45 protein-coding genes are annotated in these 57,671 nt (G+C 51.0%); 17 read left to right on the top strand and 28 right to left on the bottom strand.

Annotation, left to right across the window (positions count from 1 at the left end; translation table 11 throughout):
- Nucleotides 1-417 precede the first annotated feature (417 nt).
- The 8 genes from HHO50_RS14625 to HHO50_RS14590 all read right to left on the bottom strand — a co-directional run bounded on the left by HHO50_RS14625 (nt 418) and on the right by HHO50_RS14590 (nt 8,414).
- Nucleotides 418-1,263 (bottom strand): 4-hydroxy-3-methylbut-2-enyl diphosphate reductase, encoded by an 846-nt coding sequence (locus HHO50_RS14625; protein ID WP_181306811.1) that lies wholly within the window; start codon nt 1,261-1,263, stop codon nt 418-420.
- Between the two features lie 94 nt (nt 1,264-1,357).
- On the bottom strand, nt 1,358-1,888 hold the full coding sequence (locus HHO50_RS14620; protein WP_181306810.1) for a hypothetical protein: 531 nt from the start codon (nt 1,886-1,888) through the stop codon (nt 1,358-1,360).
- Nucleotides 1,888-2,742 carry a phytoene/squalene synthase family protein gene (locus HHO50_RS14615; RefSeq protein ID WP_255478754.1) on the bottom strand — a complete coding sequence of 285 codons (855 nt, stop codon included), beginning with the start codon at nt 2,740-2,742 and terminating at the stop codon, nt 1,888-1,890. Before HHO50_RS14615 ends, HHO50_RS14620 begins: the two co-directional genes overlap by 1 nt.
- Nucleotides 2,739-4,247 carry an NAD(P)/FAD-dependent oxidoreductase gene (locus HHO50_RS14610; protein ID WP_181306921.1) on the bottom strand — a complete coding sequence of 503 codons (1,509 nt, stop codon included), beginning with the start codon at nt 4,245-4,247 and terminating at the stop codon, nt 2,739-2,741. Before HHO50_RS14610 ends, HHO50_RS14615 begins: the two co-directional genes overlap by 4 nt.
- 142 nt (nt 4,248-4,389) lie before the next feature.
- A complete protein-coding gene (locus tag HHO50_RS14605) occupies nt 4,390-4,905 on the bottom strand; it encodes an RNA polymerase sigma factor (protein WP_181306809.1) in 516 nt (171 codons plus the stop codon).
- A 658-nt stretch (nt 4,906-5,563) separates the two neighbouring features.
- Entirely contained in the window at nt 5,564-6,460 is an 897-nt protein-coding gene (locus HHO50_RS14600) for a MerR family transcriptional regulator (protein ID WP_181306808.1), read from the bottom strand.
- Nucleotides 6,461-6,489: 29 nt separating this feature from the next.
- The gene (locus HHO50_RS14595) at nt 6,490-6,939 is read right to left on the bottom strand and encodes a sterol desaturase family protein (protein WP_181306807.1); all 450 of its coding nucleotides are present in this window, start codon (nt 6,937-6,939) and stop codon (nt 6,490-6,492) included.
- A gap of 266 nt (nt 6,940-7,205) precedes the next feature.
- Entirely contained in the window at nt 7,206-8,414 is a 1,209-nt protein-coding gene (locus HHO50_RS14590) for a lipase family protein (protein WP_255478753.1), read from the bottom strand.
- A gap of 187 nt (nt 8,415-8,601) precedes the next feature.
- Between HHO50_RS14590 and trxA the strand changes: the two genes are divergently transcribed.
- Entirely contained in the window at nt 8,602-8,910 is a 309-nt protein-coding gene (gene trxA / locus HHO50_RS14585; RefSeq protein ID WP_181306805.1) for a thioredoxin, read from the top strand.
- Between the two features lie 158 nt (nt 8,911-9,068).
- Here trxA and HHO50_RS14580 read toward each other — a convergent pair whose 3' ends face one another.
- Together HHO50_RS14580 and HHO50_RS14575 are read right to left on the bottom strand one after the other, a co-directional pair.
- Nucleotides 9,069-10,463, bottom strand: a complete 1,395-nt coding sequence (locus tag HHO50_RS14580) for a PAS domain-containing sensor histidine kinase (RefSeq protein WP_181306804.1) — start codon at nt 10,461-10,463, stop codon at nt 9,069-9,071.
- Nucleotides 10,453-11,829, bottom strand: a complete 1,377-nt coding sequence (locus HHO50_RS14575; RefSeq protein WP_181306803.1) for a sigma-54 dependent transcriptional regulator — start codon at nt 11,827-11,829, stop codon at nt 10,453-10,455. Before HHO50_RS14575 ends, HHO50_RS14580 begins: the two co-directional genes overlap by 11 nt.
- 597 nt (nt 11,830-12,426) lie before the next feature.
- Between HHO50_RS14575 and HHO50_RS14570 the strand changes: the two genes are divergently transcribed.
- The 4 genes from HHO50_RS14570 to HHO50_RS14555 all read left to right on the top strand — a co-directional run bounded on the left by HHO50_RS14570 (nt 12,427) and on the right by HHO50_RS14555 (nt 20,521).
- Nucleotides 12,427-14,847, top strand: coding sequence for an ABC transporter permease (locus HHO50_RS14570; protein ID WP_181306802.1), 2,421 nt, complete (start codon nt 12,427-12,429; stop codon nt 14,845-14,847).
- A 185-nt stretch (nt 14,848-15,032) separates the two neighbouring features.
- Nucleotides 15,033-16,898: a peptidase M61 gene (locus tag HHO50_RS14565; RefSeq protein ID WP_181306801.1), complete on the top strand. Its 1,866-nt coding sequence runs from the start codon at nt 15,033-15,035 to the stop codon at nt 16,896-16,898.
- Between the two features lie 549 nt (nt 16,899-17,447).
- Nucleotides 17,448-19,685, top strand: coding sequence for a TonB-dependent receptor domain-containing protein (locus HHO50_RS14560; protein WP_370457605.1), 2,238 nt, complete (start codon nt 17,448-17,450; stop codon nt 19,683-19,685).
- On the top strand, nt 19,685-20,521 hold the full coding sequence (locus tag HHO50_RS14555) for a DUF4249 domain-containing protein (protein WP_181306800.1): 837 nt from the start codon (nt 19,685-19,687) through the stop codon (nt 20,519-20,521). The genes HHO50_RS14560 and HHO50_RS14555 overlap by 1 nt, the downstream gene beginning before the upstream one ends.
- 713 nt (nt 20,522-21,234) lie before the next feature.
- Here HHO50_RS14555 and HHO50_RS14550 read toward each other — a convergent pair.
- The 3 genes from HHO50_RS14550 to sppA all read right to left on the bottom strand — a co-directional run bounded on the left by HHO50_RS14550 (nt 21,235) and on the right by sppA (nt 24,293).
- Nucleotides 21,235-22,050, bottom strand: a complete 816-nt coding sequence (locus HHO50_RS14550) for a purine-nucleoside phosphorylase (protein ID WP_181306799.1) — start codon at nt 22,048-22,050, stop codon at nt 21,235-21,237.
- The gene (locus HHO50_RS14545) at nt 22,013-22,255 is read right to left on the bottom strand and encodes a hypothetical protein (protein ID WP_181306798.1); all 243 of its coding nucleotides are present in this window, start codon (nt 22,253-22,255) and stop codon (nt 22,013-22,015) included. Before HHO50_RS14545 ends, HHO50_RS14550 begins: the two co-directional genes overlap by 38 nt.
- Nucleotides 22,256-22,523: 268 nt before the next feature.
- Complete coding sequence (gene sppA, locus HHO50_RS14540; RefSeq protein WP_181306797.1) at nt 22,524-24,293, bottom strand: signal peptide peptidase SppA; 1,770 nt, start codon at nt 24,291-24,293, stop codon at nt 22,524-22,526.
- A 393-nt stretch (nt 24,294-24,686) separates the two neighbouring features.
- On the opposite strand from sppA, the gene HHO50_RS14535 reads away from it, so the two are divergent.
- Entirely contained in the window at nt 24,687-25,271 is a 585-nt protein-coding gene (locus HHO50_RS14535; RefSeq protein ID WP_181306796.1) for a hypothetical protein, read from the top strand.
- Between the two features lie 281 nt (nt 25,272-25,552).
- Here HHO50_RS14535 and HHO50_RS14530 read toward each other — a convergent pair whose 3' ends face one another.
- A complete protein-coding gene (locus HHO50_RS14530; protein ID WP_181306795.1) occupies nt 25,553-26,827 on the bottom strand; it encodes a replication-associated recombination protein A in 1,275 nt (424 codons plus the stop codon).
- Between the two features lie 255 nt (nt 26,828-27,082).
- Here HHO50_RS14530 and HHO50_RS14525 point away from each other — a divergent pair, with 255 nt between their 5' ends.
- Together HHO50_RS14525 and HHO50_RS14520 are read left to right on the top strand one after the other, a co-directional pair.
- Nucleotides 27,083-27,508, top strand: a complete 426-nt coding sequence (locus tag HHO50_RS14525; protein ID WP_181306794.1) for a DUF6640 family protein — start codon at nt 27,083-27,085, stop codon at nt 27,506-27,508.
- A gap of 337 nt (nt 27,509-27,845) precedes the next feature.
- The gene (locus HHO50_RS14520; protein WP_181306793.1) at nt 27,846-28,442 is read left to right on the top strand and encodes a DUF1801 domain-containing protein; all 597 of its coding nucleotides are present in this window, start codon (nt 27,846-27,848) and stop codon (nt 28,440-28,442) included.
- Here the strand turns inward: HHO50_RS14520 and HHO50_RS14515 are convergent.
- The 5 genes from HHO50_RS14515 to murI all read right to left on the bottom strand — a co-directional run bounded on the left by HHO50_RS14515 (nt 28,435) and on the right by murI (nt 32,122).
- A complete protein-coding gene (locus tag HHO50_RS14515) occupies nt 28,435-28,797 on the bottom strand; it encodes a flavodoxin family protein (protein ID WP_181306792.1) in 363 nt (120 codons plus the stop codon). The genes HHO50_RS14520 and HHO50_RS14515 overlap by 8 nt on opposite strands.
- Complete coding sequence (locus tag HHO50_RS14510; protein ID WP_181306791.1) at nt 28,785-28,964, bottom strand: hypothetical protein; 180 nt, start codon at nt 28,962-28,964, stop codon at nt 28,785-28,787. Before HHO50_RS14510 ends, HHO50_RS14515 begins: the two co-directional genes overlap by 13 nt.
- 309 nt (nt 28,965-29,273) lie before the next feature.
- On the bottom strand, nt 29,274-30,455 hold the full coding sequence (locus HHO50_RS14505; RefSeq protein ID WP_181306790.1) for a glutathionylspermidine synthase family protein: 1,182 nt from the start codon (nt 30,453-30,455) through the stop codon (nt 29,274-29,276).
- A gap of 125 nt (nt 30,456-30,580) precedes the next feature.
- Complete coding sequence (locus HHO50_RS14500; protein ID WP_181306789.1) at nt 30,581-31,213, bottom strand: hypothetical protein; 633 nt, start codon at nt 31,211-31,213, stop codon at nt 30,581-30,583.
- 90 nt (nt 31,214-31,303) lie between these two features.
- Nucleotides 31,304-32,122: a glutamate racemase gene (gene murI / locus HHO50_RS14495; RefSeq protein ID WP_181306918.1), complete on the bottom strand. Its 819-nt coding sequence runs from the start codon at nt 32,120-32,122 to the stop codon at nt 31,304-31,306.
- A 155-nt stretch (nt 32,123-32,277) separates the two neighbouring features.
- On the opposite strand from murI, the gene HHO50_RS14490 reads away from it, so the two are divergent.
- Nucleotides 32,278-32,670: an SPW repeat protein gene (locus tag HHO50_RS14490; RefSeq protein WP_181306788.1), complete on the top strand. Its 393-nt coding sequence runs from the start codon at nt 32,278-32,280 to the stop codon at nt 32,668-32,670.
- Nucleotides 32,671-32,795: 125 nt separating this feature from the next.
- Nucleotides 32,796-34,697, top strand: coding sequence for an ABC-F family ATP-binding cassette domain-containing protein (locus HHO50_RS14485; protein ID WP_181306787.1), 1,902 nt, complete (start codon nt 32,796-32,798; stop codon nt 34,695-34,697).
- Between the two features lie 821 nt (nt 34,698-35,518).
- Here the strand turns inward: HHO50_RS14485 and HHO50_RS14480 are convergent.
- The 3 genes from HHO50_RS14480 to HHO50_RS14470 form a co-directional block, all read right to left on the bottom strand.
- Nucleotides 35,519-36,199, bottom strand: coding sequence for a hypothetical protein (locus HHO50_RS14480; protein ID WP_181306786.1), 681 nt, complete (start codon nt 36,197-36,199; stop codon nt 35,519-35,521).
- An 87-nt stretch (nt 36,200-36,286) separates the two neighbouring features.
- A complete protein-coding gene (locus HHO50_RS14475) occupies nt 36,287-37,495 on the bottom strand; it encodes a CaiB/BaiF CoA-transferase family protein (protein ID WP_181306785.1) in 1,209 nt (402 codons plus the stop codon).
- Between the two features lie 140 nt (nt 37,496-37,635).
- On the bottom strand, nt 37,636-40,092 hold the full coding sequence (locus tag HHO50_RS14470) for a T9SS type A sorting domain-containing protein (protein WP_181306784.1): 2,457 nt from the start codon (nt 40,090-40,092) through the stop codon (nt 37,636-37,638).
- Nucleotides 40,093-40,944: 852 nt separating this feature from the next.
- Here HHO50_RS14470 and HHO50_RS14465 point away from each other — a divergent pair.
- Nucleotides 40,945-42,447 (top strand): DEAD/DEAH box helicase, encoded by a 1,503-nt coding sequence (locus HHO50_RS14465; protein ID WP_255478752.1) that lies wholly within the window; start codon nt 40,945-40,947, stop codon nt 42,445-42,447.
- A 359-nt stretch (nt 42,448-42,806) separates the two neighbouring features.
- On the opposite strand, the gene HHO50_RS14460 is transcribed toward HHO50_RS14465, so the two are convergent.
- The 4 genes from HHO50_RS14460 to HHO50_RS14445 form a co-directional block, all read right to left on the bottom strand.
- A complete protein-coding gene (locus tag HHO50_RS14460; RefSeq protein ID WP_181306783.1) occupies nt 42,807-43,745 on the bottom strand; it encodes a 1,4-dihydroxy-2-naphthoate polyprenyltransferase in 939 nt (312 codons plus the stop codon).
- A 10-nt stretch (nt 43,746-43,755) separates the two neighbouring features.
- Complete coding sequence (locus tag HHO50_RS14455) at nt 43,756-44,343, bottom strand: glutathione peroxidase (RefSeq protein ID WP_181306782.1); 588 nt, start codon at nt 44,341-44,343, stop codon at nt 43,756-43,758.
- Nucleotides 44,344-44,829: 486 nt separating this feature from the next.
- Nucleotides 44,830-46,626, bottom strand: coding sequence for an arginine--tRNA ligase (gene argS, locus HHO50_RS14450; protein ID WP_181306781.1), 1,797 nt, complete (start codon nt 46,624-46,626; stop codon nt 44,830-44,832).
- Nucleotides 46,627-46,632: 6 nt separating this feature from the next.
- Nucleotides 46,633-47,616: an arginase gene (locus tag HHO50_RS14445; protein WP_181306780.1), complete on the bottom strand. Its 984-nt coding sequence runs from the start codon at nt 47,614-47,616 to the stop codon at nt 46,633-46,635.
- 85 nt (nt 47,617-47,701) lie between these two features.
- On the opposite strand from HHO50_RS14445, the gene HHO50_RS14440 reads away from it, so the two are divergent.
- Nucleotides 47,702-49,102 (top strand): arginine decarboxylase, encoded by a 1,401-nt coding sequence (locus HHO50_RS14440; RefSeq protein WP_181306779.1) that lies wholly within the window; start codon nt 47,702-47,704, stop codon nt 49,100-49,102.
- Nucleotides 49,103-49,187: 85 nt separating this feature from the next.
- A complete protein-coding gene (locus HHO50_RS14435; RefSeq protein WP_181306778.1) occupies nt 49,188-49,352 on the top strand; it encodes a hypothetical protein in 165 nt (54 codons plus the stop codon).
- A 301-nt stretch (nt 49,353-49,653) separates the two neighbouring features.
- Here the strand turns inward: HHO50_RS14435 and HHO50_RS14430 are convergent, their stop codons facing one another.
- The gene (locus HHO50_RS14430; RefSeq protein WP_181306777.1) at nt 49,654-50,196 is read right to left on the bottom strand and encodes an HAD-IIIA family hydrolase; all 543 of its coding nucleotides are present in this window, start codon (nt 50,194-50,196) and stop codon (nt 49,654-49,656) included.
- A 132-nt stretch (nt 50,197-50,328) separates the two neighbouring features.
- On the opposite strand from HHO50_RS14430, the gene hemG reads away from it, so the two are divergent.
- From hemG to HHO50_RS14415, 3 genes are all read left to right on the top strand, one after another.
- Nucleotides 50,329-51,669 carry a protoporphyrinogen oxidase gene (gene hemG / locus HHO50_RS14425; protein WP_181306776.1) on the top strand — a complete coding sequence of 447 codons (1,341 nt, stop codon included), beginning with the start codon at nt 50,329-50,331 and terminating at the stop codon, nt 51,667-51,669.
- 24 nt (nt 51,670-51,693) lie between these two features.
- On the top strand, nt 51,694-52,425 hold the full coding sequence (locus HHO50_RS14420) for a polyprenol monophosphomannose synthase (RefSeq protein WP_181306775.1): 732 nt from the start codon (nt 51,694-51,696) through the stop codon (nt 52,423-52,425).
- 191 nt (nt 52,426-52,616) lie between these two features.
- Nucleotides 52,617-53,579 (top strand): TerC family protein, encoded by a 963-nt coding sequence (locus HHO50_RS14415; RefSeq protein ID WP_181306774.1) that lies wholly within the window; start codon nt 52,617-52,619, stop codon nt 53,577-53,579.
- 222 nt (nt 53,580-53,801) lie between these two features.
- On the opposite strand, the gene HHO50_RS14410 is transcribed toward HHO50_RS14415, so the two are convergent.
- Nucleotides 53,802-55,808, bottom strand: coding sequence for a biosynthetic peptidoglycan transglycosylase (locus HHO50_RS14410; protein ID WP_181306773.1), 2,007 nt, complete (start codon nt 55,806-55,808; stop codon nt 53,802-53,804).
- Between the two features lie 223 nt (nt 55,809-56,031).
- Here HHO50_RS14410 and purB point away from each other — a divergent pair, with 223 nt between their 5' ends.
- Complete coding sequence (gene purB, locus HHO50_RS14405; protein ID WP_181306772.1) at nt 56,032-57,384, top strand: adenylosuccinate lyase; 1,353 nt, start codon at nt 56,032-56,034, stop codon at nt 57,382-57,384.
- Nucleotides 57,385-57,671 lie beyond the last annotated feature (287 nt).

Here is a 57,671-nt window from a genome sequence, read left to right as displayed (position 1 = left end):
CCTATACTTACGAAGGTACCACTCTTTGTGATCACTCTGTTTGATAAGCGCAGGGACTGTTCTTACAAGTACTTGGTGGTGATAACACCATAACGCAGGAATGTGTACGACGTTACCGTGTAACGTCGCTACGGAATAACCGGCCATGTAGCCTCGTCACCCTGTAACGAGGTACTTGTGCAAGGGGAAATGCCCCCGCTTCTCCTTAGCCAGACGGCTAGGGTGAGAACACCAACAAGGGAGAAAGACAACGTAATGTTATCTTTCTATGGCGCAGATTTACTTCCGTGACTAACGAACTGCAACACGTCACGGAAGTAAATCTGCGCTATAGTAGGTTTACCCCAAAGGCCAAAAACCAGGCATCTTCTCCAATCTCTATCTTGATACCTGATACCTGAAACTTGATACTTACCCCTAAAACGTCAACAAGGCATCCCGCACTTCTTCCATGAGCCACATGGGCGTGGAGGTGGCGCCGCAGATGCCAATGGTGTTTCCGGCCTCAAACCACTCGGGGTTGAGTTCTTCTACCATAGACACGAAGTAGGTATTGGGGTTGGTGTCTTTGCAGACCTGGTACAAGACCCGCCCGTTAGACGACTTGGTACCGGAGACGAACACAATCTTGTCGAACCGTTGGGCGAAGCGCCGCAGCTCCTTGTCGCGGTTAGACACCTGGCGGCAGATGGTGTCGTTGGCTGCTACGGAATAGCCGCGGGTTTCCAGTTCGTTTTTAATGCGGTAAAAGCTGTCGGTGCTTTTGGTGGTTTGGCTGTAGAGCGTAATGTTCTGGGGCAGTTCGTGGCGGAGCAACTCATCCAGGTTCTCGAACACGACCGCTTCGTTGTTGGTCTGGCCCAACAGACCCAATACTTCGGCGTGGCCGTGCTTGCCGTAGATAAAGATCTGGTCTTTTTTGTCAAAGGAGGTCTTGATGCGGTTCTGCAGTTTCAGCACCACGGGGCAAGAGGCATCTACCAGGGTCAGGTTATTTTCCATGGCGATCTGGTAGGTAGACGGCGGCTCGCCGTGCGCCCTGATGAGCACACATTCATCGCGCAGGGTACTGAGCGCTTCATAGTTGATAATGCGCAACCCTTTTTTCTGCAGGCGTTCCACCTCTACATCGTTGTGCACAATATCGCCCAGACAATACAGGTAACCCTGTTCCTCCAAAAGGTCTTCGGCCATCTGAATCGCATAGATTACCCCGAAGCAAAAGCCTGAACTTGAATCAATATGTACCTGTAGCTGACGCATAACCTCTAAACAAGTTCTTCTACCAGATTGTTTGTGCGTACTCCTGCTTTTTACTCTAAAACCTATGTAAACAGCAGCTACAGAGAGCAAATGTTTACAGGCTGAGATTTGCCACCTGTTGTTGCTCCTGCGCAGAGAGCAAGTCTTTGCGCAGCAGGAAATCCCGCATGATCTTCACGGTTTCGGCCGAGATGCCGGAGCGCGGATGTTTTAAGATGGCGGCCATGAAAACCCTTTTATCATCCTCTAAATGGCTGCTCATGTTCAGGTACCGGGGTATGTAGTGCTCAATGGAAAAACGAAGGAAACGTACCTCGGGGTCTAGTTTATCTAAAGCCACCGCCTCCTCAAAAATCTCAGAAGACTGGCGCAGGTATTTCAGCTTGGCATAGGGGCTCCAGACGTGTTTGGCCATAAGGGCGTGCGAAACAGCCTTGTACCCCAGCTTAAGCGGGTCTTTTCCCTGGTACTTGTCCATGAGCGCCATAAACCGCGCTGCCGTCTCTTCGCTCTTGGTGGCCGTCTGGTAATAGTTCAACAGAGAAGTATGGGAATACGGATCTGACTTCTGCTGAAACGCCAGCAGAAAGAAACAGAAGGAAAGAAGCGTAGCGATTATCTGCATTACATGGTATTAAACTGGTACCTAATATACGAACTTAATAGCAAAGCCAACTTCGTATTATCAGGCACTCTTACGCGTTCTGCCAAAATTTGGGCGGCGGGCAGCTGTTTAATTTTCTTGAATAGCTTCAAATAATAGATGTAGGCCAGGTAAACCCCCAGTTGGGCCCCCTTGGGCAAGGCGATGATTCCTTTATAGGCATCATCAAAATCCTGCTGGATGTCACGCTCAATCTCTTCCTTATCTTTGTTGCAGAACGACCGGAAATCTACCTGCGGGAAATACACGCGGCCCCTATCCTGAAAATCGCTGCGGATGTCTCTCAAAAAATTCACTTTCTGGAACGCCGCCCCCAAAGAACAGGCCGAGGATTTCAGGCGATTGAACATGGCCTCGTCTTCCTCGCAGAAAACGCGCAGGCACATGAGCCCCACCACTTCGGCCGAGCCGTAGATGTATTCCTCGTACAGATCACAGTTGTACTTCTGGTCAAACAGATCCATCTCCATGCTGTGCAGGAAGGCGTCAATGAACTCCCGATCAATGCGGTACTGGTTCACCACCATCTGGAAGGCGTGCAGCACCGGGTTCAGGCTGATTTTCTCCTCCAGGGCCTGGTACGTCTCCTGCCGGAAACGCTCCAGCAAACCAGCCCTATCATACGTGTGGAACGTATCCACAATCTCATCGGCGAAGCGCACAAACCCGTAGATGGCGTAAATGGGATCATGGAACCGGGGGTGCAGCGTTTTAATGCCCAACGTAAAAGACGTGCTGTAGCGCTGCGTAATGAGTTTACTGCATTCCAGCGTGGTGTTGTCAAACAGGGTCATGGGCGCTGAAATCTTGGTCATAGCGTTAGGGTGGTTTCCTGCGGGGCGAATTCTTTCAAGACCTCGGCGGCCACTACCTGCCCCGAGATGAGGGAAGGCGGCACACCGGGGCCGGGAACGGTCAGTTGACCGGTATAATACAAGTTGCGGACTTTCTTGCTTTTCAGGCTGGGTTTCAGTACCGCCGTCTGTAACAGCGTATTGGCCAGTCCGTAGGCATTGCCTTTAAAGGCGTGGTAATCTTTTATGAAATCTTTATGCGCGTAGCTGCGCTTATATATGACATGGCTCCGGATTTCCTGCCCAATGATCTGCTCCAGCCTGTCCATGACCATGTGGTAATAGCGCTCCCTGGTTTCCTGGGTGTCCGGCAAGTCCGGGGCCACCGGAATGAGGATAAACAGGTTCTCCTTCCCTTCCGGCGCTACCGTTGGATCTGTTTTGGACGGCACCGACACGTAGAACAGCGGTTTCTTGGGCCAGGCCGGTTGCGTGTAAATCTCATGGGCGTGCGGCCCGAAATCTTCGTCAAAGAACAGGTTATGGTGGCGTAGCCCGTCTAGCTTTTTATCTACCCCCAGGTAAAAAATAAGTGACGATGGTGCCATAACGCGGGAGTCCCAGTACTTGTCTGTATAACTGCGGGATTCCTGGGGCAGCAGTTTGGTCTCCAGGTGGTGGTAATCAGAACCGCCAATGACCACGTCGGCTACGTACGCGCCTTTTGCCGTGATGACTTGGGTGATGGCGCCGTTCTGCAACTCCAGCCTTTCCACTTCCTCGCCTAACCGTATGTCCACGCCCTGTTCCTGCGCCAGGGCCACCATGCCCTCCACTATCTGGTGCATGCCGCCCATGGGGTACCAAGTGCCCAGCGATATATCGGCGTAATTCATGAGGCTATACAGCGCGGGCGTGTTCTGGGGCAAGGCTCCTAAAAACAGGATGGGAAACTCCATCAACTGAATCAATCTTGGGTGCTTGAAGTACTTGCGCACGTGCTTGTGCATGGATTGGAAGACATCCAGCCGCAGCACATCTACCAGCAGCTTCACGTCCAGAAACTCTGAGAACGAGCGGCTGGGTTTGTACACCAGGTTATTGATGCCTACCTCGTATTTATAAGCAGCCTGCTTGAGAAACGTGCGCAGTCTCGCCGCCGACCCTGGTTCCAGTGATTCAAACAGCGCCTCCAACTCAGGCATGCCCGCGGGCAACTCCATGACATCCTGCCGTCCATACAAGACCTGGTAAGAAGGGTCAAGGCGTTCCAGGCGGTAGTAATCTGCGGTGGTTTTGCCGAATTTCTGGAAAAACTGCTCAAAAACGTCGGGCATCCAGTACCAGCTGGGGCCCATGTCAAAGGTGAAGCCCTCGGCTTTGAATAAGCGCGCCCGCCCACCGGCCACTTCGTTCTTCTCCAACAGGGTAACTGCATACCCGGCCTGCGCCATACTGGCGGCGGCCGCTAGCCCGGCAAACCCGGCCCCAATGACAATTACTTTTTTTCTGGGAAGACCCTGCATGTGGATAGCATCAAAATGAATGGACAATCTTGTTGTAGGTACTTATACTGGCAAAACTGGTTAATGACCGAAACAAGATACATTCTTTTTTAAGCATAATCCAGCTTTGAACCTTTTATAATCCTATTGAAGAAATTAAACGTTAATCGGCGTAGTCGTATCCTTTCAGTTCCTGCTTCAATTCTTTGCGGGCCAGGTGAATCCGGTTCTTGACGGTGCCAATGGGCAGTTTCAGTTTCTCGGCAATCTCCAGGTACTTGTAGCCCACATAGTACATCATGAAAGGAGTGCGCAGCTCCTCGGGCAGATGGTCAATGGCGGCATAGATGTCCTTGAGGGCGAATTCCCCAGACGCGCCGTTCACGGCAATCATCCGGTCATCTGCGGGGTGCGTCTGGATGTAGTCGTTGGTGTCTACGGAGCTGGAACGCTTGGTTACCTTGTTGTAATGATTGATGAACGTGTTGCGCATGATGGTGTACAGCCACGCTTTCAGGTTGGTGCCCGCCTTAAACCGGTCGCGGTTCACGAAGGCTTTCAGCAGAGTCTCCTGCACCAGATCCTTCGCATCATCACTATCACGGGTCAGGTTGTACGCAGCTGGACGAAGGGTAGGCGCCATGCGCTCCACAATGGAAGTAAACTCTGGTGCAGTCATTTTGTTTAACGTTTAAAAACAAACATTAAACAATAATACGAATTACTGAAATCTATAGCTAACTTTTGCTGAACAAATCTTGAAAAAATATTTACAAAAGCATTTCAGCAATTGGGGAAGGAAACACCCCTCTACCCCCTGTTTTCAGGCTGGTTTTGCTAAAACAAGCTAAAAACGGTGATATAAAACTGTAAACTAACGGCACTTCAAGAATTGTCTGGCTCACTACCCACCCGTATGGCCGTGCTAAGCGCAGATTCTTCCCTTAAGAGGAGAATCTGCGTTGAATAGGTGCTTTGGCGTAACTGAGTAATATTTGCTGGCATTAAAGCCTCTCTCAATTCCTGGGTTCACGGTAAACTAGGAAAACAGAAAGTTAGTAAAACAAACTTTGTTTAACAGCCATAACATAACCTTAAACAAACCAGCACTAAAGTGCTAAGTACAAGGATTATTCGTTTTGGGGCAGTTTTATAGAAATAGGCCTAAAACAAAGAAAACAGGCTGGACTGTCCTTTGAAATGACTCCACTCGCTGGCGTCCCGCGAGCGAGTGTTAGATTGCGTAGAGGAAGGCGCAAATACGCTCCGGTTCTGGAAAACTGGCGCAGAAAGGGGTATGGACGGGCATGTAGAAAAATAATGCTCCCGAAAGCAGATCAGGCAGGCACTAGCCTACACTCCGAGAGCCATTGCGCGAACTCTTCCAGGGTCTCAAAATACCTGACTCTTGGGGGCAAGTTGTGGGGCTGGGGGTGCAAGACGTAGCCGCTGAGTAGCAACTGAACGTCTGGTAACTGTTGGAGCACTTGCCGCAGGTATTCTTCCACGTCTTCGCGGGTGGGTGCGGTAGTGAAGACCGAACAAAGATAATGGGGCTGGTACTGCTGCGAGGCTTTAACCAGGTCTTCCAATGGCAAATGCTGCCCCAGGTACAGGGTGCGGAACCCCATCGCCCTGAACTGGAAGTGGCTGTATAATAAAGACAATTCGTGCAATTCACCCTCGGGGAGATACAGCAGGATTTTGGGGGCATCTGGCAGTGGGTTCAGCCGCTGCCCGTCAATGGCCACCAGCATTTTCTGCCGGATGAGCTGGCTGATAAAATGCTCATGGGCGGGGGTGATATTGCCCGTCTGCCATAGCAGCCCTATTTTGTTCAGGAACGGGTAAATAACCTGCTGCACAGAATGGGGGAAACCCAGTTGCAACACCGCCCGGCTCAGCGCCCGCTCAAACAGGCCCTCGTCCAGCTCAACCATGGCAATAATCAGTTGGTTGATGAACTGATCCTGGCCCAGATCGGCTTGCGTTACTTTGATGACCTCAAGGGCAATCTGCTCTGGCGTAAAGTTGGCGATTTTGGAGATCTTATACCCTTCCTGGTACAGCAAAGCCACGTTGAGCAGGTTCTTAAGGTCGGCGTCGTCATAGAACCGTATGTTGGTAGCGGTTCGTTTGGGGGCCAGCAGTTGGTACCGCTGTTCCCAGATACGAAGCGTATGGGCCTTTATGCCAGACAAATGCTCTAACTCTTTAATAGAGTAATGCGCCACAGGAGAGAGTTTAGAAACGAAACGTAAAGTTAACGCTTCCGGGCGATACGAAAGAATTTAGGATGAACCCAGAGCATTCCGAAGGACTCTGAGTTGTCTTTCCCTTTGGCTTTGTGGTGTACTTTGTGCGCTATGTCCAGGGCCCGGAGGTAGGTGCTTCTCGTTTTCCCGAACAGCTTTAATCGCCGATGGATAAACAGATCATGCACCAGAAAGTAAGCCGCGCCGTACAGCGAAATGCCCACCCCAATCCAGAAACGGTAGTCCAGCGTTTCTGTGCCGTAGATAAAGCACAGGGCCGCAATGACCCCGTAGAACACAAAGGAGACATCATTGAGCTCAAAGAGATGGTTGTGCTTGGTGTGGTGCGACTTATGGATGCTCCACAGAAAGCCGTGCAACACGTATTTGTGCACCGCCCACGCCACCAGTTCCATCGTGACAAAGATTCCTATTACTATCGCCGCATTCGTCAGCATACTCTTTCAACCAGTAGGTTTGCCAATTGTTTAAAATGATCTGTAATGACGTACGGAAAAGCAGCGCATTTGGAGACGAAAACTGCCGGATGAGACCTGAAATGGTTTTCCCAAAGCTACACACAAAGCACTGGTTCTGTTTTGGGTTTGTTTTCGCGAAAACTCCCTGGAATCACTCCCCGTTTCTAAAGATGCTTGGGAGGGCCACAAAAAAACTCCCCAGCCTTAGCTAAAAGACTGGGGAGTTTTTACAAAAGGGCTGAGGATTACAGGTTCCGCAGGCTTTCCATCCAGGGAATCAAATCTCTGATCATGGGTTCCAGGCTGCTGCCGTGTCCGCCCCCCGGAACCGGGATAAACTTCAGGTTAGGCGCATTGGCGGCTTTCATGGCGTTAAAAGTCACCTCAGAATTAACATACGGCACCATAATATCGGCCGTGCCGTGGTAAAGGCGGGTGGGGCTTTTAGGAACCCAACTGCTGAGGCTATTTCTTTTTAAGGCCGCTTTCAAAGCCTGCTCCCCATCACCGCGTAAGGCTGTCAGGAACGTAGGGTTGAACAGCTTGGCCGGCTCTTTGGCCAGGGCACTATTGATGGAACTGCTGGTACGGGTGCCGTCTATCAACTCCTGAATACGGGTGGCATAAGGCTCCTGGAAAAAATCAGTTAAAGGACGGTTCCAGTTGTAGGTTTTGTTGTAGGCCTGCAAGATGAAGGCCAGGTTGGCCGGATACTCATAGGGCTTTCCGCTTAACACCATCCCCAACATGTTCTCCAGGTCGTAGCCCCCTGCCCCTGCGCCCGAGGCAGTCACGGTGAGGCCGTGCTCTGGGTGTTCCTCAATCTCTTTCTGCGTAGCCAAGGTTACGTAGCCGCCTTCAGAGTAACCCGCCAGAAACAATTGGTCAGAGGCGTTGATGCTGTTCTTCTGGAAGAAAGATTTGCTTGCTTTAATCATGTCCACCACGGCGGTGCCGGAGTGTTTAGCGTCATAGTACGGGTGCAAAATCTGCTTGGAAACGCCGTAGCCAATAAAATCGGGCACCAAGGTGAGGTAGCCGGCAGCCCCAAACGGCTCAAAGCCCGTCAACGACGTTACCTGGAAGTTGCTGGGCGCATATTTCTGGTCAAAGGTGGTGCCGTGGTGCGCGCTCAGGATGGGGGCCGGTGCCGTCATGTTCAAAGGCACCACCATCAACCCCGAAGCCTGAATTTCCTGCCCGTTGTACTGCGTCAGGTAAATCAGGCGGTACACATCCACATCGTACTTAATCAGGGCCGCTAGTTCAGACCTGCCGTTAGAGGCGGCAATCTCCTTTAAACCGGCCGCCGGAATAGTGGTTAGTTTCTCGGCAGAAACCAAGAGGTCTTTCTCGGTTTGCTGCACCGGGGTCTGCTCCATTACCTCAGATTCCTTGCAAGAGGAAAACCAGGAAGAAATGGCCAGCAGTATAGATAAAAAGATGGTTTTCAAAGTTGTAGAGCTGTTGGTTAATTTCATTTTAGTAAGGATTTGCCAGACGGTAAAGTTCCTGTCTCTGGGCTGTTTTGGGCATTATTTCGCGAAAGAACGCCTAAAACGCACCGGTTAGTTTACGCAGGCTTCCTTACCGATAATTGACTTTTTCCGTATACTTGCAGGAACCATCCAAGTAATAGCCATGGCTAAGAAATCTTTCCAGGAAATCATCAACAGTCCGGGCATGCCGGTGCTGGTAGACTTTTACGCCGATTGGTGCGGCCCCTGCAAAACCATGTCGCCCATTCTGCAACAGGTGGCGCGGCAATACGAGGGGAAACTGAAAGTGATTAAGATTGACGTGGACAAAAACCCGGCGGTGGCGCAGCAATACCGGGTACAGGGAATTCCCACGCTGTTGCTGTTCCACCAGGGCAAGCAACTCTGGCGGCAATCTGGCGTGGTGCCCGCGCACCAACTGAGCCAAGTAGTGCAGCAGCATCTGCCGTAAACAAGCGTTTTAGGTCTGTTTTAGGGAAAACGGGCCGGAAACCGCATTGGGCGCAGACACTCGTAGGAGCTGCGCGCACTACGAGGCCGTTTGAGCGGGCAGAGTCTCGTGACACGCACCGGCAAGATGGCGTCACGTCGGTTATTAACCATCAGCAATTAACCCCCTACCAACTCCTTGGTAGAGATAAGCGGCAAGGTCAGGTGGAAGGTAGTCTGGACGTAGGGAATGGAAGAAGCATGGAGGACACCACCGTGTTGCCGCACAATCTGGCGCGATAAGCTGAGGCCAATGCCGGAGCCTTCGGGTTTGGTGGTGTAGAAAGGAATAAAGATCTGCTCCTGCGACTCGGCTTCCAGACCGGGGCCGTTGTCTATCACCTCAATTCTCACCTTATGCGGCAGCTTGTGATCCAGAGCGGCCCGAAGGGTGACAACAGGCTGCTCTACTACCTCACAGGCTTCCATCGCGTTTTTCAGTAAGTTCAATAGCACCTGTTCCAGTTGCTCGGCATCGGCCGAAAGCCACAGTTGTTCCTCTGGCAATTGAACGGTGAACTGAATCTGCCTGCTTCTCATCTGAGGCTCCACCAAACGACTCACGTGGCCGCAAAGGGCCTGTAACGATAACTCCTCCAGATGCGGGGGCGGTACCCGGGTCAGGCGGCGGTAATTCTCCACGAAGTGCTGCATGCCGCGCGTCCGTTTTTCAATGGTGCGCAAGCCCAGTTGCAGGTCTTCCATGGTGTCTTCCTCCAAATGCCCCGCCTGGGTGACAGGAGTCAACTCAGACTGCACCAGGTCACTGATAGAAGAAGTAAGCGAGATGATGGGCGTCACCGAATTCATGATTTCGTGGGTGAGCACGCTTATCAGTTTTTTCCAGGACTCCAGTTCCTGCGCCTCCATCTCTGAGCGGATGTTCTGAAACGACATAATCCTGACTTCCTGCCCTTTGAGCCGCAACACCGTCACATGGACGGTCAACAGCACCTCCTCGGTAAGCTGGCGCAACCGAATCAGGCGGGCCTCGTGGTGGGGTTCAGCAAAAGCCGCTTCGGCCAGGGCCGGGTAAAGGCGCTCAATGGAATGCAGGTTCTGCAGGAAAGGCACATCCAGCAGGCGGTGGGCGGCCTTGTTCATGAGCTGCACGTGGCCCTCGGCGTCAAACGTGATGAGCCCAATGCGCAGGTGTTCCACTACGCCCTGCAAATACTGGTGGTGAACCTCTTTTTCGGCTTTTATGCGGGCGAAGGCTCCCGTGATGTCATTGAACATGCGGTGCAGCTCGCGATACTGCGCCGGCGCGCCTTCCACGGTAAAGCGCTGGGTGAAATCTGAATGCCGGATGGCCGACAGGAAACGGATGAGGTCGCGGTTGGTGCGCTGCACGTATTCAATCAACGCCAGCATTTGTCCTAGAGCCAACACCAACAGGCAGAACAACGAGATGTACCAGGCATGCCGAAGCCCCACGTACAACGCCGCTAAGAGCGTGAGCGACAACAGTACCACCCGCAACGCCACCCGCACATTGAAGTACTTATAGACCATGCTTTTCTATCCGGCGGTACAAGGCGGTGCGCGTGATTCCCAGTTCTTTAGAAGCGTGTGTAATGTTGCCGTTGTGCTTCATTAAGGCTTGCTGCACCAGGGTTTTCTCCACATTCCCGAGGGTAGCCTCTGTTTCGAGCGTGACAGAAGCATGGGCCGAAGGTTCCGCGAGGTACACATCTGAGGGGTGCAGTTGGCCCGGTTCGCACATGATCACGGCACGTTCTATGGTATGCTCCAGTTCCCGGATGTTGCCCGGCCAGGAGTAGTTAAGCATCTTCAGCAGCACCGGCTTCTCCAGGCGCAGATTGGGTTTTTGGTACTTTTTGGAAAAAGAAGCCAGAAAATGCTCGGCCAGCGGCTGAATGTCTTCTTTCCGTTCACGCAGCGGAGGCAGATGGATTTCAACGGTGTTGATGCGGTACAGCAAATCTTGCCTGAAACGGCCTTGTTTCACCATTTCGTACAGCGGCATGTTGGTAGCACTTACCAACCGGATGTTCACCGGACGGGGACGGTTAGAACCCACCGGGGTGATCACGCGGCTCTGCAACGCCGTCAATAATTTGGCCTGCAAGGGCAGACTTAAATTGCCAATCTCGTCCAGAAACAGCGTTCCGCCGGAGGCGACTTCAAAGCGCCCGGCGCGGTCTTCTTTGGCATCAGTGAAGGAGCCTTTCACGTGCCCGAACAGTTCGCTCTCAAACAAGCTTTCGGTGACGGCGCCTAAATCAACGGGAATAAACACTTCTTTGGCGCGGAGCGAGAGGCGGTGCAACAAACGGGCGGCTACCTCTTTTCCGGTGCCGTTCTCGCCTAAAATGAGCACGTTGGCATCTGTGGCGGCCACTTTCTCCAGGGTTTGGTACACGCGCTGCATGGCGGGCGAAGAACCTATCAACTCCACACCGGGCTCGTTCAAGGTTTGGTTCAGGTGTTGCTGTTTCGTGCGCAGGTGCTGTACTTCTGAGGTGGACTGCCGCAGCTTACCCGCTGAAATCATGGTAGCCAGCAATTTCTCGTTGTGCCAGGGCTTCACCACAAAATCGGTAGCCCCCAGTTTCAGAGCCTGCACGGCCAAGTCAATAGCGCCGTAGGCCGTCATCATGACCACCACCGCCTGCGGGTCTACTTCCAGGATTTTCTGCAACAGTTCCAGCCCCTCGCGGCTAGAGGTGGCCCCGGCGGTGTAGTTCATGTCCAGCAGAATGACATCAAAAGGCTCTTTCTGGAGCAAGTCTGGCAGGCGCTGCGGATTGATCTCGGTACGCACCAGTGAGAAGTGCTGTTTCAGAAAAATGCGTCCGGCGGTAAGGATGTCTTCCTGGTCGTCCACAATCAAGATGCGGCAGGTCATTTTGCTCATGGGCAAAGGTGTTCTAAGGTGAATACCGGGCAGTCACAAGTAGGGTGCCATACTAGCCAAACCACTACCCAAGTCGTGTTTACAGCCTGTTTTTCAGAAACTTAGCTTAAACTAAAAAGTAGTTCAGGTAGAAGCGGTGTACGCTTACAGACGAATAAATGTACGGAACCGTGCACTTTCAGGCAAACCAAAGCTTAGCCTCACTTAAAACAAACTATCAGTCAACAACTTACCTCTTTTGGCACTTCATTTGACTTGTTCAGACAATGGTGATACAGGTTCTTAGCCAAGCTGACAAAGCACCCTTTTAAGGCTATTTTCCTCAAATCAGCACCAAAACAGACCTATGCTAAACTAAAAAAGTTCTGAGTCTTAAGTCCTGAGTTGAGGTTCCTTTCAGTTCTGCTACTGACGCGGGCGGGCAGTTGGGGCCAACCTTCCAGGATTATTCAGATAGACAAGAACCCGAACCACCGCCCGAATTGTCAGCGATGAAAACCTTCCATTTTAGACCTACTTTTGACAAAACAGGCTTAAAACGAACCCGCGCTTTCCCTAACTTAAGACTCAGAACTATAGACTCAGAACTTTTAGGCAATGCTCAAGAACTACCTCAAAATAGCCTGGCGGAACCTGTTGCGCCACAAAGCGTACTCGGCCATTAACATCATCGGGTTAGCCACCGGCATTTCGGCGTGCTTGCTTATTTTTCTGTACGTGGGCCATGAGCTGACCTATGAGCGCAACTTCCCCAATGCCGGGCACATTTACCGGGTGGTGAGCCGCGTGAACTTCCATGGTACGGATGATCGTTTTTCGCTGTCCCCTAAACCTTTGGCGGATCACCTGCGGCGGGAGGTTCCCGAGGTGAAGAAAGTAGCCCGCCTTGCCCAAGCTGGCAAGCAGACGGTTTGGAAAAACCAGCAACCATTCCTGGAAGACCACCTGTTTTATGCCGATAGCACCTTTTTCCAGGTGGTGCCTTTTACCTTTTTAGCGGGTGACCCGGCCACGGCGCTCAAGGCTCCCAAGACCATTGTGATTTCAGAGGAACTGGCTCAGAAGTACTTCGGGGGAGTGGAGCAAGCTTTGGGCAAACCGCTGCAATTCAGCAAAAACCAGTATACCGTCACCGGCGTCTTCAAACCCGAAAAGCACTCCCACCTTGTAGCCAATGCCTTCTTTTCCATGGTTACCCATGATGAAGCAGAGCGGGCCGGGAAAGATGCCACCACCATTGCCGCTATGGAAAACGAGTGGATTCACTTTAGCTATTACACCTATTTCACCCTCCACAACCCCGCTTCTTTGCCCGCTTTTGAGCAAAAGCTAACTGATTTGGTGCAGCGGCGGGCGGTGCCCTGGATGAAGGAAAACCAGATTTCCGCGTTCATGGAACTGTCCGTGCAGCCTATTACCCAGATTCACCTCAGCAATGATTTCCAGACCGATATTAGCCCCTCGGGGAGCCGTTCGTACGTGTACATTTTCTCGGTGGTGGCGGTGTTTATCCTGCTCATTGCCTGCATCAATTACATGAACCTGGCTACCGCCCGCTCTGCCAAGCGCGCCCGGGAAGTGGGCCTCAGGAAAGTGGTGGGTGCGCATAGAAGTCAGATTATTGGGCAGTTTTTGGGAGAATCCATCTTAATCACGCTGTTGGGGTTGGTTTTGGCGTTGGCTATGGTAGAGCTATCGTTGCCCGTCTTCAACCAACTCACCATCAAAGAATTTACCCTCTCTTCTTTCCTCAATATCAACTTTGCCTTGCTGGTATTGGTCATTCTGTTGTTTGTGGGTTTGGTGGCGGGCAGCTACCCGGCTTTCGTTCTGTCTGGGTTTAAACCGGCGGAAGTCCTGAAATCTGACAAGAACCCCAGGAGCAGCAATGCCTGGCTTCGGCGGTCTTTGGTGGTGGTGCAGTTCACCATTTCCCTGGTTTTAATCATCGGCACCGCCGTTGTCTACAGCCAGCTGCAGTTCCTGAAAGACAAAAACCTGGGGTTCAACAAAGAGCAGGTGGTCGCCATTGAGGTACCCAAAGTGGACTCTGCTACCTTGCATCGTCTGCCGGTGGTCATGCAGGAACTGACCCAGAACCCAAATCTTTTGCAGGTTGCCACCTCGGGCAACATTCCGGGGGAAAAATTGTCACGATTGCTGATGCTGGTGGAAGACGAATTTGGCACAGAAACCGATAAGACCATGAACGTGATGTTTGTGAGCTACAATGCTTTGGAACTGATGGGCATTGAACTCAAAGAAGGCCGTACGTTCCAGAAAGAGATTCCTTCTGATGCGAAGGGAGCCGTGCTAGTGAACGAGGCGGGGGCCAAATGGCTGGGCTGGCAAAATCCCCTGGGCAAACGGGTGCAGGTCACCGACTATGACGCCAAGGTGATTGGGGTAGCCAAGAACTTCAATTACGCCTCGCTGCACAACCCCATTGAACCGTTGATGATTGTTCCCATCAAGGAAGGAAACGGGTACCTGCTGGCTAAAATCCGGCCGGAGCACCTGGGAAATACCCTGGCTTTCCTGGAACAGAAGTGGAATGCCTTTGCCCCCAAGCACCCCATGGACTACTTTTTCCTGGATGATTACTTCAACCGGCAGTACCAGGCCGAGGAAAAGATGCTGACCATTTTCGGCTACTTCGCAGCACTTACCATCCTGATTGCCTGTCTGGGTTTGTTTGGGCTAGCCTCTTTCACCGCCGAACAACGCACAAAGGAAATCGCGATCCGGAAGGTGCTGGGTTCCACCGTGGGGGAGATTGTGCTGCTGCTGTCAAAGGATTTTGCGCTGTTGGTGCTGTTGGCTATTCTCATTGCCTCGCCGGTGGCCTGGTACGGCATGAAGAACTGGCTCCAGGATTTTGCCTATCAGGTGAACCTGAGTCCGTGGCTTTTCCTGATGGCCGGAGTTGGTTCTCTAGCCATTGCCGTGGCTACCGTGAGCTTGCAGGCCGCCAAAGCCGCCCTTCTGAACCCGGTAAAGTCTTTGCGGAGCGAATAGCCTGATTTAGGGCTTCTTTTCCAGAAACAGGGCAAAAACCATTCTGTAAGTTTTCGGCATCCGCTACGACTAAGAAGTAGGCAAAACAGCCCTTCACGGGAGGTACCCCCGGTTTCTTCGTGAAAAGACACCTAAACCCGTTAACTTTCGTTTTCTAAGCAACCACCGCTACTTACAACTATTATATGCTCAAAAAATCTTTGACCGCGCTGGCGTTCGCCGCTCTCCTGCACTCCCCCCTGCTGGCGCAAAATCATGCCACCCCTGCGTACCGTTTCTCAGTAGATCTGGCCCAGGTAAAAGACGACAAATTACAGGTCACGCTTCTCACCCCAGAATTCAAGGAAGACGAAGTCCTGTACCACATGCCCAAGATGGTGCCGGGTACCTATGCCGTCTATGATTTCGGGAAGTTTGTTTCTGACTTCAACGCCTTTGATAAAAAAGGCAAGAAACTGGACGTAGAGCGCTTAGACCAGAACACCTGGAAAATAAAGAAAGCCAAGAAGCTGGCCCGCCTAACCTATCTGGTTGATGACACCTGGGACACGCCCAAGAAAGAAGACATTGTGTTTGAACCAGCGGCCACCGACATTGAGGAAGGCAAGGTGTTCTTGATTAATACGCACGGCTTCTTCGGGTATTTCGCGAACCTGACCAAGGCACCTTACCAGATCACGGTCAACAAACCGCAGGATTTTTACGGGGCCACTGCTCTTAGAACTGCCAGCACTACGCCTACCTCAGATACGTACCTGCTGCAGAACTACAATGACCTGGTAGATGCGCCCATGCTGTACAGCCGCCCAGACACGGCCATGCTCAAAGTAGGCAACGCCGATGTGTTGATCTCCACGTACGCCGCCGGGGGCGGAGCCCGCTCTAAGAACCTGGCCGAGCACATCAAACCCATTCTGGAGGCGCAGAGAGCCTATCTGGGCGGCACCTTGCCGGTAGACAAATACGCGTTCCTCATCTACATTGACAACAAGCAGAACCGCACCGGCGCGTACGGCGCGTTGGAGCACTCCTATTCCTCGGTGTATTATTTCCCCGAGATGCCGCCCGCTATGCTGGCCGAGCAGGTGCAGAATATCTCGGCGCACGAGTTCTTCCACATTGTGACGCCGCTGAACATTCATTCAGAGGAAATCGGGAATTTTGATTTCAGCAACCCCAAGATGTCCAAGCACCTCTGGATGTACGAAGGCGTGACCGAATACTTTGCGCACCACGTGCAGGTGAACCAGAAACTCACGGAGTTGCCTGATTTCCTGACGGAGTTGCGGAACAAGATCATCGCCTCTAAACAGCAGTACAATGACGCTCTTTCTTTCACTGAACTCAGCTTAGGCGCGCTGGACAAGCACGAGAAAGAGTACGGCAACGTGTACCAGAAAGGAGCCCTTATTGGTATGGCGCTGGACATTAGGTTGCGGGAGCTTTCCAACGGGAAATACGGCATCCGGAACCTGATGAAAGACCTGAGCCAGACCTACGGCAAGGACAAGTCGTTCAGAGACGAGGAGCTGTTTGATAAAATCACCGCGCTCACCTTCCCAGAGATCAGAGATTTCTTCCGTAGGCACGTAGAAGGCAATGAGCCACTGCCGTACTCAGAAATATTCAGGAAGGTGGGCATCACGTACCAGCCAAAGGGCACCCAGAGACGTATTTCGCTGGGCAGACCTACCCTTGGGTATGACCAGGCCTCCGGGCACCTGATGATAGCCAGCGTGGAGAACCTGAACGCGTTCGGCAAGCAAATGGGCTACAAGGCCGGTGACCAACTCTGGCAGATCAACGGCGAAGACCTGAACCTGCGCAACTTTACTGACATGATTAACAAACACGTCATGAACGGCCAAGAAGGCAGCCCTATCACCATTACCGTAGGCCGGAAAGACGCCAGCGGCACCGTAAAGCCGGTAGAACTGAAAGCCAACCTGGTTGCCGCCGAAGAACCAGTCTCTCACCTGCTCACGCCAGACCCCAAGGCCACGCCTGCGCAACTCTCGTTAAGACAAGCCTGGCTGTACTCTAGCCTGTAAGCTTTCTCCTTTCTGCCGTGCCCGTTTCTGGGCTGTTTTTGAGAAAACACCCCAGAAACGGGCACGGCTTTTTTTTACTAGTACAGGAAAACACCCCGGCCGTTTCTGGGCTGTTTTCTTCAAAACAGCCCAGAAACGGCCGGGGTGTTTTCCGCGTTTTGAAGCTGTTTTGTGGAAAACGGGGCCTAAACCCAGAAGCCCGCTCCCTTGGCCTGCCCCCAGACAGGACGCAAGAAGAACAGGGAGACGGTGAGATGGTACTTCTTCGGCTAAGTGAACCGCTCAGTTCCCGAGTTCACGTTTTTGTAGTATCTTTCAGCTAGCCTGCCAAGGCTACTTTATTGTTTGCCAGCGTACTAACCGTATCTGTAAATCTGGTTCGCTGAAAACATCTGAGTAGTTTAGGCGTTATGTTTTAAATCTGACCTCTCAAGCGTGCATCTTTTCTACAGATACCTACCTGGCCGGTGGCCGGTAACCAGGCTACTCACTCTGTTCTTCCTGCTTTTATGCTTCCTGTCAATAACTTTTGCCCACGCGCAAAACCGGGTGTCGCTTAGTGGTACGCTGCGTTCTGCGGCCACCGGCGAAGCCCTGATTGGGGCTACTGTAGCGGTGGCGGGTACTACCAACGGCGTAGAGACCAATACCAACGGGGCCTACACGTTGTCGCTGACCCCGGGCACTTACCAGATTCAGTTCTCCTACATCGGGTTCCATACCTTGACCAGGGAAGTGGTGCTCACCAGAAACACCCGCCTGAACGTGGAACTGCAGGAGAACGCAAACCAGTTGGGCGAGGTAGTGGTGGAAGCTGGGCGGAACACGTTTCAGGAGCGCCTCACCACGCCGCAGATGAGCATGGAAACGCTTTCTTCCCGGGAGGCGAAGCTGTTACCGGCACTGTTTGGTGAAGTGGACATCATCAAGACCTTACAGCTAAAACCCGGCATTCAGAGTGGCGGTGAGGGCAGCAGCGGGATGTTTGTGCGGGGCGGAAGTTCTGACCAGAACCTGGTGCTTTTAGACGATGCGTTGGTGTACAACCCCAGCCACTTGTTCGGGTTCTTCAGCGTGTTCAACCCAGATGCGGTGCGGGGCGTGGAACTGTACAAAGGCGGTTTTCCGGCCCAGTTTGGCGGCAGGCTTTCCAGCGTGCTGGACGTGAAACTGCGCGACGGTAACCGGAAGGAATACGACGTGACCGGCGGAATCGGGTTGATTGCGTCCCGCCTGTCAGTAGAAGGGCCCATTCAGAAAGACAAGTCCTCGTTCCTGATCTCGGGCCGCCGCACGTACGTAGATGTGTTCACCCGCCTGATCAACAAAACGCAGGAAAGTGACCCAGACTGGAGCCCCATCCCAGATTATTACTTCTATGACTTCAACGCCAAAGCCAGCTTTGAACTGGGGCCCAACGACCGCCTTTTCATTAGCGGGTACTACGGGCGCGACTTTTTCACCTTCGGCGATGAGAACTTTGACTTCAATTTCAACTGGGGAAACCGGGTGGGCTCGGCACGCTGGGTGCACCAGTTCTCGCCCCGTTTTTTCGTAAACAACACGTTTTCGGCGTCTAATTACAAGTACGAGATCAAAAACCAACTGGATATCTTCTCGTTCAGCCTCACGTCTACCATCACAGACCTCACCCTCAAGTCAGATTTTGAATACATCGCTTCAGACAAACACCACCTGCGGTTTGGCGGGGCCCTCACCGACCACCAGTTTACGGTAGGTCGGCTGGAAGCCGATAGCCAGGACGGGTCTGTGAACGTGGGGGCCGGCAATGATTACCGAGGGCAGGAATATGGTCTGTATGCCTCAGATGACTGGTCGTTCAGTCCGGTTTTCACTTTGAGCTACGGCCTTCGCCTGTCTGGTTTCCTGAATGACGGCAAGAACTTTCTGGGCCTGGAGCCCCGCGCCGCCGCCAGTTACCGGTTCTCTGAGACGCTTACCCTCAAGGCCAATTACACGCGCATGTTTCAGTACGTGCACCTTATCTCCAACACCGGGGCCTCGCTTCCCACCGATATCTGGTACCCGTCCAGCCCCGGCGTAAAGCCCCAACGCTCTGACCAGTTCACGCTGGGGCTTACCAAACTATACAAAGACAAATACCTGTTCAGCACCGAGGCGTATTACAAGAAAATGACCCGCCAACTGGATTTACGCGATGGCGCGCAGATCTTCGGGAACAATGAGCTGGAGCAGGAATTTGTGTTTGGTACCGGCGAGAGCTACGGCCAGGAGTTTTACGTGGAAAAGAAAGAAGGCAAAACCACCGGCTGGATCGGCTACACCCTTTCCTGGTCTAACCGCACCTTCCCAGACATTAACAACGGCAAGACCTTCCCCACCCGCTTTGACCGGCGGCATGATCTCTCGGTGGTAGCCATTCAGGAGGTGAACAAACGCATTCACGCCACGGCCACCTTTGTGTACGGAACCGGCAATGCCTTTTCCCTGCCGGTGCAGCGTTTTATCTTCCAGGATGTGCCCGGCGAAGACTATACCGTGATACCGGTGTACCCAGAGCGCAACTCGTTCCGCCTGGCGGCTTACCACCGAATGGACATAGGCTTGGTGTACAAACTTCGGCCTAAGCGCGGCACGTCTGACCTTACCTTCAGCGTGTACAATGTCTACAACCGCCGCAACCCGTATTTTGTCTTCTTTGAAACCATACGGGAAGACGAAACAAGTGAGATCACCGGGTTTGTGGCCAAACAGGTCTCTCTGTTCCCGGTAATCCCCTCCATTACGTACAACTTTAAATTCTGATGGACTTACAACGAAGCTACCGCCCTTTCCTGCTTTTACTGGCACTGATGGGCCTGCTGTCATCCTGTGACATGGAGCAGGAGATTGAGGTAAAGTTGCCCAACCTGCCGCCCCAGATGGTGGTGGAATGCTACCTGGTGAACGGCGAACCCATGAGACTGGCCTTACAGGAGTCCTCCAGCTATTTTGCGGGCCCAGAGGCGCTCATGGTAGAAGGCGCTACCGTGACCATCACCAAGAACAACGAGGCACCGGTGGTCTTGGAAGACACCCTGCTGGTGGATGCGGAAAACCAGAAAGTGTACACCCACTACAACCGCCGCAGGGTAAGGGCCGTGCCCGGCGATGTCTTCAAACTCCTGATCACCGATGCCAAAGGACGGAGACTGGTGGGCTCCACCACGGTTCTGCCTCCTGTGCCCATTGACAGCGTGGGTTATAAATTCAATGACAAACCCAAGGAAAGCCAGGAAGCTTACCTGTTGGTGCGCTGGCAGGATGACCCGGCCCAAAAGAATTTCTACCGGCTTCTGGCCCACAAAAAAGACAGCAGCGGGACTGACAGCCAGCTAGACGCCGAGGTGAACGACCGGCTGCGCAACGGCAAAAAGATCACCTACAACACCACCTACCGCTTTGACCGCAATGATACCCTCACCATCAAACTGTTTCACATGGAAGAGGCCTATTCAGAGTTTGTGAGTAGCGTAGAAGATGCCCGCAGCGCCAACGGCAACCCTTTCGCCCAACCCGTCACCATCAAATCAACCGTTTCCGGCGGCTTTGGGGTCTTCACCCATTTGAATTTCCAGACAAAGGAGATCATCATCAAATAAGGTTTTCGGTGTGTGTTTCGTCTGTTTTCGCAAAAACAAGCGAAAAACACAGTTCCCCAGTAGGGGCAATCCCGTTTGTTTTCTGGCTATTTTCCTAAAATCAGCCTGAAACGCTTTCCGAAAACCGCTCTTTCGGAGTTCCACTCCGGAAGCTTACTGCCGGGGAGTTCCACTCCCCTTCTTCTGCAACACCTGCCCGAACCTGCCTGCGGCGGAGTTCCACTCCGCCGCAGGCAGGTTCGGGAGTAGAACTCCCGAACAGCAAAGAAAGCAAGGGATTGAAAAAAGCTTTGGCAGCAAATGCCTTAAGTATCGCGTCTCTCCATTTGCGGTAGCATACATGCTACCGCACTGCCAAAGCCTCCAGTCTAAGGGAAAGAGCACCCCTATCCCTCCTTGGAGCTCATCTTGTAGGGGAAAAACAAGAAGTGCCAGTAGGTGAAATGTCGTGGGTTTTAGCGGACAACTCCAAAACCAAAAGGTGCCTCCGCTTTTCATCCGTCCTGTCCCCCGACAGGACGGATGAAAAGCGTTCAAGCCTGCCATTCAAATACTTTGGCTTGTCAGGGGACAAGCCAAGGAAAGGACTTCCTTGTTCCCTACAAGATGAGCTCCCAGGAGAAAAATAAAAAGACACTCGAAGCTTTAAATCACTCGTCCTCTACTCAGAACTCAAGACTCAGAACTCAAGACTCAGAACTCAGGACTCCTTTCTAGTCTTGCCGTTTGATCAGTTCCTTGATCAACAGGGTCATGTGGGGCTCGGCTTTGGCGGCGGCTTCCAGAATATCCAGGAGCACTACTTTCTTGATGTTGCCGGGCGAGCAGAGGTCGGTGATGACGGAGACGGCGAAGACGGGCAGGCCCAGGTGCACGGCGGCAATCACTTCGGGAACGGTGCTCATGCCCACGGCATCGGCACCAATGGTTCTGAGGTAGGTATATTCGGCTTTGGTTTCCAGCATGGGCCCCGGCACGCTGGCGTACACCCCGGTTTTCACGCTCAGCCCGTGCTGGAGCGAAATATCCAGCGCTTGCTGCACCATGTGTGCACTGTAGGGTTCGCTCATGTCTGGGAAACGTGGCCCCAGTTCGTCCAGGTTTTTGCCGATGAGCGGGTTGGTGGGTTGGAGGTTGATGTGGTCAGTGATGACCATGAGGTCTGAGGTATTGAAATTGGGGTCAAGGCCACCGGCGGCGTTGCTCACGAACAGCTTTTTAACGCCCAACCGTTGCATGACCCTGATGGGGAATACCACCTGCTCCATGCTGTAGCCTTCATAGTAGTGGAAGCGCCCTTGCATGACCACCACGGGGCGGCCACCAAGTTCTCCGAAGATGAGCTTACCGGAGTGGCTCTCTACGGTTGAAACCGGAAAATGCGGAATATCTGAATAGTTCAGGCTAAACGCCACCTGTAGGTCTTGCACCAAAGCACCCAGGCCGGTACCCAACACAATCCCGAAATCGGGCTGGTACTGGTGTGTTTTCTCACGGATAAACTGGGCGGCTTCTTGCAGGGTTTTCATTATGTCCATTGGTTAAAGGTAAACTGTTTTGAGGCTGATTTCTGAAAAACCGGCTTAAAACAGGTTGGTTCGGGGAGGCGGCAATTTCAGAAAAAAACGGTAAAGCTGGTTCTACACCAGCTGTAAAAACAGAAGAGACTGCCTGCGGGCAGTCTCTTCTTAACAAATAACTATTTGGCACTCCTTGAAACTCATATTTAACCATGAAGCTGTTTAGAGTTTTGCGTCTGTTTTCCTAAAAACACCCTGAAAACGGCGGTACAAGCGCATGCTTGCGGCAGTGTGCAAATAACGGCCTCTTGTTTTTGGCCTGTTTTCATAAAAGTAGCCTAAAAACCAGAGGTATAGCCGGACACTTGCCCCAGAGAAATTGCTTTAAATGCCGGTTAATGAAAAACTCTAAACAGCTTCCATAACAAAGCACTCGCTCGCGTCCCGCGAGTGTGAATATTCGAGTGTGAATATTTATCAGCTTACTGAATCTCTATCTCATACGGCAGACGGGCCTGAATGCCCTGCATCTGCAGCACGCGTTTGTACTGCTGGTAGTACGGCAACATATCGCCTAATTCGTTTTGCAGGGAATACGCTTTTATCTGCGACTGCGTGTCTGAGAACAGGTTGTCCATGAAGGATTTCTGGGCGGGCAACTGGCGCAGACGGTAGTCGCCCTCTTTCAGCTTGGCTTTCTGGGCGGCAATGGCAATGGCTGTTTCCATGCCGCCCAGCACGTCTACCAGACCGCGCTGTTTGGCCTCAATGCCTGACCACACGCGGCCCGAGGCTACTTTCCGGAGTTCGGCAACCGGCATGTTTCTGGATTGGGCGGCTTTGGTGGTAAAGTCATCGTAGATACGCTCTACCTCGCGCTGGATGTGCATTTTCTCGTACGGCGTCATGGCTCTGGTCACCGTAGGCACGTCTGAGAATTTACCGGTCTTGACGCGGTCTGTGGTAATGCCCAGTTTGTTTTTGAGGAAGTGCTCTGAGTTGACCATCATGCCGAACACGCCAATACTGCCCGTAATGGTGGTGGGGTGCGCCACAATGGTATCACAGGCCATGGCAATGTAATACCCGCCCGAGGCCGCCACATCTGACATAGAGGCAATCACGGGTTTTACTTTCTTGGTGAGCATCACCTCGCGCCAGATCACGTCTGAGGCCAGGGAACTTCCGCCCGGCGAGTTAATGCGCAGCACCACGGCCTTCACGTTCTTATCTAACCGGGCCTTTCTAATGGCTTTGGACATGCCTTCGCTGCCAATGGATGCGTCATCGCCTTCACCGCCCATGATATCGCCGGAGGCGTAGATCACCGCTATTTTATTGGAAGAGGAACCTTCTTTCTTCTCTGGGTCGGCGGCTTTCTTGTAGGTGCCCAGGTTCACCAGTTTCAGTTCCTGGTCTTTTTTCACGCCAACCTTGCTTTTCATGAAATCGGTGGCTTCATCATAGTAGCCCAGGTGCGTGACCATTCCTAAGCGTAAGGCATCATCTGCGTTGTGCACCAGCATGGAATCTGAGATATTCTTGATATCAGCGAAGCTTTTGTTACGGGCGGCGGCAATGTTTTTCAGCATGAAATTATTCAGGGAGTTCAGGAATGACTGGGTCTGCTCACGGCTGGGCTCGCTCATCTTGTCCAGAATAAACGGTTCTACGGCGCTCTTGTACTCTCCTACCTTGAAGATATAAGGCTGTAAATCCAGCTTCTCCAGGGTGCCTTTGAAGAACATGACCTCTGAGCTAAGGCCGTTCAGTTCCAGGGTGCCCTGCGGGTTAAGGTAGAAACGGTCGGCCACCGAGGCCAGGTAGTAGGCTTTCTCCGTGGAGAATTCACTGTAAGCCACCACAAACTTCTTTGATTTCTTGAAGTCCAGAAGCGAATTCCGGATCTCTTCAATAGAGGCCATACCAGCCTGCAGCAGATCAAGGTTCAGGAAAATGCCTTTGATGTTGTCATCGGCTTTGGCTTTCTTGATAGAGGCTTTGATCTCGTCCAGGCCAATGCCCTGCTCACCGAACACTTCCTCCAACCCTAACTCGGCGAAGGGACTACGGGGCGAGCGCTCTACCACCGGTGGGCCTAACTTCAACTCCAGCACAGACCCTTCGGCAATACTTACGGTGTCACTGGAAGAGGCCGCAGCGCCAATACCCAACAGGATCACAAAGCCCACCACCATAAATAACAGCAGGCCTACCATGGTGGCCAGCACAAATTTCAAAAACTGTCGCATATAAATATTTAAAATAACGAGGGGCGCAGGCTCTGGCCTGCGAGGTTGGGACATTAGTCGTACAACCAACAGAATACTTACAAAAACGTACGCTTCTTCTATATCTTGCCTTAGAACTCTTACCCACCAGCGTACATCAGAAGCGAAGGTTTGCACCAATGGTTCTGCTAACCTGCTCAAAAACAGCCATTAAGGTACAACTAGGTGGCTTTTTGTGTGTTCCTTGAAGGAAACTGATGTATTCCAGAAAACCTCCGTTTTACGGAATGCCGGGGAAAAGAGACAAACGCCAGGCATTTGTTCTTTTCCGCCGGTTCGCTTCTTTTGTTTCCCCGCTCAGGGGTTTGCCGTTTAAGGATAGCCAAATGTTGCCTCCGCCGTATATTGGTGTACATGAATAGATGCATTCTACTTGCGCTTCTCTTTTTAGGGACTTTCACGGCCCAGGCGCAATACAAGCGGAACCTGAATTTCAAGTATTTTGGCCTCACCCTGCACCCCAAAGGGGATGATAATGCCGATCTGATGCCCTTAAACCCCGACGGCAAAGGCTATCTGGTGTTGAACGTGGGAGCCAGCGTGGGCTACGAGCATTTCATTGCAGACAGCAAGTTCTCGGTGAAAGCGATCCAGGCACTTTACGCCGACTGCGCCCTGCGCTTTGCCGGGTTCACCCACCTGGGCCTGCGCGCCGTGATCTTCCAGGTCGGCCGGCACTCGTTAAACGGTGGCTTGGGCCCTACCTTAGTTTACCGCCGCAACTGGTCTGAACTGGAAGGCTACAACATCTCTACCTCCTTCTTCGGGGGTGACCCCGAAGACAAATGGCAGTACAAGATGATTTGGTACGCGGGCGAATTTGAGTACAACTACCGTCTCTCTGACCGGGCAGATTTCTCTACCTCTTTTGTACCGGGCTACCCAGACATCATGAGCTTATCTTTTGGGGTGCGCTACTGGCTCAAAGAGAAAGAGTGATTTTCTGCCAAGAGCTTGTTTACATTTGAGGTTTGCCGACTCAACTAACCAGAGAAAGGTTCTGCGGAAGCGTATTTTGAGCTTCATAGCAGCGCTAAGGGGCAAAAAAAAGGCGAACGCAGGTTCTTTTTATGGCCATTTGCAGCGCAAAGATGAAATTCAAACAAGCTCTAAGAAAGCAGCTACCCGTTTTGGGGCTGTTTTTTTGAAAACAAGAGTTCACTTGCCGAGAGTCCCTAGCTTAAGTTGGTACCCAGAGCGGGAACCACCTGCAACATCCGTTAATACCTGTACCACTCCCCCCACTGGTTGCGCAGGTTCTTGCGCATCTCGTTTTCGCGGGCGTTGTTGCCGGGGTTGAAGAAGATGGTGCCTTTGAGTTCGGTGGGCAGAAAGTCCTGCGGCACGAAGTTCCCCTCGTAGTCATGGGCGTACTTGTACTCGTTTCCGTAGCCAATTTCCTTCATGAGCTTGGTGGGCGCGTTGCGCAGATGCAACGGCACCGGCGGGCTTCCCTGCTCCCGCACCATTGCCCGCGCGCTCCTGATGGCCTTGTACGCCGCATTGCTTTTGGGCGAGGTAGCCAGGTAAATGGCGCACTGTGACAGAATAATATCACACTCGGGGTACCCGATCACGTTCACCGCCTGGAAACACTCGTTCGCCATAATCATGGCCGTGGGGTTGGCGTTGCCAATATCCTCCGAGGCCATGATGAGCATGCGCCGGGCAATAAACTTGGGGTCTTCGCCGCCTTCTATCATGCGCGCGAGCCAGTAGATGGTGGCATTGGGGTCTGAGCCCCGCATGGATTTGATGAACGCCGAGATGATGTCATAGTGCGCCTCGCCGCCTTTGTCATACAAGGCCAGGTTCTGCTGCGCAATCTGCTTCACCATCTCATTGGTGATGACCAGTTTTTCCTGGGGGCCGCTGCCGTCAATCACAATCTCCAGCAGGTTGAGCAGTTTGCGAGCATCGCCGCCCGAGATGGTGAGCAGCGCCTCGTACTCCTGCACCTCAATGTTCTGTTTTTTCAGGATTTCGTCCTCAGTTAGGGCTTTCTGCACCAACTCCACCAGTTCCGCTTTCTCCAGCGATTTCAGGACGTACACCTGACAACGGGAAAGCAAAGCGGGAATCACTTCAAACGAAGGGTTCTCGGTGGTAGCGCCAATCAAGGTGACCGTGCCTTTCTCCACCGCGCCTAGCAGCGCATCTTGCTGCGATTTGTTGAACCGGTGGATTTCGTCAATGAACAGCACCGTGCCTTGCCGCTTGCGGGCCTGGTCAATCACGTCCCTGATGTCTTTCACGCCGGCGTTGATCGCGCTCATGGCCACAAACGGAACCTTGAGCTGCCCGGCAATAATACCGGCCAACGTGGTTTTCCCCACGCCCGGCGGCCCCCAGAAAATCATGGACGGCACCATGCCCGCCTCAATGTACCGCCGCAGCACGCCCTGGGGGCCTACTAAATGTTTCTGACCGGCGTACTGATCCAGGTTGTGCGGGCGCATGCGCTCTGGCAAAGGGGCTTTGGTAGTTTGGAACATGGAAAGCAGAATTCAGGTGGTAGCGTTTCGCGGTGTTGAACGGACCCGAAACAAAAGGCAATTTACTTTCTTTCCGTGACTGTTTTGCGCCTGTTTTTCACAAAACAGGCGCAAAACAGTCACTGCCCGGTGGTTGCTTCCTGGATAGCGGGCTTAGCAACAGAGCAGCACCTGCGCTTTACCTGGCTCCTGAACCGGCTGACCTTCCCTGCGTATCCCCTAAAGCAGCGTTTCTGCCCCTAAAACCAGTTTACCATGATCACTACTTCACCCGGACGCACCATCTTACAGGCCGTAGCCGCCTTTACCACCGTGGGTGGTTTCCTGATGGACTGGAACAAAACGCACCTGTTCAACCCCAACTGGCCCCCGCACGCCAAGTTCCATGACGCCATGACCATTTTGTCTGGTACCCTGTTGGGTTCCACCAGCCTGTATTTCCTCCAGAAAAAAGACGGCGACCCAGAAATGAATTTAAAAGTAGGCACCATGCTCCCGGCCATCTTCTACCTGGCGCAAGCCGGAAGTTTCACCTTTCCGGGCGCCGAAGGCATGGACGCTGAATTCCCCGAGAAAATCCCGTCGGTGGGCAGAATCAAACTGAATGAAGGCCCTTTTTCCCTGGTGATGCTGGCCGCTCTAGGCGCGGGGTACCTGCTAGCGAAGAACGATTCAAAGTAGGGATTCCCTTGTTCTGTTTTTGGCGTGTTTTTAGAAAAGTAAGCATTAAACAGACTTGGTCTTTTGGATGCCTTGTTTCTGTTTACTACGGTTGCCCATTCCCTATGGCTCCATTGAAATTCGCACCTAAACTACTCCACAATCGTTTCCCTATTAACCTGATAGGGTCTTGGGGACGAACAACAGTAGCGTGAACTACCTGCATCTTTACCTTCTGAGATGTTTCCCGTGGCTGGCTTTCAAGCCACCCGTTGGAAACACTCCCGTTTAAAGCGTATTTTACAGAAAATAGCCGGTAAACCGAAAATATCTATCCATCTGCTAACAAAACATAAACATGGCTACCCTTACCCCTGAACAGAGCGTCCATAAAACAGAGGCTTACTTTGCGAACGCCCCGGAGTTTGCCCAACCCATCTGTGAGAAACTAAGAAACGCCATTGCCGTGGCAGACCCAGAGTTGAAAGCCGCCTGGAAATGGAGCGCCCCGGTGTACGGGAAAGCCGGGCCGGGCCTGGTGTGTTCCATAGGGGTCTTTAAACAGCACGTGAGTCTGGCCTTTTTCCAGGGAGCCTTGTTGGAAGACCCGCACAGGGTATTTACCAGCAGCCAGGACGCCAAAACCATGCGCAGCATCAAATTCACCAACGCCTCGCAGGTCAACGAAGACCTGTTAGTGAAATACCTGAAAGCTGCCACCCAATTAAAGGCCGGTGCTGCGGCAACCTCAACTGAACGCAGCCTCATAGAAATCCCCGAAGACCTGCTGCAAGCATTATCCCAGGCGCAACAACTGGAGAGATTTGAGCAGCTGGCGTATACGCACCGCAAAGAGTACGTGCGCTGGGTCACCGAGGCAAAACGCCCCGAAACCAGAGACACGCGCATCTTAAAAACCGTGGAGCGCATCACCGAAGGCAAGAAGTTCAGCTAATCTCCCAGAGCGCTTCTACTATGTCGCGCAGGAACTCGCGGTGGGTGCCTACGTGGTAAATATCGGTTCCTACTTCCTCCGTGGAGGCATACAGACGGCCGCCGTACTTCATGTTAAGGTACTTGGCGGTTAATTTAAACGGTACCTCAAAGCCATCGGGCAGTTCGGCGTCTGCGCCTACGGCTACCAGAAAGACGGTTTTTCCTTTCAAGTTGCGCCCCAAGGTCTTTTGCACCGTTACCAGACCGGTGAGCCGGTCAAAGAAGGTTTTCAGCAATCCGCTCATGGCGTACCAGTACACCGGGGTGGCGAACACAATGACTCGGTGCCGCGACACCCGTTCTATGATTTCCATGAAGCCATCCCCAGCCGGATAATCGTTTTATAGCGGTACGGCAAGAGGGTGTAGTTCAGCAGGTCTATGAGTTCATGCGGGGTACCCTGGAATATTCTCTGCAGGAACCGCCGGGTATCACTGTCTTTGCGGGCACTGCCCAACAGAATAAGAGGTGCTTCCTGCATAGCTTTAGGACATGTTGTAGCGTTTGCCACTGGCGCGAGCAGATCAACCTGCTATGGCTATGGCTCGGAAGTAACTTCCGGGACTTGAACTTCTGAACTGAAAATACGGGAAGTACTTCCGAGCCATAGAGGGAAAATGATAGAGTTCAGCAATACGTTTGTCGCTGCGGTGCAGCGAGGGTAGTCTGGAGACTACCCATTATCTAGAGGCACGAGTCTGAAGACTCGCGCCAGCGCAGAAGCAGATATAGAATCATTCACAAGGCACTCTCACCCCCTAAATTTCAGCAGAGAGCAAGTGAAATTCCCCTACTCCACCACGTGCGCCACAAACTGTGACAGGTTGGTGATGATGCCCCGCTCCCGCCGGAACCCGATGGCGCTGCCTTCGCCGGCCCAGAAAACCCCGGCCTGGTAGCGGTAGCCTTGGGCATCCTGCGGAAGTTCGGCCCAGGCTTGGTAGATGTGGGGCTGGTCACTGTACTCTCCGGTGGTGGAGGAGACATCTGTGTTTCCGCGTACCTGAATGTTCTGGCCCTCGCGGCCGAAGAAGGGTTTCTCCACGGCTTTGCCGGAAAAGGAGGTAAACTCGGTGCGCAGCAGCAACGGGTGGTACGGGAACTGCTGCCACAGCCAGGCCAACATGCCTTTGCTCTGGAAAATAAGCGAATACGCCGGATTGGCGATGATCACGCTCCGCGAATACTGCAGCTCAACCAGATCAGAACACAGTTCGGGTTCCAGTTGCACAAACAATTCCCAGGGCACCAGCTTGAACAGGAACGGGAAACGCCGCCACTGCTCGGCCCCAACCTGGGCCCAGATGCCGCGCTCGGCACCCAGGGTAGAGACTTCCATTTGCTCTACCGGGCAGATGTGCGTGTCAAAGCCGGCCTCGCGGGCGGCTTCGGCCAACACTTCGCAGTTGGTGTAGTCTTCTTTGCTTCCGCCCAGATACACGAGGAGAAGCGCGGGTTCCAGCTCGGGGTTTAAGCCCTGCCAGGTTCTGAACTGCTCTACCAAGGCTTCATACAACCCATTGGCTTGGTGGCTCTCGTTTTTCCCGGCGGCGGCCAAGCTGGCCCACTGTACCACCGCCGTTTCGGGGATGGAGGTGGCGGTATCGGCGTTAAACTCCAGCAGTTTCACGCCTTCGGGCGTCTGCGCGAAGTCAAAGCGGCCGTAGAGGTGCCAGTGGCGCTCATCGTTCCAGGAGTGCCGCACGGCCCGCCATATCCGTTCCGGAATGCCAATCTTCCGGAGGAAATCATCGGGTAAGTCATCGGGCACGGCTTCTACCATCATCTCATAGAGCGTAGCGGCGGCCTCCAGCAGCTCATCGGCGCTTTTCTGGCTCAGCACCACCGCCTCGCCCGACAGGTAGGTCTGGCACTCCTCCTCTACTACCCACTCCCACCCCATCTGGTGTACCATTTTTGTGACATCGCCGTGGTGCGGCATTAATTTGACCGGGAGAGATGCGTCTGACATAGAAATGAACGGGTTAGATCTGGATGGATTTTTTACAGTTTTGGATACAGTATTTTGAGGCTGTTTTCATAAAAACAGCCCTAAAACAAAGGGATTGAACAATGGAATGCCTTGACAGCGACTGCTTAGGCCCCAAAGCCACCTGACCTACCGCCGAACGTACCGGAACGGCTGTTGGAAGGAGCGGTAGAACGCACGTTGCCGGGGGACGTGGCCGGACGGCTGTATTGGCCCGTGGTTCCCCTGAACGCCGTGGCGCCTCTGGAACGCTCTGCCGCGGTTTGCTGCCGCCAGGCCTCATTGCGCTGAACGGTGTTAGGGTTGGCGTAATACGCGCGGTTGGGCGACAGCATCCGGCCGGCCATGTACCCGATTCCGCTCCACATCAGCACGTTCATCATGCTGAAACCGGTGCCGTTGTGCGGATTGGCCTGGGAGTATTCCTGCATACGGCGCTCCAGTTCCAGGCCTTGCAGGGTGTCTACTTTCCCGTCGTTGTGTTTCAGGATAGCCATGACCTGCCCTGCCTCAGCAGGACGCTCATCCGTGATTTTCCAGTTGTCCGGACTTGTTTCGGTCATTTCGGTGATCACGCCCTGGCTGTATTTGGGGGCTTCTTCCCGGGCGTTCCACTCGGTGGAAGTTTCATTTTGGGCAGTACGGTTATCGGAACAGGAAGCAAGCCCAAGGCAGGCGGCGGCACTCACCAACAGCACGTTGCGCGAGAAATCACCAATAAGGAAATAACGCTTTTTCATAAGATGGAATACGAAGCCATTTCTGGCGTGTTTATACAAAAGTAAGCCTGAAACGAAACTAAAAGATTAGTCGTCGGTTGCCCGGGTTTCTTACTCCCAGAGCGGATAATGCTTTAAATTTACCTTTTTCTGAAAGAAAAGTTGGGTGGAGGCTTCAAACGAGGCGGTGTAATCAGAAACGTAGAAGTGGGACTCTCCTGGTAAACGCGCAGAGGCGATTCCTAATTGCGTCAATACCGCTCCCACGTGCCGCGCCACCAGTTCTGAGGCATCCAGCACTTCTACCCTTCCCTTGTAATACGCAGCTATCTGTTCTTTGATCAAGGGATAATGGGTGCAGCCCAGAATCAACGCCTCAATGCCGTCCAGGGCCGGGTCTGACAGGTACGTCTGGATGACGCTCTCTGAAATGGTGTTGTTGAAGAAACCTTCCTCAATCATGGGGGCCAGCAAGGGTGTGGCCAAAGATTTCAGGCAGATGCCGGCGTTCAAATCATCTATCTTCTTTTTGTAGACATTGGAGTTTACGGTTTGTTTGGTGCCAATCAGGCCCACGGTTCTCTGCGGAAATCTTTCGCCCACCAACTGCACCACGGGGTCAATCACGTTCAGGACATGCGCTTTCCTGCCTACATATTCCCGCACCAACTCGTAGGCGGCCGCCGAGGCAGAATTGCACGCAATCAGAATTATTTTACAATTCTGCCTAATCAGCAGATCACATATTTTCACGGAGTATGCCTGTATGGCAGCGGTTGATTTATCGCCGTACGGCAGGTGGGCGGTGTCTCCAAAATACACCAACCGTTCCTGGGGTAAATGCGCTTTAATGGCTTTAGCCACGGTTAAACCGCCTATTCCGCTGTCAAACACCCCAATGGGCCGCTCTAAATTCTCTGCCTTTACCATCACTTTAAACCAAGGTGAGATGATACTAAAACAGATCATCCGTAGAAACCCCTATATTTCTATAATACAAAATCAAAATGGACTTTTACGCAACCAACCAAAATCAAGAGGCGTAAAAGAACATACAAGTTGAAACTAAAAAAGGAGGAATAAAAATGAAAGTATTATCAACCCGCGCCCACGGGATAATGGATTATCTGGTGGGTATCTTATTAATTGCAGCTCCGTTTATCTTAGGATTTGACCGTGGCGGTGCTGAAACCTGGGTACCCGTTATTGTAGGTGCCGTTATTATCTTACAAAACCTGATGACCAACTGGGAGGTAGGGGTTTTCAGAGCCATGTCTGCTAACATGCACTTGAACATGGATTACCTGATTGGTATTTTCTTAGCCGCCTCTCCCTGGATCTTTAATTTTGATGAATATGTGTACCTGCCCCATTTGCTTGTAGGTATTGTGATTTTGTTGCAAGCCATGATGACCAGGGTAGTTCCTGTTCACGGAGCGGTTACTAACCGTAGCATGCACCACGGCCACTCCCACTAAGGGAATGCCATCATGAACTAGCATGCACCTAAAAAAGGCCGGGTTGTCCCGGCCTTTTTTGCGTTCTTCCATTTTTACCGGAACCGTCTCTGGTATACGCTTTTCTGTTTGCGTACCTTTGCGCCATGAATTACCTTTCAGCAGACTCCATCTCTAAAAGCTACGGCGACCGCTGGCTTTTTCAGAACCTTATATTTGGCATTAACCGCGGCCAACGCATTGCGCTCATTGGAGCCAACGGGGCCGGAAAAACCACGCTTCTTCAGATTTTAGCGGGCACCGTTCCGCCCGACAACGGCACCGTAAGCGTGCGGAAAGGCATACGCGTGGGATACCTGTGGCAGCAGCCTGAGTTCCCGGCGGGAGCAACGGTGCAGGAAGCCATCTTCTCGGGCCAGACCGAAGTCCTGGACGCTATCAGAGACTATGAAGCCTGTCTGGAAGACCCTAACACCTCAGACAAACGCATGCAGCAGGTCATGGAACGCATGGAAACGCTGCACGCCTGGGAATACGAAGTAAGAACGAAGCAGATTCTGGGCAAACTGGGCATCCAAAACCTGGAGGTGCAGGTAGAGCACCTTTCCGGTGGGCAGAAAAAACGGGTGGCCATGGCCCGGGTACTTATTGAGGAGCCAGATTTACTTATTCTGGATGAGCCTACCAACCATTTGGATCTGGAAACCATTGAGTGGTTTGAAAACCTGCTCACCACCGAACAGACCACGCTGCTCATGGTCACCCACGACCGTTACTTCCTGGATCAAGTGGCCAACGAGATTGCTGAACTGGACCGGGGCCAGGTGTATACCTACAAAGGAAACTACAGCTACTACGTAGAGAAAAAAGCCGAACAGGAAGAAGCCAACGCCGCCGAAATGGGCAAGGCCAAGCAACTGTTGAAGAAAGAATTGGAGTGGATGCGCAAGCAACCCCGTGCCCGGGGCACCAAGTCCAAATCACGGGTAGATGCCTTTTATGACTTAAAAGACAAAACCTCGCAGAAAGACACGCGCACTTCCCTGGAACTGTCGGTGAAGAGCACCCGGCAGGGAAACCAGATTCTGGAGATTGACCACCTGAGCAAACGCTTCGGGGACAAAGTGGTGCTGGATGATTTCAGCTACGTTTTCCGGAAGAAAGACCGCGTGGGCATTGTGGGCCCCAACGGCGCGGGCAAAACCACCTTGCTGAACATGCTTACCGGCCGCCTGGCCCCTGACAGCGGCGAAATCATTGCCGGCCAGACCACCGTCTTTGGCTATTACACCCAGTCTGAACTCACGTTCAATGAGAACCAACGGGTGATTGACGTAGTCAAAGAAGTGGCCGAGGTGGTGGAAACCGGCAACGGCGAGGTCATCACGGCCAGTCAGTTCCTGCAGCACTTCCAGTTCCCTCCGGCCCAGCAGTACACCTTTGTAAGTAAGCTGAGCGGCGGTGAGAAACGGAGACTGCAGTTGCTGCGCGTGCTGATTAAGAACCCTAACTTCCTCATTCTGGATGAGCCCACCAATGACCTGGACATCCAGACGCTGAACATTCTGGAGGATTTCCTGCTGCAGTTTGGAGGTTCTCTATTGATCGTTTCCCACGACCGTTACTTTATGGATAGGTTAGTAGAGCACTTGTTTGTGTTTGAGGAAAACGGCCACCTGAGAGATTTCCCGGGTAACTACACAGATTACCGCGAGTGGGCCAAGGAACGGGAGAATATGAAACTGGATGAAGTAAAACCAAGTGCTAAATCTGCTCCAGTGGCTGCCGTTTCAAGCTCAACCCCCGCTGCTCCGGTAGCAGATACTACTCCCAAAAGAAAGGCTTCTTTCAAAGAAAAGCAGGAATACGAACGCCTGGAGAAGGAAATAGAACAGCTTGAGGCCGAGAAAGATGCACTGGCCGCTGAAATGAACGCTGGAACCGCAGGCCACGTACGCCTGGCAGAACTGGCCCAACGCATTAAAGACATCAACACCGCGGTAGAAACCAAAACCGAACGCTGGCTGGAGTTGGCTGAATTTGTCTAGTTCTTATATTTAGTATCAAGTAGTGCGTATCACGTAGCATGATTGAAGATTTCGTTTTAAGCCTGTTTTCCCGGAAACAGGCTTAAAACAGGCCCTTAAGTAGCAGTTCGTTTGTCTGTTTCAGGGCTGTTTTTCTCAAAACAGCCCTGAAACAGACAATGGGTTATACTCTAACCATCATACTACCAAAGCTTTTTCAATCCCTTGCTGCCCTTGCTGTTCGGGAGTAGAACTCCTTGCTGTTCGGGAGTTCTACTCCCGAACAGCAAGGAGTTCTACTCCGCCGTGAACCACGGGCAAAAGAAGGGGAGTGAAACTCCCCGGCAGTAAGCTTCCGGAGTGGAACTCCGGAAGAGCAGTTTGGTTTTCTGGAATTTTTAGAAACTAAATAGCCGCTCATTTTATCCTACAAGATGACAAGCCCCTTTGAAGAACCGGTACTAGCTGCTATAGAAAGAGTTAAAAGTGATTCTCGGGAATGCCTGATCAGCCCGAGAAATCATCCCCCTAGGCCTTCAAAGGGGACAAAACGTGTATAAAATAGCGGATAAGTTCAGGAGAACCAGCGCGGGCAGACAGTAAGAGGGCACTTCTTCGCCTTGGGGGGGGAATCTGCTTGGAGAATCATATGATTTCACATTGGCTTAAAGTCACTAAGCGTGTCTTCCTAAATACGTGATTTCGTTTCGGCGAAACGAGTCTGGAGACTCGCGCCAGTGAAAAGAAGCATAAAAGCAGAGCGGCCGGGTAGTAAACTCTACCCGGCCGCTCTGCTTTTATGCTTCTCTCGTGCTACTTGATACGTGCTACTACTGTGCTACTTAATACACGTTTGGCTTGCGCTGGTAGCTGAAGGAAAAGCCTACTTTCTGGGGGGTGCTCACCTGTTGTTCTTCCAGCTTCTGTTTTACGGTAATCTTCCTGATCTCTTCTACATCTGGGGCTATGAGGTCATTGTTCACCGAGGCCACCATGGCACTTTCAATGAAAAGCTTTAGGGTCTCTTCGTTGATTTCGTTTTTGGCCATGTCATTATAGGTAAGGTCTAGCTGCTTCACGCCTTCCAGGTAGAAGTGGTTTTCTATGTTGATGAGTACCCGCCCCAGCAGGTAGCCGGGGTCATTTAAACGGTTGTACTTGATAGAATCTGCCATGAAGTTGTACGCCATGATGTGGCCAAAGAACCTGCGCCGGAAATCTTCGTCTACGTAGCGGCTTTTCATTAACTCATGGTCATCTGGCAGCGTGATCACATTGGAGTGCATGATAAACATGAGCAGGTCACCGGAGAATTTGATGTGGAACTCAAAGTCATTGATGCTTCGGTATTCAATCAGGACGCTGGCATCTACCTCGATGATCCGCTTTCTTAGATTCTCCACTAAATCAATGGAGCAGCTTCTGAGTTTCTCAAAGACCTCGCGGGTATTTCTGAAAATGGTCTGTTTGGTAGTTGACTTCTGCCGTAATCCTTCAAAAATGGTCTCAATTCTATCTTCCATAGGTACTGTTCATAAGGCATATTCCTGCCAGTGCAGACAAAGTATCTTTGCTAGTACTTTCCGCAAGGCTTTTTAGTTATTCATTTTCTAAAGTGGCGGGAATATAAGTCCTTTTTGAGCAAGTTCCTGCAACTCTACGGTGGTAAGCCCCGCCTTTTCCCGTAAAACCTGCCAGGTATGTTGCCCCAGGAGAGGAGGCGAAGGAATGTCTAAAGTTTCAGAAAACGGGCCCGAAAACGCGATTTGCCGTACGCCCAGGGGCTTTGCATCTTCGTTTCTTAGTAACTGGGGCTGCACCAAGGGTTGCGCCAGCGCCTGGGGCACGTTGTGTACCGCACCGGCAGGCACATGGTGTTTCATTAGTGCCTGGAGCAATTCATTCTGGGGAAAGCCAGCCACCAACGCCTGTAACCTTTGGTTTAGAGACTCCCGGTGGAGCACCCGTTGGCCGTTGGTTTTGTACGCGGTGTCCTCGGCCAAGCCTGGCTCTCCCAAGATGCGGCACAGAGCCTGAAACTGCCGATCATCTCCCACGGCCAGTACTATCTCTTTCCCATCAGCTGTGCGGAAGATGGTTCCGTAGGGGACAATGTTGGGGTGCTCAGACCCCATCCTTTCAGGCGCCACCCCAGCCACCAGGTAATTGGTGGCCTGGTTCGCCAGTGAAGCGATGGCCGATTTTAGCAGGGATACTGCAAGGTATTGCCCCTGCCCTTTTTTCTCTCTTCTGTAAAGCCCGGCCAGTAGCCCTTCCTTTAATTGGTGGGCTGCCAGCAAGTCTATCAAAGCAACGGGCATCTTAACCGGTGGCCCGTCTTTCTCTCCGTTCAGGAACATGAAACCAGCCTCTGCCTGTAACACGGCATCATACCCAGCCCGGGCCACGTCACTCCCGTAGCCGGTAATATGGCCATACAGCAATCTTGGGTTAATCCTGGCCAGGGTGGCGTAATCCATCTTCAACTTTTCGGCATCACCGGGTTTAAAGCTGGCCAGCACGATGTCTGCTTTCTCAATAATTCCATACACCAGCGTTTGTACCCGCTTATCTGCCAGATCAAGGCAGACTGATTTCTTGCCCCAGTTGGCCGAGGCAAAATAAGCCGACACTGTATCTGCTGGGTTTTCGGGGGGCAGTTTCCAGCGGCGGGTTACGTCTCCTTGGGTTTTGGGACTTTCAATTTTAAGGACTTCGGCCCCCATTTCGGCAAAGAACTGCCCTACACTTGGCCCGGCCAGCACACTGGCGAATTCCACTACCAGCAAATCATGAAAAAGACCTTTTCCTGCATCCATCTGTTTTGAGGCTGTTTTCCCAAAAATGGGCAAAAAACGGGTAAAACAAAACTTAGGCGCACGTTGGGGAGAGGGCAAAAAAGAAGCAGGCAGCGACCAAAGATCGCTGCCTGCTTAGCATCCTATCAATCCAGTTCTTCTTACCGAACCATGATCCGTTGCGTGGTGCTTTGGCCGTTGGCCGTTACGGAGATCATGTAGATGCCGGCTTTCAAATTCAATCCTGTTAGGTTCAGTTCATGTTCTGCGCCTACGTTGCCTGCTTCCTGGGTGTGGAGTACTCTTCCGCTCATGTCCGTCAGGCGGATGGTGGCTTTTCCTTCCACTTGCTCCTGGAAGCGGAGGCTCACTTTGCCATCCTCTACCGGGTTAGGATACACGCTCATGCTGGCACTGCTGGCCGTAGCACTGTGGCTTACCGCAATCACTTTGGAGTACTCAAACTTGCTGTCAAAGTCAACTTGTTTCAAGCGGTAGTACACGGTTCCGGAGGCGGCGCTACGGTCTGTGTAGGTGTAGTCTAGCATAACAGAGGAGTTTCCGTTTCCTTTCACTTCACCCACTTTCTTGAAGCTCTTACCGTCTGCGCTACGCTCAATCTCAAAGCGGTCGTTGTTAATCTCAGAGGCCGTGCTCCAGGCCAGTTCTACTGAGCCGCTGCGCGAGGCACCGTCAAAGCTGGTTAGGGTTACTGGGAGTGCCTCACCATCGCAATCAGTTACTGTCACAAGCACTTCCTCATTCATTATGCTAGCACACTCATTTGTGGCAATTACAGTGATATAGTGAGGTCCAGCGAGTTCATCTTCAGTTTCAAAAAACGACACTACAGTTATATAATCATCACCTTGATCAATGGCTGCAAAGCCATCTGGCAATACAAATTCGTAGGTTATACCTGGCAGTGGATTAGTAACTCTAATAGTAGTTCCTTTGTCCGCAAGGTTACATATACTAGAATCTGCGACTGCCAATGGAACTACTGGTGGTGTACAATCTCCTGTTGGGCAATCTACCACTTTCATTCCTAAGCAAACTACCGCAGCACCACAGTTGTTCTTTTTAACGGCAACTACAGTTACATACAGAGAATCTCCTACTGCAGGTGCAGCTTCACCCTCTTTGACCTTAACGCTAACAAAACCATAGCCTTCTGCAACCTTCACAAATGCATCTGGAAGGAAGAATTCATACTGTACTTCACCTCTTCTATCTACGTTATTTACAGCAAACGTGTAGATTTTATCACCAGACGCACAAATTAACTTTGGATTATTTACTACTAAACTCGGCTTAGTACATGGTTCACCATCTTCCAATATCATTTCAAGTTTAGCATAACCAAGCCCGCAATACACTACATTATTATCAGAAATAGTACTTACTTGTAACTCTACTACCCCTGCCTCTGCTCCAGCTTCTACTATTAAACGATCTGTTCCATACCCGTCTACTACTCTCCAGCCAAAAGGAACTAACCAATCGTACGCATACTCTTTTCCATCTCGGTTAGGATGAGTATTCGCAGTAAAAATTACTACATCACCAGCCTTAAACTCCTCTTTACCGGGAATGGTCCCATTTTGCGTGCTAATAGTCACTGGAATTTCATCACCTATGTAAGTAGCTCTACTTTTTACAATAGTTTTTGAACAGCTACCTGAACCTTGAATATTGTTTTTTGCATCCACCATTGCGTATATAGTACCAGACACATCTCCTACTTTTACCTTTATCACATTTGTACCTTGTCCTGAAACGATCTCCCAATTAGAACCTAAGCCATCTGGCCCAACTGTGGGTACTTGCCATTCAATATTAGTATATGAGATTCCTAATTTATAAGGAAGAGCAAACTCAACTTCTTCTCCAGGACAAAGACTGCCACGTTCCTCAATATTAGGTATAGAGATAGCACATGTAGCAAGAGGTGTGATAGATTGATTCGTTGATGAAGCAAGAGGCGAAATAGTTTTACTTGATGCTGTATTTGGTTTATCTGAATTTTGAGTAGGATCTGCTATAAAATCCCGAAAACCAATACCATTATCAGTCGTTTGAACAGCAACATGAATCTTCTCCATAGTTTCGAATTCATCTCTGCTAAGAACAATTTCAATTTCCTCGGTATATACTTTTTTAGTACTTTTTGACTTCTTCCCGCCTACTGCTTCAAATTTAACTGCATGGATTGCCTTGGTGACAGGAGGCAATATCCCACTTAGCTTGTTGGTTGTAGTAATTCTATATTTTTTCGGAACTATCTCATCTTTTTTGCCTTTGCCACCTTTGCCATTAGGTGAGATATAAGAACCACTTGGGGTAATAATACTACCACTATCTGGTAATTGGATATAAATATTCTCTATATTATCAGTGTTGCTTGAAACGGAAGTTAAATTAAACTTCAGCCTAACGTAGGCATCATTCCTCGTTTTGTTTCCGAATCCAGAAGCATTCAACGGACCAGAGTATTTGATTCTAATTTTGTTTGAGGTTTGATACTCTTGGGCATTCCCTTGAGCTTGGGCCACCTGCGTTAGCCCCAAAAGGAGAAGCATAAGGGTACTAGCCCATGAAAGTAGATTTCTTTTCATGATAAAAAATTAATTCTGGATTGGATTGTAAAAAGGACGTAGGTATTCAATCACCCTGGTGTGCAGGGAGTGGGAGAAGGCAATAGAGACCACCATTATAAACGAACTTATAATGGTTTGCTTCTTGAAAAGACTAATGCGGAGTAAGTATAGATTTAATCATATGTTTGGTTTCCGTTAAAGATTCACACTCTTGAATATCTTCTATTGAGTATTCGTATACTGCTTAACGAGAGGAAAAGGTTTTAGTTACAGAGAAATTGTATTTTCAATACTAAGGTAAGACAATTTCTTTTATTAATTCTACTTAAAACAGGAAAATAAATAAAAAATAGAGGTTTTAGAGCGAATCTGTATGATATAGAATTATGAATATATTGCATATCTAATACATGGGTAAAAACTTCAGAGAAATAACCTGTAAAAAATGCAACCTTTATATCCAATTAAGCCTATATGTAAATCACCCTCAATAAACCTCACACTATCAATGTTTTACAAAACAAATTTTTATAAGATTAATACCATCAAGGCCATTCTAAGCTACTTTCATTTAGGAAGAACAATGATTAGGGGGGCTCTCGTTTGTTTTCATGCAACTTGGTGCCTGCACATACCCATATATCTCATCTTTAAGATAAAATTTCTCACTGCACAAAGCTAAAGCAAGGAGCGAAAAGGCTTTTGTGGGTTTCAAGAGAGCATAGCCGCTACCTTTTCCCATCTAACTAGCCTCTTCACTCCCTTAGTTTCCAAACAAGCAAAGACCAATACGCAGAAAAGGTTATCTTTACAAACCTTTATACAAAAGCCAGCTAAAATTCACAGCGGCTTACAAGAAGAAACAGAACAATGAGTGTTACATTTGATGATTTCAGCCTACAGCCCGACCTACTGGAAGGTATTCGGTCCATGGGTTATAAACAGGCTACCCCCATTCAGGCGCAGGCCATTCCGCACATATTAGAATCAAAAGATTTGATCGCCTGCGCCCAGACGGGTACCGGTAAAACGGCGGCATTTCTGGTCCCTATTCTAAGCAAGATCACGGAGGCTAAATTTGATTTCACCAGTACCCTGGTGCTGGTACCCACCCGCGAACTGGCCAAACAGATTGACGACCAGGTAGAAGGACTCAGCTACTTTACCGGGGCCACTTCCATTGCCATTTACGGCGGCAACAACGCCCAGAACTGGGATCAGCAGAAGAAGGCCCTCACCAGCGGGGCCGATATCATTGTCGCCACCCCCGGTCGCTTGATCGCGCACATGCAGATGGGCTACGTGAGGCTGGACCAGCTCAAGTACCTGATCCTGGACGAAGCAGACAAGATGCTGGACATGGGCTTCATGGATGACCTGATGAAGATTATCTCCCAGTTACCCAAAGAACGCCAGACCCTTATGTTCTCGGCCACCATGCCGCCTAAGATCAGAACCTTCGCGAAGCAGATTCTGCAGGAACCCGAAGAAATCAGCCTTTCCATCTCTAAACCGGCGGCTAACATTGACCAACGCATTTACCTGGTGTATGACAACCAGAAACTGCGGGTACTGCAGCATATTCTCAAAGACGCTCAGGTGCAGACCATGATTTTGTTCACCTCCCGTAAAAACGCGGTGAATGACATTGTGCGCTCCCTGCAGAAGATGGGCTTTGAGGCCGAAGGCATCAGCTCTGACCGTACCCAGGATGAGCGCGAAGCCACCCTCCAGCGGTTCCGGAACAAGCAACTGCAGGTATTGGTGGCAACCGATGTAATGTCCCGCGGAATTGACGTGGAAGGCATTAGCCACGTGGTAAACTTTGACGTGCCCCAGGATGCCGAAGACTACGTGCACCGCATTGGCCGTACCGCCCGCGCCGAGACTTCTGGCGTGGCCATCACCTTCGTGAGCGAGCAAGACCAGGAGCGTTTGGTGAAGATTGAGAAACTGATTGAGCGCGAGCTCCCCAAATTGCCCCTGCCCGAAGGCGTGGGTGAAGGCCCGGCCTTTGACCCGGTGGGTAACAGCAAAAGAAACAGTCGCGGCGGAAGACCGGGTGCTCCCGCCGGCAGAGGCGGAAGACCAGACGGCAACCGCCCCGAAGGAAGACGCCGGGAAGGCAGCGGCCCTAGAGACAATAACCGAAGAAGGGAAGCCAAACCCCGCACCGAACGCCCCGCCGGATCTGCGGCCCCAGCCGAAGGCACTGCCCCACGGCCTCCCAGAGCAGAAGGACAACCCCAAGCCCCAAGAGGCGAAGGCGAAGAAATAAAGCGGAAGAAAAAACGCCGGAAGCCAGTATCCCAAAAGCTTGCCGAAGGCGGACAGACCGCAGCCACTACGGCCCCACCTTCTTCGGGAGAATAACGCATTTGATTCACTTATCCATGAAAAGGGGCTGTTTTCTGCAAAACAGCCCCTTTTCATGGATTGATTTCCCTTGCTCGCGTCCCCTCACCCATTCTCCAGAAGAATGGCACAATTCTGCAGACTCGCCTCATCCCAAGTCATGAGGCAGCAGTCTCGCGCCAGTTGTTTCTAAACCTGTGAGGTCTCTAAGACCTCACAGGTTTTCGCGTTTAGGGCTATTTTACGGAAAACGGGCTTGAAACAGACTGAGGCCGCAGGTAGCCCACACTCGCGGGACATGAGCGAGGGTTCTGTTTTCTAGCTATTTTAACAAAAAGAGGCTGTTTTGTAGAAAAGAACCTCTTTTCGTTTATCCCTTACCTATCCAGCAGCAAGCCTATTCCCAGCAACAGCACGAAGCACAAGGTGGAGAGGGACAGTTGCTTTAAAAGCGGATCTAGCTCAGCGGGGGTTTGCCTGCGTTTCACTTCGCGGCCGTTGTAAAGGAGTAAAGGCATTGAACCCAAGAAAAGCCAGGGCCAGAGGGTGGCATTCTCGCGCACCACCACAAAAAGAGCGGTACACACCATGCCCGCCAGCAACAGCACCCAATGATACCGCCGCGCCCGTAACGCCCCCAACCGCACCGGCACCGACCGCTTGCCCGCCAACTCATCTGACTTAATGTCCCGGATGTTGTTCACGTTCAAGACCGCCGCCGAAAAGAAACCGAGGCTGGAAGCGGGGAGTAATAATTCTGAGAAAATCCGTTCGGTTTGCAGGAAATACGTGCCTAAGACCCCTACCCAGCCAAAGAAAAAGAACACCGAGATGTCGCCTAATCCGGCGTAGCCGTACGGTTTCCCGCCGTTGGTGTAGCTAATGGCCGCCCAGATAGCCCCAATCCCCAGAAGCAGAAAAAACAGGAACAAGTAAAGTCCCGAAGCACCCAGCGCCACCCACAGCAGCCCTATCCCTGAAACCAGCGAAAACAGACTGAACACAAGGATGGCCGTCCGCATCTGCCCCGGGGAGATCTGCCCGGCCTGGACGGCCCGCTGCGGGCCTTCGCGGTGCTGGCTGTCGGCCCCGTGTTTGGTGTCGCCGTAGTCATTGGCCAGGTTGGAGAGAATCTGGAGGAACAGCGTGGTCAGGACGCACAGCAGCAAGACCGGCCAGCGGGAAAGATGGTCGGCCGCGGCCAGAAAACCGCCCATTCCAATGCAAGACAAGGCCAGCGGCAGCGTCCTCAACCTGAAAGCAGACACCCACGTGCCCGCCGACGGCCGTTTTGGTCGCGTTTTTCCTAAATCCACTTAAAAACGCTTAGCTGTTGATGTCACGCAGCAACTCCTCGCTTAAAGGAGACACTTTGGAAGGGTAGAATTTAAGTAGTTTGCCGTCTTCACTGATGAGGTACTTGCAGAAATTCCAGGACGGGGCGTTGGTGTTGCTGCCGTTGGCCTCTTTGCTGGTCAGCCATTTGTACATGGGCTGCTGCTCGGCGCCAATCACAGAGCCTTTCTGGAACAGCGGGAACGTCACCCCAAAGTTCTTCTGGCAGAACTGCGCAATCTCTTCGTTGCTGCCCTTTTCCTGCCCCCCGAAATCGTTGGCCGGAAAGCCCAGCACCACTACTTTGTCGCCGTGCAGTCTGTGCAGTTTCTCCAGGTCGGCGTACTGCGGCGTGAAACCGCACTCAGAGGCTACGTTCACAATCAGCATTTTCTTGCCTTTGTATTGCTGCAGGTTGGCATCTTTCCCGTCAATGGTCTTCAACGGAATATCATAGAGCGAGGAAGCGGTAGTTGCTGTGTTCATGGTAGAGGAAGTTGGGGTCTCTTGCGAAGTGGTAGGCGGCGTGGAGCAGGCAACCAGCAAGGACAGAGAGAACATGGTTAAAACTTGTAGCATACTAGTCATCATTATTATTTCTTTAACCGCGCTTTTTAAAATATGTTCTGTGACGAGCGGTCTATTACGAAGGAGAATTGCTTGTTTTAGGGCTATTTTCACAAAAGTGGCTCTAAAACGCCTATCGCCCTTTTTCCCCGGCCTTCTTTACACAAGAGCATAAAAGTAACGGTAGCCCTAGCAAAGAGAACCCTCGCTCGCGTCCCGCGGGTGTGGGCATTACTTTTAAATGATTACTGAATCAACTAAGTAGCAGGACAGCAGTTTAAACTATCAAGTTTGTCCTCCTGCAAGGATCTTGGCCGCGAACGGCAACGGCATATTTATTCACCGCCTTTCCGGTTGGGCCCAAGATCCTTTCAGGAAGACAAAAAAGAGAAGAAGATACAGTCATTTCCACCCAATTACTTAATTCTTGCCTTTCAACATTTTCCCGTTTTCAGCGTGGTTTTCTAAAAGTAGGCCATAAACGTCTGCCAGACAAGTTTACATTCTTTCTGGTACGGCAATACCTAACAAACTCATGCTGTGCTTAATGGTCTTCGCCACCTGGGCAGACAAGGCAATCCGGAAACTTAGTTTCTTTGCATTGGGCTCCTGAAAAATAGGCACCTCGGTGTAGAAACGGTTGTAGGCTTTAGCCATATCAAAAGCATACTGCGCTATGATGGAAGGAGCATAGTTCTTCGCCGCATCGGCAATGGTGGTATCAGCGTAATTCAACAGCACCAGCACCTCGCGTTCGGTTTCATGCAGATTAGTCACTCCTTCAAATGCCGCAGCATCTGAGGCAATACTCAAGTCAGCCGCTTTACGTTGAATGGCAGCAATGCGGGCATGCGTGTACTGGATAAATGGACCAGTATTGCCATGAAATTCGATGGACTCCTCGGGGTTGAAGAGCATCCGTTTCTTGGGGTCTACCTTGAGCAGGAAGTACTTGAGCGCACCCATGGCCAGGGTGTGGTACAAGGTTTGCGCCTCCTCCGGCGTGAAGCCTTCAATTTTGCCTAGTTCATCGGTTTTCTGGCGGGCGGTGTCAATCATCTCCTGCACCAGTTCATCGGCGTCTACCACGGTGCCCTCGCGGGATTTCATTTTGCCGCTGGGCAGGTCTACCATGCCGTAAGAAAGGTGGTAAATGCCGTTGGCGTAGGGTTTGCCCAGTTTCTTCAGAATGGCTTTGAGTACCTGGAAATGGTAGTTCTGCTCATCGGCCACCACGTACACGCTCTGGTCATAGTGGAAATCCTGGTACTTCAGTTCGGCGGTGCCGAGGTCTTGGGTGATGTACACCGAGGTTCCATCGGCGCGGAGCACCAATTTCTCGTCCAGGCCTTCCTCGGTGAGGTCAATCCACACAGATCCGTCCTCTTTTCTGAAAAACACGCCTCTTTCCAGGCCTTCCTCTACGCGGTCTTTGCCTAGTAAATAGGTACCGGATTCGTAGTAGAACTTATCGAAATCAACGCCGATGTTTCTATAGGTTTCATGGAAGCCTTCGTACACCCAGCCGTTCATCTTCTCCCAGAGGGCGATGGTTTCGGGGTCGTGCTGCTCCCATTTCTGCAGCATTTCCTGGGTTTCCAGCATGAGCGGCGCCTGCTTTTTGGCCTGTTCTTTGTCCATGCCCTGCGCTACCAACTGGTCAATTTCCTGTTTGTAGGCCTTGTCAAAGGCCACGTAGTACTTGCCCACCAGGTGGTCGCCTTTGATACCGGCACTCTGCGGGGTTTCACCCTGCCCGAATTTCTCATAGGCAATCATAGACTTGCAGATATGAATGCCGCGGTCGTTGACCAGATTGGCTTTTACTACGTCATGTCCGGCGGCTTTCAGAATCTCGGCCACGGAGTAGCCCAGGAAGTTATTTCTTAAGTGGCCCAGGTGCAGCGGCTTGTTGGTGTTGGGCGAAGAATACTCCACCACCACTTTCTGTTTTGGGCCTGTTTTGGACAAATCAGCCCCTAAACCCGACACCTGATCCGCGAACTGCTGCAACCAGACTGTGTCTTTGATTTCGATGTTCAGAAATCCTTTGACCACGTTGAAACCGGCTACCTCTGGCGCCTGTTGCGCCAACGCCTCGCCCAAGGCCTGCCCAATCTGCTCGGGGCCTTTGCCCAGCGCTTTGGTCAACGGAAAGGTCACGAAGGTGAAGGTACCGGCAAACTCCTTGCGGGTAGGTTGCAGGTTGATTTGGTCAGCGGGAAGGGTATGTTGGAATGTGTCTAGCAGCGCGGTACTGATGGCCTGCGCAATCTGAGTTTCTAATTGTTTCATAGTCTATTAAGCGGTAGCCGCTGCGGAACGGGCTTCCTGGTTCAGCCGGGTTTCAATGGTCTGGGTGGTGTTCTCTAATATCTCAAAGGCATTCTGGGCCATGGTGTTTTCCGCGTCCAGCGTAGGGTTGATCTCCACCATCTCAAAGCAAACCACTTTGGGGTGATTCACCAGATGCTGGCAGAGTTCCTTGGCCTGTTCTACGTTCAGCCCCACTTCCACCGGCGTGCCGGTGCCTTTGGAGAACTTGGAATCCAGGCTGTCTACGTCAAAAGACACGTAAATAATGTCGCAGTCTTTGAGGCGGTGCAGGGCTTCTTCGGCCACTTGCTGGATGCCTTTGGCGATGACCTCGGGATAGGTGAAGTTCTTGATGTTGTGCTTGTCAAACAGATAGACCTCGGGCTTCTCATAGCTGCGGGTCACAATGTAGACAATGTGCTCATGCTTGATCTTCGGCTCTCCCGTGCCTACTCTTTTAAGCGATTCCCAGAAGAAAACCGTTTCGGGCGTGGGTTCGTTGACCTGGCAGTCTTTGTTGTCCTCGCCCAAAGAAACGGCCAAGGGCATGCCGTGCATGTTGCCGGAGGGCGTGGTGTAGGGCGAATGGATATCGGCGTGCGCGTCTACCCAAATCACGCCCAGGGTTTTGTCTGGGTAGGTGGCTTTGATGCCGGCAATGGTGCCGCCCGCGTTGGAGTGGTCACCGGCCAAGACCAACGGGAACATTCCCAGTTCTAATGTCTGTTCTACCGTATGACTTATACGTTTATAGGTCTGCAGAATGCTGTCAATATATTTGGCATGCGGAAAAAGGTTCTTTTCAAACATGACATCATTGAAGTTAGGCACCTCTACCGAGGTAAATCTTTTGAAATAGTCTGACCCTTTGTTCAGACAGGCGATTTTGAGGGCATCTACCCCCAGGCTAGCGCCTCTTTTGCCCGCCCCCAACTCAGATTTCACTTCAATCAGTCTGATTTTTTTCATTTGAAAGAGAACCTAGTTTTTGCAAAGATGGTAAATTACTAACAATTTCGCACGTCATGAGCTTCTCTGAAGCGTTAACAATCTAATGGATAAATACACCGATCTCATTCACCAAACCTTTGACTTCCCCACGGAGGAATTCACCGTACACAATAATGAACTCTATTTCAACGGTATTCCCATGATGGAACTGGTGAAGCAATACGGTACGCCGCTGCGCCTCACCTACCTACCCAAGATATCTTCCCAGATTCAGAAAGCGAAAATCCTCTTCAAGGAGTCTATGCAAAAGCTGGATTACAAGGGAACGTACACGTATTGCTACTGTACTAAGTCCAGCCACTTCTCTTTTGTTTTGGAAGAAGCCCTCAAGAACGATATTCATATTGAGACTTCGTCTTCGTTTGACATGCCTATTATCAAGGCGCTCTATGAGAAAGGCAAAGTAGACAAGAACATTTTTGTGGTGTGCAACGGCTTTAAACGCGAACTGTACCGCAACCACATCACCAGCATGATCAATGACGGGTTCAAGAACATTACCCCCATTCTGGATGACTTGCACGAGATTGACTACTACCAAGGCTATATTGAAGACACCTGCCAGATAGGCATCAGGCTGGCCTCTGACGAGGAGCCGAAGTTCCAGTTCTACACCTCGCGGCTGGGCATCAATTACAACGATGTGGTGGGTTTGTACGAGAGCAAGATCAAGGACAACCCCAAGTTCAAACTCAAGATGCTCCACTACTTCATCAACACGGGCATCAAAGACACGTCGTACTACTGGTCTGAGCTGAGCCGCTTTGTGCACAAATACTGCGAGATGAAAAAGCTGTGCCCAGATTTGGACACCATTGATATTGGCGGCGGTTTCCCCATCAAAACCTCTATTCAGTTCGATTACAACTACCGGTACATGATTGAGGAGATTCTGCGCACCATTCAACGGATCTGTAGAGAGGAAGGCGTGCCGGAGCCCAACATCTTCACCGAGTTCGGGATTTACACCGTGGGCGAAAGCGGCGCGCACGTGTATTCTATTCTGGACACCAAACTGCAGAACGACAAAGAACTGTGGTACATGATTGACGGTTCGTTCATCACCAACCTGCCAGACACCTGGGCGCTGAACCAGCGTTATATTCTCATGGCCCTCAACAACTGGGACAAAGAGTACCAGCGCCTGAACATTGGTGGCCTCACCTGTGACAGCCAGGACTACTATAACTCTGAGATGCACTCGTTCCAGGTGTTTTTGCCCAAGGTAAAAAAAGACCAGCCCGAGCCGCAGTACATCGGGTTCTTCCACACGGGCGCGTACCAGGAAAGCCTCAGTGGTTACGGGGGTGTCAAGCACTGTCTTATTCCGTCGCCGCAGCACGTGATCATTGACCGAGAGGCAGACGGCACCCTGAAATCATGGGTTTTTGCCCCTGAGCAAAACGTAGATTCCATGCTTCAGATTCTAGGATATAAGGATTAAGAAATATTTCACCAAAAGAATAATAATCCTAAACAAAAGCTGTAGATTTGAAGTAAGATATCTTATATGTTGTATTAATAATTATATGAAGAACATTTTCCTACTAGCTTCCATCTGTCTGTTGGGCTTTGCCTCTTGCAAATCGGCTACTTGCCCGGCCTATTCCCAAAAATCTGACCGCTCGGTGGAGTCAAAAGCGATGGCCAAGGCGATGGCGAAAGCTCCTGCAACCAACAGAACGAGCCGCTAACGTTCTTCTGATTTTATATGATCTTATTGAAGCCCCGGAAGATAACTTCCGGGGCTTTCCTTTTTACGCAACATCCAAAGCGAACCCATTCTCACCCACACGCTTGGGCACGAGGGTGACCTGTTTTCAGCCTCTTTTCAGGAAAACATCCCTGAAATGCTTAAGCGGACCGGGGCTGTTTTATAAGCATATCAAGTTTCTGGCCTGGTTTTGAGAAATAAAGAGGAAACCAGAACGCTGCCTGCCTCCTTTTTAAAAAGACAGGCAGTATGAATTGTCCAATTCAAAATAGGCTTATCTGCTAAGGGGTAGGTGCTTGGGCTACAATCCACTGGGCGGCTTCTAACAAATCTGGCTTCTGGTGAACGTGCGTTCCCGTGGCGTGCGGCCCCACTAGAATTCCCGCAATGCCGCATTTGGCGGCGGCCTGTATGTCGCGGGGCTGATCGCCTACGAGCCAACACAACGCCGGATCTACGTTAAATCTGGCCAGCGCCCGTTCCAGCATGAGGCTGTCTGGTTTTCTGGCAAGCGACTCAGAAACCGAGGGGTGGCCCGGTGCCATATACAGGGCATCCAGCACGTAACCGCAGGCGGCTTGCAGTTTCTCATGGCAGGCCAGTACGTCTTGTTTGGTGTACAATCCTTTGGTAATACCCGCCTGGTTGGTGACCACAATCAACAGATAGCCGTTTTGCTTGAGGATTTCCAGGGCCTGCGGCACCCCGGCGCACACCTCAAACTCTGCGGGGCGCCAGGTATAGTCGCCCCGCTCCACATTCAGGACGCCGTCCCGATCCAGGAAAACCGCTTTTCTCTTTGCGTGCTGTTTCTGCTCTTCCATAAAGCCAAAAATAAGGAGAACCCAAATGGCTTTCAGCAAACAATTCTGTTTTGGCCCTGTTTTCTCTAAAACAGAGTTTAAACGCTCTGGGCCGCTCTTGCGTACGTTAGGGCAACACATTTCTTCCCCCGCATGCGTGTCGCCATCATAGGAGCAGGTATTTCAGGATTGGCATTGGCTTACTATCTTCAGAAGTTAGGGGTACGCTATGACCTTTTTGAAAGCGAGCCTCAGGCAGGTGGGGTCATCAAAAGTGTACAGCAAGGCGCCTATCAACTGGAACTGGGGCCACATTCGCTGCAACTGAATGAAGAACTGGAAGAGTTGCTGCAGGAGCTGAAGCTGGAAGAGGAAGTGATTCGTCCGGCCACCAAAAGCCAGGATTACTACATCAGGAAAGACGGCGAGTATTACTGTATACCGTCGTCACCGCGGCGTTTGCTGTTGGATTCCTTCTTCCACTGGCGCACCAAACTTAAAATCACGCAGGAATCTACCCTGCCGCCGCAGGAAGTGCCCGAAGAAACCATCAGTCAGTTTTTCCACCGCCGGTTTGGGCAGGAAGTTGTAGACTATCTGGTCAAACCCGTGGTGGCCGGTATTTACGGCGGCGATCCAGATCACCTCTTGCTGGAGAAAACCTTTCCGGCCATAAAGGAAATGGAAACCACGCACGGCTCGGTCTTGAAAGGGATGGATCTACAGTTAGATTGGCCCAAAAAACAAACCTTCTCGCTGTTGAACGGACTAGAGACGCTGCCCGAGGCCATTGCGTCTAAGCTGGTGGCACTGCACGTAGACCACAAGGTGGAGATGATTCATAAGGTGAAGGGCAAGTACATGCTCAGCATTCAGCATGACGTGGAAGGCCTCGCCGACGAGGAGTTTGATGCGGTTGTGATTGCCTTGCCCGCGCACGCCGCCGCTGGGTTGCTGGACTACTGCACCCCGGGCTTGGCTGCGGCCCTGCACAACGTCTCTTACGCGCCCATGACGGTGGTGCATACGGCGTACCGAAAACACGCCGTAGGGTTTCCCTTAGATGGCATTGGCGCCTTGCACCCGCAGCGCGAACAGCCGTTCAGTTCAGGCACCGTCTGGAGCAGTTCGCTGTTCCCCCGCATCTGCCCAGATGACGAAGTTCTGTTTACGTCTTTTGTGGGCGGCAGTCAGGCGGCCGAACACGCCCAGTTGCCCCAAGATGAGATTCTGGTGCGGGTACACGAAGAACTTACCCACAACTACGCCATTGCCGCCAATCTGCCGGTTTTCCAGCATTGCCACCAATGGCCCAAGGCTCTTCCACAGGCAGATATTTTCATCACCGATGTGCACCAACTCCTGGATTTGCTGGCGGAAGACCAGCTGTATGCCTGTACCAATTGGGTAGCAGGCCCCGCTATCCCAGATTGCATCTCCTACGCGAAACAGCTGGCGCAAAAAATATTTTCATTGCGCCCTTCCCTCCTGTAAACCCTTATAGGTTATATTTGGGGGATGAAAGAGTCTGTGGTGGTCATCCCGACCTACAATGAAATCGAAAACATAGAAGCCATTATCCGCAAGGTTCTTTCACTGCCCCACCCCTTTGATCTGCTGATTGTGGATGACAACTCCCCGGACGGCACCGCCCAGGCGGTCATCAGCTTACAGCAGGAATTCCCAGATCGGCTTCATTTAGAGCAGCGCAAAGGCAAACTCGGTTTGGGTACGGCGTACATCCACGGTTTCAAATACGCGCTCCGGAACGGCTACACCTTCATCTTTGAGATGGACGCCGATTTCTCGCACAACCCGAACGACTTGATGCACCTTTACAACGCCTGCGCGGTAGAAGGCTATGACTTATCCATTGGCAGCCGGTACAGCAGCGGGGTGAACGTAGTCAACTGGCCCATGAGCCGGGTGCTCCTCTCCTACTTTGCCAGCCGCTACGTGCGCCTGATCACCGGTATGCCCATCCATGACGCTACCGCCGGTTTCAAATGCTACCACCGGCAGGTGCTGGAAACCATTGATCTGGACAAGATTCGGTTTATCGGGTACGCCTTCCAGATTGAGATGAAGTTTCTGGCCTATAAATTCGGTTTTAAGCTGAAAGAGGTGCCCATCATCTTCACAGACCGCACCAAAGGCCAATCTAAAATGAGCAAAGGCATTATCAGAGAAGCTTTTCTAGGCGTGATTCAGATGAAAGTGAGCAGTTATTTCCGGCAGTTCGTGCGCTAGAACCTGCCTCCCTTTCAGGGGCTTTTTTCTGAAAAACACCCTAATAACGGAAGCGGCCTTCTCCTCTACTTATGGTTTTGCGGTTGTTTAGGCGTATCTTTCATTTTCTATTTTGAGCTAGGGTTCCCCATCTGGGCGAATTGACTGTCTCTCAAAGTGTACTATTTGCATCATAAACCTTCTTAAAGACAGTGAAAACAGATCTCTTATTCTGGGTTGGGTTTAACGCGTTTGTCCTGCTTCTGCTGGCGCTAGACCTATTTGTGTTCCACCGCAAAAGCCACGTGGTGAAAATAAAGGAAGCCCTGCTGTTGAGTGCCTTCTGGATTATGCTTGCCTTGGCGTTCAACGTGGGCATCTATTTCTGGAAAGGCAGCGACCCCGCGCTTGAGTTTTTGACTGCTTACCTCATTGAAAAGTCACTGAGTGTAGACAACCTGTTTGTCTTCATCCTGATTTTCAACTTCTTCCAAGTTCCTGCGGCAGTGCAGCACAAGATTCTGTTCTGGGGGGTGTTGGGTGCCTTGTTCTTTAGGGCCATCTTTATTGTGGTGGGCGTGGCGCTCATTGCCAAGTTCCATTTCATCATTTACATTCTAGGCGGTTTCCTTGTCTTTACCGGCATTAGAATGGCTTTCTCTAAAGGCGATGAGGAAATAGACCCTGAAGCCAACCCTGTGGTAAAATTTGTGGGTCGGTACATACCGGTGACCAAAAAGCTACACGGCGACAAGTTCTTTGTGAAGATTGATAAAACCCGCTTTGCCACGCCGCTGTTTCTGGTGCTGATCATGGTAGAAACCACTGATATCGTATTTGCGGCAGATTCAATCCCGGCCATACTGGCTATCTCCAAAGACCCGTTCATTGTGTACACATCCAATGTATTTGCCTTGTTGGGTTTACGGGCTCTGTACTTTGCCCTGGCTGGTATTATGCAGTTGTTCCATTACCTGCACTACGGTTTGTCACTTATTCTGGTGTTCATTGGGGCCAAGCTGGTGCTCTCAGATGTCTTCCATCTAGACATGCGCATCGCCCTTGGCGTGGTGGCATTCATTCTCGCCACCTCGGTTATCCTTTCCCTGATCTTCCCGAAGAAAGAGAACCCTATAGTTCCTATCCAAGACCCGGAAGAAGGCCCTCTCGCGTAAGATAAGGATGGCTTTGGTTCTGTTTTCAAGCTGTTTTGGGTAAAACAGCTTGAAAACAGAATTTATAAGAGATAAGAACATAGACAGACAAGGCTATAACGTTTTTAGGCTGATTTCTTTAAAACGGCCCAAAAACACATACTAAGGAAGCTTCAAATTTTAGGTTATAAAAAAGGCAGTGTTTCTGAGAAACACTGCCTTTTTTATGGCCTCTTCCTGATCTTAGAAATCCAGCAGATCTATAGGGGCCAGTTCTAGGGTATCCATCATCTGCATTTGCGTGGTATCTGGCTTAGGAATAATAAAATTACCTGCTCTGCCACTGAGGTTCACATACGGAGAAACGCCGGCATGCTCTGACGGGGAGATCCAGCCCTTTTTCAGCATATTGCCACTGATCAATTTAAAGAAATACCTTGGGTAAGCCCGTAAGCCTCCGTAAACATCAAAATAGGTTCTGTACTGCTTTGGTTTAGGGACAATACTGGCCAGGAATAGGCATTCCTCAAAGGTAAGCTGGCTTGGTTCTTTAGAGAAGTAGAAACGGGCAGCTTCTTTTACGCCGTAGACATTGGGCCCCCATTCTATGATGTTCAGGTACACCTCAAACATCCGCTCCTTAGAGGTAAGCCGCAGGTTCTCTATGATCCAGACAATAAGCGCCTCCTCTACTTTTCTGGTGATGGTCTTCTTTCTGGTTAAGAAGGCGTTTTTCACCAATTGCATGGAAACCGTACTTCCGCCCCGCACAAACGAGTTTTCTTTGATGTTGGTGATGAGGGAATGCCGGAAAGCCCCCTCGTGGAAGCCTTTGTGGGTTAGGAAACGAGGATCTTCGGCAGTTAAGATGGCATACTTGAGATAGTCTGGAATTTGGTTGTAAGGTGTGAAGTCAGGATTGGAGGGCCCCACCTTGAACGTTCTTACTACTTTATCCTTCTCATACACGGTATGGGTGAATTCCTGTTTCAGTTTCCGGAGGTCATTCTCCCCGAAATCTGTGATTTGGAAGTTCTGGGCATCTAAATCAGAATCGAACTTCAGACTGTCTACCTGCGCCATATCTACGTAAAAGTTCAGCTTGTACTTAAAGGTGCCGGTTGCTTTTAGCCCCTGAAACGTATCAAATAACCCGGGGGGCAATGAATTGAATAAGTCATTGGCCTGAATCTCTGGTGAATCTACCTTGATCCCGATCTTACGCTTAGGAACAGTTTCATACGTTACCTGCGGGTAGAAAACGGCTTTGTTAATGCGCACTTCAGATTCAGGCTCCAACGCATAATAGTGCTCGCCTAAGGTCAAAACATACTTCATGGCGCCGTTCTGCACCGTTACATTCTCATCTGCAATCTTGGGGTGGTTCAGCACCAATCCATGAGCACTAGATTCGCCTCTGATCGTTAATTGATTGTTCTTGAATTCTTTGTCTGTAATGCTTAGCCTGAGCGTATCAAACCGCATGGTAGCCCCAAACTTCTGCTCAATATAAGGCACTTCAATACTCCCAGACTGATTATCACCGTAGAACTTAGCGGCAAGCAGGTATTTGGCAGGATCTATGACCCCATTCACAAACATGGTATTGGTAACGGCCTCGGTGGTGATGGTCATGCGGGCATCAATCTTCCCGTCTTCCATTAGCAGGGTAGGCAACTTCATGCTAATGGTATGACCATCATTCTTAAACAACACCCCCAGATTTCTGAAGTTTACGCCATCGGGGACATTTTCAAACGCAGTCTCTATCAGCCGGTTCAACAACGTACCATAGTTTGAGTTTTTACCCGCTGAGTCTACAGGTTCACCCGTATCTTTCTTTCTATACAGAAAAGAAAAGTTGTCTGTGCTGTCTTGTCTAAAGGCAGTTATATCTCCATTTGCCACATCAAACTGTTTGAAGACCATTCTCCCCAGAAAGAGCGACCTGAAGCTGACTGTGGCCTCTACCGTGTCAATCTGCATCAGTTTTGGTTGGCCAATAGGCAGTAGCGCTATATCAGTAACTAAGACGGTATTCAGATCCAAAAAGCTAGCCTTGCCAATCTGTAATTTAGCTGGATATTTATTCTCCACCTTTTGGATGACTTTGGCTACGGCAAACTGCAGAATTCTTTCCCGGTTAAACAGGAAAGCGACAAAGCCAATAATTAGTAATGAGGCGAACACCCCTAATCCAATCAGGAACTTCTTCTTATTCCTGACAATAAAATCTGTGAACTTAGACAAGGTGCTTTCTTTGGTTAGTTAACAATGGAGTGCCACGCAAATTTTACTCCAACTTGCAAAAGTAATGCATTCCCTGACACAATAAAATGAGATGTTAAGCAAGTGGTTAAATACGCGGGCGTATACACAAGGTTTAGTAAAAGAAACAAGAAAACCTACCGTATAAGTTCTGGTTGCTAGACGTTCTGATCTTCCTTTATATCTTTGAGTAAAATCTTTCCCTATGACTTTAAATGCCCTTACTGCTATTTCTCCCATTGACGGTAGGTACCGCGGGCAGGTAGCACCACTTGCAGACTTTTTCTCTGAGTTCGCGCTCATCCGTTATCGTGTGTTGGTAGAGGTAGAATACTTTATTTCGCTCTGTGAACTTCCCCTTCCTCAGTTACAAGGCATAGATGCCACTCTCTTCTCTGCTATGCGGAGTATCTATGAAGATTTTTCTTTAGAAGATGCTCAAACCATTAAAGAGACAGAGAAAATCACGAACCATGACGTAAAAGCAGTAGAGTATTTCTTGAAGGATAAGCTGGAGAAGCTAGGAATTGGAGAAAAAAAAGAATTCGTGCATTTCGGCCTTACGTCGCAGGATATAAACAACACCGCTATTCCCATGTCTCTGCAAAGAGCCATTCAAGCCGAATACTTCCCTTATCTCTTCCAGTTACGGGATACGTTAGCCGCACTGGCGGTAGAATGGAAAGAGGTACCCATGCTGGCCCATACCCATGGCCAGCCTGCCTCACCCACTAAACTTGGAAAAGAGATTCAGGTTTTTGTAGAACGCGTAGAACAACAACTTCTTTTATTAGATCAAGTCCCGTTTGCTGGAAAGTTTGGGGGAGCTACCGGTAATTTCAATGCCCATTTTGTGGCTTATCCAGAAATTGACTGGGTAAGTTTCGGGAATACCTTCTTAAAAGAGAAACTGACACTACAGAGAAGCCAGGTAACCACACAAATTGAGCACTATGACCACATGGCCGCTCTCTTTGACAACATTAAAAGGATCAATACTATTTTGATTGATTTTGCCCGAGATATGTGGCAATACATTTCAATGGGATATTTTAAGCAGAAAATCAAGGAAGGAGAGATTGGATCTTCTGCCATGCCGCACAAAGTAAACCCAATAGATTTCGAGAACGCCGAGGGTAACTTAGGAATGGCCAATGCTATCTTAGCGTACCTCTCTGAGAAACTTCCTGTTTCAAGGCTCCAAAGAGATTTAACAGATTCAACTGTTCTTAGAAACATAGGCGTTCCTATGTCACACTCATTGCTTGCTCTCAAGTCTCTGCACAAGGGAATAGGTAAGCTTCAACTGAATAGAGAGGCCTTAAATCAAGATTTAGAAGACAACTGGGCAGTAGTAGCGGAAGCCATCCAGACGGTGTTGCGAAGAGAAGGATATCCGGCTCCTTACGAAGCCTTGAAAGAATTGACCAGAACTAACGAGAAAATAACGGAATCCTCCATCAAGAATTTCATTGATACTCTTGCTATCAAAGACGAGTTGAAAACGGAGTTAAAAGAAATCACGCCATTTACCTTTACTGGTATTCAACTGTTTTAAACGAGCATTCAAACAATTCATAGAAGCTGTTTAGAGCTTTCAGGCTATTTTCATGAAAAAAGGCGGAAAGCGGCGGAGCGAGCGGATATCTGCGGCAGTGCACAGGCAAACCTCCCGCTTCCGGCCCGTTTCCACAGCGGCAGGCCCACAGCCAGCGGGGTGGGCGCTTCCGGGCATAGCGCGCGCTTCGGGGTGGGCGTAAAGGGGCCGGCCCCGCCTCCTTGTCAGGGGCGGGGCCGGCTTGCTGGGGGTTGGCGGCTACCTACTCTCCCGCGTGTGACCGCAGT

Source organism: Rufibacter sp. XAAS-G3-1, from assembly GCF_013623775.1.
Lineage (GTDB): Bacteria > Bacteroidota > Bacteroidia > Cytophagales > Hymenobacteraceae > Nibribacter.
Note: the sequence above shows the minus strand (reverse complement) of the source record. Positions and strands in the feature narration are given on the sequence as shown.

What these genes read in the sequence shown, in the direction of transcription:
- HHO50_RS14625 (WP_181306811.1), bottom strand. Translation starts at nt 1,263, where the DNA reads ATGCGTCAGCTACAGGTACATATTGATTCAAGTTCAGGCTTTTGCTTC.
- HHO50_RS14620 (WP_181306810.1), bottom strand. Translation starts at nt 1,888, where the DNA reads ATGCAGATAATCGCTACGCTTCTTTCCTTCTGTTTCTTTCTGCTGGCG.
- HHO50_RS14615 (WP_255478754.1), bottom strand. Translation starts at nt 2,742, where the DNA reads ATGACCAAGATTTCAGCGCCCATGACCCTGTTTGACAACACCACGCTG.
- HHO50_RS14610 (WP_181306921.1), bottom strand. Translation starts at nt 4,247, where the DNA reads ATGCAGGGTCTTCCCAGAAAAAAAGTAATTGTCATTGGGGCCGGGTTT.
- HHO50_RS14605 (WP_181306809.1), bottom strand. Translation starts at nt 4,905, where the DNA reads ATGACTGCACCAGAGTTTACTTCCATTGTGGAGCGCATGGCGCCTACC.
- HHO50_RS14595 (WP_181306807.1), bottom strand. Translation starts at nt 6,939, where the DNA reads ATGCTGACGAATGCGGCGATAGTAATAGGAATCTTTGTCACGATGGAA.
- trxA (WP_181306805.1), top strand. Translation starts at nt 8,602, where the DNA reads ATGGCTAAGAAATCTTTCCAGGAAATCATCAACAGTCCGGGCATGCCG.
- HHO50_RS14580 (WP_181306804.1), bottom strand. Translation starts at nt 10,463, where the DNA reads ATGGTCTATAAGTACTTCAATGTGCGGGTGGCGTTGCGGGTGGTACTG.
- HHO50_RS14575 (WP_181306803.1), bottom strand. Translation starts at nt 11,829, where the DNA reads ATGAGCAAAATGACCTGCCGCATCTTGATTGTGGACGACCAGGAAGAC.
- HHO50_RS14570 (WP_181306802.1), top strand. Translation starts at nt 12,427, where the DNA reads ATGCTCAAGAACTACCTCAAAATAGCCTGGCGGAACCTGTTGCGCCAC.
- HHO50_RS14565 (WP_181306801.1), top strand. Translation starts at nt 15,033, where the DNA reads ATGCTCAAAAAATCTTTGACCGCGCTGGCGTTCGCCGCTCTCCTGCAC.
- HHO50_RS14555 (WP_181306800.1), top strand. Translation starts at nt 19,685, where the DNA reads ATGGACTTACAACGAAGCTACCGCCCTTTCCTGCTTTTACTGGCACTG.
- HHO50_RS14550 (WP_181306799.1), bottom strand. Translation starts at nt 22,050, where the DNA reads ATGAAAACCCTGCAAGAAGCCGCCCAGTTTATCCGTGAGAAAACACAC.
- HHO50_RS14545 (WP_181306798.1), bottom strand. Translation starts at nt 22,255, where the DNA reads ATGGTTAAATATGAGTTTCAAGGAGTGCCAAATAGTTATTTGTTAAGA.
- sppA (WP_181306797.1), bottom strand. Translation starts at nt 24,293, where the DNA reads ATGCGACAGTTTTTGAAATTTGTGCTGGCCACCATGGTAGGCCTGCTG.
- HHO50_RS14535 (WP_181306796.1), top strand. Translation starts at nt 24,687, where the DNA reads ATGAATAGATGCATTCTACTTGCGCTTCTCTTTTTAGGGACTTTCACG.
- HHO50_RS14530 (WP_181306795.1), bottom strand. Translation starts at nt 26,827, where the DNA reads ATGTTCCAAACTACCAAAGCCCCTTTGCCAGAGCGCATGCGCCCGCAC.
- HHO50_RS14525 (WP_181306794.1), top strand. Translation starts at nt 27,083, where the DNA reads ATGATCACTACTTCACCCGGACGCACCATCTTACAGGCCGTAGCCGCC.
- HHO50_RS14520 (WP_181306793.1), top strand. Translation starts at nt 27,846, where the DNA reads ATGGCTACCCTTACCCCTGAACAGAGCGTCCATAAAACAGAGGCTTAC.
- HHO50_RS14515 (WP_181306792.1), bottom strand. Translation starts at nt 28,797, where the DNA reads ATGGAAATCATAGAACGGGTGTCGCGGCACCGAGTCATTGTGTTCGCC.
- HHO50_RS14510 (WP_181306791.1), bottom strand. Translation starts at nt 28,964, where the DNA reads ATGCAGGAAGCACCTCTTATTCTGTTGGGCAGTGCCCGCAAAGACAGT.
- HHO50_RS14505 (WP_181306790.1), bottom strand. Translation starts at nt 30,455, where the DNA reads ATGTCAGACGCATCTCTCCCGGTCAAATTAATGCCGCACCACGGCGAT.
- HHO50_RS14500 (WP_181306789.1), bottom strand. Translation starts at nt 31,213, where the DNA reads ATGAAAAAGCGTTATTTCCTTATTGGTGATTTCTCGCGCAACGTGCTG.
- murI (WP_181306918.1), bottom strand. Translation starts at nt 32,122, where the DNA reads ATGGTAAAGGCAGAGAATTTAGAGCGGCCCATTGGGGTGTTTGACAGC.
- HHO50_RS14490 (WP_181306788.1), top strand. Translation starts at nt 32,278, where the DNA reads ATGAAAGTATTATCAACCCGCGCCCACGGGATAATGGATTATCTGGTG.
- HHO50_RS14485 (WP_181306787.1), top strand. Translation starts at nt 32,796, where the DNA reads ATGAATTACCTTTCAGCAGACTCCATCTCTAAAAGCTACGGCGACCGC.
- HHO50_RS14480 (WP_181306786.1), bottom strand. Translation starts at nt 36,199, where the DNA reads ATGGAAGATAGAATTGAGACCATTTTTGAAGGATTACGGCAGAAGTCA.
- HHO50_RS14475 (WP_181306785.1), bottom strand. Translation starts at nt 37,495, where the DNA reads ATGGATGCAGGAAAAGGTCTTTTTCATGATTTGCTGGTAGTGGAATTC.
- HHO50_RS14470 (WP_181306784.1), bottom strand. Translation starts at nt 40,092, where the DNA reads ATGAAAAGAAATCTACTTTCATGGGCTAGTACCCTTATGCTTCTCCTT.
- HHO50_RS14465 (WP_255478752.1), top strand. Translation starts at nt 40,945, where the DNA reads ATGAGTGTTACATTTGATGATTTCAGCCTACAGCCCGACCTACTGGAA.
- HHO50_RS14455 (WP_181306782.1), bottom strand. Translation starts at nt 44,343, where the DNA reads ATGCTACAAGTTTTAACCATGTTCTCTCTGTCCTTGCTGGTTGCCTGC.
- argS (WP_181306781.1), bottom strand. Translation starts at nt 46,626, where the DNA reads ATGAAACAATTAGAAACTCAGATTGCGCAGGCCATCAGTACCGCGCTG.
- HHO50_RS14445 (WP_181306780.1), bottom strand. Translation starts at nt 47,616, where the DNA reads ATGAAAAAAATCAGACTGATTGAAGTGAAATCTGAGTTGGGGGCGGGC.
- HHO50_RS14440 (WP_181306779.1), top strand. Translation starts at nt 47,702, where the DNA reads ATGGATAAATACACCGATCTCATTCACCAAACCTTTGACTTCCCCACG.
- HHO50_RS14435 (WP_181306778.1), top strand. Translation starts at nt 49,188, where the DNA reads ATGAAGAACATTTTCCTACTAGCTTCCATCTGTCTGTTGGGCTTTGCC.
- HHO50_RS14430 (WP_181306777.1), bottom strand. Translation starts at nt 50,196, where the DNA reads ATGGAAGAGCAGAAACAGCACGCAAAGAGAAAAGCGGTTTTCCTGGAT.
- hemG (WP_181306776.1), top strand. Translation starts at nt 50,329, where the DNA reads ATGCGTGTCGCCATCATAGGAGCAGGTATTTCAGGATTGGCATTGGCT.
- HHO50_RS14420 (WP_181306775.1), top strand. Translation starts at nt 51,694, where the DNA reads ATGAAAGAGTCTGTGGTGGTCATCCCGACCTACAATGAAATCGAAAAC.
- purB (WP_181306772.1), top strand. Translation starts at nt 56,032, where the DNA reads ATGACTTTAAATGCCCTTACTGCTATTTCTCCCATTGACGGTAGGTAC.